The 56,663-nt window shown below is 71.0% G+C and carries 53 protein-coding genes (1 of these 53 running past the window's edge); 28 read left to right on the top strand and 25 right to left on the bottom strand.

All coding sequences use genetic code 11. The features are described from left to right. A protein-coding gene (locus M8I34_RS18650) for a PucR family transcriptional regulator ligand-binding domain-containing protein (RefSeq protein ID WP_244418036.1) crosses the window boundary here: on the bottom strand, nt 1-334 show its 5' end (the start). The gene continues 1,346 nt to the left of window position 1, outside the view; 334 of the gene's 1,680 nt are visible here — the first part of the coding sequence; its start codon is at nt 332-334; its stop codon lies beyond the left edge, outside the window. Between the two features lie 270 nt (nt 335-604). Here M8I34_RS18650 and M8I34_RS18645 point away from each other — a divergent pair, with 270 nt between their 5' ends. From M8I34_RS18645 to M8I34_RS18620, 6 genes are all read left to right on the top strand, one after another. After that, complete coding sequence (locus M8I34_RS18645; protein WP_250050551.1) at nt 605-1,504, top strand: xanthine dehydrogenase family protein subunit M; 900 nt, start codon at nt 605-607, stop codon at nt 1,502-1,504. After that, nucleotides 1,495-2,094, top strand: coding sequence for a (2Fe-2S)-binding protein (locus M8I34_RS18640; protein ID WP_030991385.1), 600 nt, complete (start codon nt 1,495-1,497; stop codon nt 2,092-2,094). Before M8I34_RS18645 ends, M8I34_RS18640 begins: the two co-directional genes overlap by 10 nt. A gap of 2 nt (nt 2,095-2,096) precedes the next feature. Continuing rightward, nucleotides 2,097-4,478 (top strand): xanthine dehydrogenase family protein molybdopterin-binding subunit, encoded by a 2,382-nt coding sequence (locus tag M8I34_RS18635; RefSeq protein WP_250050550.1) that lies wholly within the window; start codon nt 2,097-2,099, stop codon nt 4,476-4,478. A 249-nt stretch (nt 4,479-4,727) separates the two neighbouring features. Further along, nucleotides 4,728-6,185: an NCS2 family permease gene (locus tag M8I34_RS18630; protein WP_250050549.1), complete on the top strand. Its 1,458-nt coding sequence runs from the start codon at nt 4,728-4,730 to the stop codon at nt 6,183-6,185. A 36-nt stretch (nt 6,186-6,221) separates the two neighbouring features. Continuing rightward, nucleotides 6,222-7,463, top strand: coding sequence for an XdhC family protein (locus tag M8I34_RS18625; protein WP_250050548.1), 1,242 nt, complete (start codon nt 6,222-6,224; stop codon nt 7,461-7,463). A gap of 123 nt (nt 7,464-7,586) precedes the next feature. After that, a complete protein-coding gene (locus M8I34_RS18620; protein WP_250050547.1) occupies nt 7,587-8,882 on the top strand; it encodes a GNAT family N-acetyltransferase in 1,296 nt (431 codons plus the stop codon). A gap of 40 nt (nt 8,883-8,922) precedes the next feature. On the opposite strand, the gene M8I34_RS18615 is transcribed toward M8I34_RS18620, so the two are convergent. Beyond that, nucleotides 8,923-9,486, bottom strand: coding sequence for a GNAT family N-acetyltransferase (locus tag M8I34_RS18615; RefSeq protein ID WP_250050546.1), 564 nt, complete (start codon nt 9,484-9,486; stop codon nt 8,923-8,925). Nucleotides 9,487-9,590: 104 nt separating this feature from the next. Then, on the bottom strand, nt 9,591-10,436 hold the full coding sequence (locus M8I34_RS18610) for a LuxR C-terminal-related transcriptional regulator (RefSeq protein ID WP_250050545.1): 846 nt from the start codon (nt 10,434-10,436) through the stop codon (nt 9,591-9,593). Between the two features lie 93 nt (nt 10,437-10,529). On the opposite strand from M8I34_RS18610, the gene M8I34_RS18605 reads away from it, so the two are divergent. Both M8I34_RS18605 and M8I34_RS18600 read left to right on the top strand, forming a co-directional pair. After that, nucleotides 10,530-12,233 carry an AMP-binding protein gene (locus M8I34_RS18605; protein WP_250050544.1) on the top strand — a complete coding sequence of 568 codons (1,704 nt, stop codon included), beginning with the start codon at nt 10,530-10,532 and terminating at the stop codon, nt 12,231-12,233. After that, nucleotides 12,230-13,870: an AMP-binding protein gene (locus M8I34_RS18600; protein ID WP_250050543.1), complete on the top strand. Its 1,641-nt coding sequence runs from the start codon at nt 12,230-12,232 to the stop codon at nt 13,868-13,870. The genes M8I34_RS18605 and M8I34_RS18600 overlap by 4 nt, the downstream gene beginning before the upstream one ends. A gap of 15 nt (nt 13,871-13,885) precedes the next feature. On the opposite strand, the gene M8I34_RS18595 is transcribed toward M8I34_RS18600, so the two are convergent. From M8I34_RS18595 to M8I34_RS18580, 4 genes are read right to left on the bottom strand one after another with little or no spacing between them, the layout of a single operon-like run. Next, nucleotides 13,886-14,392, bottom strand: a complete 507-nt coding sequence (locus tag M8I34_RS18595; RefSeq protein WP_250050542.1) for an NUDIX hydrolase — start codon at nt 14,390-14,392, stop codon at nt 13,886-13,888. Between the two features lie 26 nt (nt 14,393-14,418). Further along, nucleotides 14,419-15,276: an MBL fold metallo-hydrolase gene (locus M8I34_RS18590; RefSeq protein ID WP_250050541.1), complete on the bottom strand. Its 858-nt coding sequence runs from the start codon at nt 15,274-15,276 to the stop codon at nt 14,419-14,421. Next, nucleotides 15,273-15,860: a TetR/AcrR family transcriptional regulator gene (locus M8I34_RS18585; RefSeq protein WP_250050540.1), complete on the bottom strand. Its 588-nt coding sequence runs from the start codon at nt 15,858-15,860 to the stop codon at nt 15,273-15,275. The genes M8I34_RS18590 and M8I34_RS18585 overlap by 4 nt, the downstream gene beginning before the upstream one ends. Before the next feature lie 58 nt (nt 15,861-15,918). Continuing rightward, complete coding sequence (locus tag M8I34_RS18580) at nt 15,919-16,299, bottom strand: MmcQ/YjbR family DNA-binding protein (RefSeq protein WP_030085530.1); 381 nt, start codon at nt 16,297-16,299, stop codon at nt 15,919-15,921. A gap of 208 nt (nt 16,300-16,507) precedes the next feature. Here M8I34_RS18580 and M8I34_RS18575 point away from each other — a divergent pair, with 208 nt between their 5' ends. Further along, a complete protein-coding gene (locus M8I34_RS18575; protein WP_250050539.1) occupies nt 16,508-17,545 on the top strand; it encodes a hypothetical protein in 1,038 nt (345 codons plus the stop codon). A 57-nt stretch (nt 17,546-17,602) separates the two neighbouring features. Here M8I34_RS18575 and M8I34_RS18570 read toward each other — a convergent pair whose 3' ends face one another. The 6 genes from M8I34_RS18570 to M8I34_RS18545 form a co-directional block, all read right to left on the bottom strand. Continuing rightward, nucleotides 17,603-18,139: a GNAT family N-acetyltransferase gene (locus M8I34_RS18570; RefSeq protein ID WP_250050538.1), complete on the bottom strand. Its 537-nt coding sequence runs from the start codon at nt 18,137-18,139 to the stop codon at nt 17,603-17,605. A 94-nt stretch (nt 18,140-18,233) separates the two neighbouring features. Beyond that, a complete protein-coding gene (locus M8I34_RS18565) occupies nt 18,234-18,989 on the bottom strand; it encodes a hypothetical protein (protein ID WP_250050537.1) in 756 nt (251 codons plus the stop codon). Between the two features lie 521 nt (nt 18,990-19,510). Continuing rightward, nucleotides 19,511-20,968 carry a catalase gene (locus M8I34_RS18560; RefSeq protein WP_250050606.1) on the bottom strand — a complete coding sequence of 486 codons (1,458 nt, stop codon included), beginning with the start codon at nt 20,966-20,968 and terminating at the stop codon, nt 19,511-19,513. Nucleotides 20,969-21,178: 210 nt separating this feature from the next. Then, nucleotides 21,179-22,594: a thiamine pyrophosphate-binding protein gene (locus M8I34_RS18555; RefSeq protein ID WP_250050536.1), complete on the bottom strand. Its 1,416-nt coding sequence runs from the start codon at nt 22,592-22,594 to the stop codon at nt 21,179-21,181. A gap of 4 nt (nt 22,595-22,598) precedes the next feature. Then, nucleotides 22,599-23,495, bottom strand: coding sequence for a 2-hydroxy-3-oxopropionate reductase (locus M8I34_RS18550; RefSeq protein WP_250050535.1), 897 nt, complete (start codon nt 23,493-23,495; stop codon nt 22,599-22,601). A gap of 31 nt (nt 23,496-23,526) precedes the next feature. Continuing rightward, a complete protein-coding gene (locus M8I34_RS18545; RefSeq protein ID WP_250050534.1) occupies nt 23,527-24,369 on the bottom strand; it encodes a TIM barrel protein in 843 nt (280 codons plus the stop codon). Between the two features lie 136 nt (nt 24,370-24,505). On the opposite strand from M8I34_RS18545, the gene M8I34_RS18540 reads away from it, so the two are divergent. From M8I34_RS18540 to M8I34_RS18505, 8 genes are all read left to right on the top strand, one after another. Further along, a complete protein-coding gene (locus tag M8I34_RS18540) occupies nt 24,506-24,775 on the top strand; it encodes a thiamine-binding protein (protein WP_250050533.1) in 270 nt (89 codons plus the stop codon). Beyond that, a complete protein-coding gene (locus M8I34_RS18535; RefSeq protein ID WP_244418015.1) occupies nt 24,772-25,152 on the top strand; it encodes a helix-turn-helix domain-containing protein in 381 nt (126 codons plus the stop codon). Before M8I34_RS18540 ends, M8I34_RS18535 begins: the two co-directional genes overlap by 4 nt. Before the next feature lie 172 nt (nt 25,153-25,324). Then, a complete protein-coding gene (uraD, locus tag M8I34_RS18530) occupies nt 25,325-25,873 on the top strand; it encodes a 2-oxo-4-hydroxy-4-carboxy-5-ureidoimidazoline decarboxylase (protein ID WP_250050532.1) in 549 nt (182 codons plus the stop codon). Beyond that, nucleotides 25,870-26,295 carry a hydroxyisourate hydrolase gene (gene uraH, locus M8I34_RS18525; RefSeq protein ID WP_250050531.1) on the top strand — a complete coding sequence of 142 codons (426 nt, stop codon included), beginning with the start codon at nt 25,870-25,872 and terminating at the stop codon, nt 26,293-26,295. Before uraD ends, uraH begins: the two co-directional genes overlap by 4 nt. A 7-nt stretch (nt 26,296-26,302) precedes the next feature. Further along, nucleotides 26,303-27,259, top strand: a complete 957-nt coding sequence (pucL, locus tag M8I34_RS18520) for a factor-independent urate hydroxylase (RefSeq protein ID WP_030984251.1) — start codon at nt 26,303-26,305, stop codon at nt 27,257-27,259. An 85-nt stretch (nt 27,260-27,344) separates the two neighbouring features. Next, nucleotides 27,345-28,784, top strand: a complete 1,440-nt coding sequence (locus M8I34_RS18515) for a nucleobase:cation symporter-2 family protein (RefSeq protein ID WP_250050530.1) — start codon at nt 27,345-27,347, stop codon at nt 28,782-28,784. 8 nt (nt 28,785-28,792) lie between these two features. Then, the gene (locus M8I34_RS18510; protein WP_250050529.1) at nt 28,793-30,196 is read left to right on the top strand and encodes an 8-oxoguanine deaminase; all 1,404 of its coding nucleotides are present in this window, start codon (nt 28,793-28,795) and stop codon (nt 30,194-30,196) included. Nucleotides 30,197-30,520: 324 nt separating this feature from the next. After that, on the top strand, nt 30,521-31,972 hold the full coding sequence (locus M8I34_RS18505) for a nucleobase:cation symporter-2 family protein (protein ID WP_250050605.1): 1,452 nt from the start codon (nt 30,521-30,523) through the stop codon (nt 31,970-31,972). Nucleotides 31,973-32,111: 139 nt separating this feature from the next. Here the strand turns inward: M8I34_RS18505 and M8I34_RS18500 are convergent, their stop codons facing one another. Continuing rightward, the gene (locus M8I34_RS18500; RefSeq protein ID WP_250050528.1) at nt 32,112-32,987 is read right to left on the bottom strand and encodes a chitosanase; all 876 of its coding nucleotides are present in this window, start codon (nt 32,985-32,987) and stop codon (nt 32,112-32,114) included. Between the two features lie 178 nt (nt 32,988-33,165). Further along, entirely contained in the window at nt 33,166-33,720 is a 555-nt protein-coding gene (locus M8I34_RS18495; RefSeq protein ID WP_250050527.1) for a TetR/AcrR family transcriptional regulator, read from the bottom strand. A 78-nt stretch (nt 33,721-33,798) separates the two neighbouring features. Between M8I34_RS18495 and M8I34_RS18490 the strand changes: the two genes are divergently transcribed. The 4 genes from M8I34_RS18490 (at nt 33,799) to M8I34_RS18475 (ending at nt 38,161) form a co-directional block, all read left to right on the top strand. Further along, nucleotides 33,799-34,875, top strand: a complete 1,077-nt coding sequence (locus tag M8I34_RS18490) for an FAD-dependent oxidoreductase (RefSeq protein WP_250050526.1) — start codon at nt 33,799-33,801, stop codon at nt 34,873-34,875. A 109-nt stretch (nt 34,876-34,984) separates the two neighbouring features. Then, a complete protein-coding gene (locus M8I34_RS18485; protein ID WP_308372410.1) occupies nt 34,985-36,388 on the top strand; it encodes a M20/M25/M40 family metallo-hydrolase in 1,404 nt (467 codons plus the stop codon). An 80-nt stretch (nt 36,389-36,468) separates the two neighbouring features. Further along, nucleotides 36,469-37,383, top strand: a complete 915-nt coding sequence (locus M8I34_RS18480) for an alpha/beta fold hydrolase (protein WP_250050525.1) — start codon at nt 36,469-36,471, stop codon at nt 37,381-37,383. 40 nt (nt 37,384-37,423) lie between these two features. Beyond that, on the top strand, nt 37,424-38,161 hold the full coding sequence (locus M8I34_RS18475; protein WP_250050524.1) for a MerR family transcriptional regulator: 738 nt from the start codon (nt 37,424-37,426) through the stop codon (nt 38,159-38,161). A 92-nt stretch (nt 38,162-38,253) separates the two neighbouring features. On the opposite strand, the gene aceB is transcribed toward M8I34_RS18475, so the two are convergent. The 3 genes from aceB to M8I34_RS18460 form a co-directional block, all read right to left on the bottom strand. Then, entirely contained in the window at nt 38,254-39,882 is a 1,629-nt protein-coding gene (gene aceB, locus M8I34_RS18470) for a malate synthase A (RefSeq protein WP_250050523.1), read from the bottom strand. Between the two features lie 309 nt (nt 39,883-40,191). Then, on the bottom strand, nt 40,192-40,770 hold the full coding sequence (locus M8I34_RS18465; RefSeq protein ID WP_250050603.1) for a nucleotidyltransferase family protein: 579 nt from the start codon (nt 40,768-40,770) through the stop codon (nt 40,192-40,194). 175 nt (nt 40,771-40,945) lie between these two features. Continuing rightward, nucleotides 40,946-41,170: a hypothetical protein gene (locus tag M8I34_RS18460; protein ID WP_250050522.1), complete on the bottom strand. Its 225-nt coding sequence runs from the start codon at nt 41,168-41,170 to the stop codon at nt 40,946-40,948. A gap of 346 nt (nt 41,171-41,516) precedes the next feature. Here M8I34_RS18460 and M8I34_RS18455 point away from each other — a divergent pair, with 346 nt between their 5' ends. After that, on the top strand, nt 41,517-43,400 hold the full coding sequence (locus M8I34_RS18455; RefSeq protein ID WP_250050521.1) for a serine/threonine-protein kinase: 1,884 nt from the start codon (nt 41,517-41,519) through the stop codon (nt 43,398-43,400). On the opposite strand, the gene M8I34_RS18450 is transcribed toward M8I34_RS18455, so the two are convergent. Then, entirely contained in the window at nt 43,340-43,609 is a 270-nt protein-coding gene (locus M8I34_RS18450) for a hypothetical protein (RefSeq protein WP_250050520.1), read from the bottom strand. The genes M8I34_RS18455 and M8I34_RS18450 overlap by 61 nt on opposite strands. 348 nt (nt 43,610-43,957) lie before the next feature. On the opposite strand from M8I34_RS18450, the gene M8I34_RS18445 reads away from it, so the two are divergent. Then, complete coding sequence (locus tag M8I34_RS18445; RefSeq protein ID WP_030087963.1) at nt 43,958-44,248, top strand: DUF5955 family protein; 291 nt, start codon at nt 43,958-43,960, stop codon at nt 44,246-44,248. A gap of 221 nt (nt 44,249-44,469) precedes the next feature. On the opposite strand, the gene M8I34_RS18440 is transcribed toward M8I34_RS18445, so the two are convergent. Next, entirely contained in the window at nt 44,470-45,273 is an 804-nt protein-coding gene (locus M8I34_RS18440; protein ID WP_250050519.1) for an IclR family transcriptional regulator, read from the bottom strand. 264 nt (nt 45,274-45,537) lie between these two features. On the opposite strand from M8I34_RS18440, the gene M8I34_RS18435 reads away from it, so the two are divergent. The 4 genes from M8I34_RS18435 (at nt 45,538) to alc (ending at nt 50,551) form a co-directional block, all read left to right on the top strand. Further along, on the top strand, nt 45,538-46,332 hold the full coding sequence (locus tag M8I34_RS18435) for an aspartate/glutamate racemase family protein (protein WP_250050518.1): 795 nt from the start codon (nt 45,538-45,540) through the stop codon (nt 46,330-46,332). A 42-nt stretch (nt 46,333-46,374) separates the two neighbouring features. After that, nucleotides 46,375-47,922, top strand: a complete 1,548-nt coding sequence (locus M8I34_RS18430; protein ID WP_250050517.1) for an NCS1 family nucleobase:cation symporter-1 — start codon at nt 46,375-46,377, stop codon at nt 47,920-47,922. 158 nt (nt 47,923-48,080) lie between these two features. Beyond that, entirely contained in the window at nt 48,081-49,424 is a 1,344-nt protein-coding gene (allB, locus tag M8I34_RS18425; RefSeq protein ID WP_250050516.1) for an allantoinase AllB, read from the top strand. Continuing rightward, nucleotides 49,421-50,551: an allantoicase gene (gene alc / locus M8I34_RS18420; RefSeq protein ID WP_250050515.1), complete on the top strand. Its 1,131-nt coding sequence runs from the start codon at nt 49,421-49,423 to the stop codon at nt 50,549-50,551. Before allB ends, alc begins: the two co-directional genes overlap by 4 nt. 86 nt (nt 50,552-50,637) lie before the next feature. On the opposite strand, the gene M8I34_RS18415 is transcribed toward alc, so the two are convergent. The 5 genes from M8I34_RS18415 to M8I34_RS18395 all read right to left on the bottom strand — a co-directional run bounded on the left by M8I34_RS18415 (nt 50,638) and on the right by M8I34_RS18395 (nt 55,929). Further along, nucleotides 50,638-51,318, bottom strand: coding sequence for a transcriptional regulator (locus M8I34_RS18415; protein ID WP_244417997.1), 681 nt, complete (start codon nt 51,316-51,318; stop codon nt 50,638-50,640). A 127-nt stretch (nt 51,319-51,445) separates the two neighbouring features. Next, complete coding sequence (locus tag M8I34_RS18410) at nt 51,446-54,133, bottom strand: beta-N-acetylglucosaminidase domain-containing protein (RefSeq protein ID WP_250050514.1); 2,688 nt, start codon at nt 54,131-54,133, stop codon at nt 51,446-51,448. 325 nt (nt 54,134-54,458) lie between these two features. Then, entirely contained in the window at nt 54,459-54,650 is a 192-nt protein-coding gene (locus M8I34_RS18405; RefSeq protein ID WP_250050513.1) for a DUF6126 family protein, read from the bottom strand. 37 nt (nt 54,651-54,687) lie between these two features. After that, nucleotides 54,688-55,314, bottom strand: coding sequence for a helix-turn-helix domain-containing protein (locus tag M8I34_RS18400; RefSeq protein WP_244417994.1), 627 nt, complete (start codon nt 55,312-55,314; stop codon nt 54,688-54,690). A 204-nt stretch (nt 55,315-55,518) separates the two neighbouring features. Beyond that, nucleotides 55,519-55,929 carry a RidA family protein gene (locus M8I34_RS18395; protein WP_250050512.1) on the bottom strand — a complete coding sequence of 137 codons (411 nt, stop codon included), beginning with the start codon at nt 55,927-55,929 and terminating at the stop codon, nt 55,519-55,521. A gap of 240 nt (nt 55,930-56,169) precedes the next feature. Here M8I34_RS18395 and M8I34_RS18390 point away from each other — a divergent pair, with 240 nt between their 5' ends. Beyond that, nucleotides 56,170-56,619, top strand: a complete 450-nt coding sequence (locus M8I34_RS18390; protein ID WP_250050511.1) for a ribonuclease domain-containing protein — start codon at nt 56,170-56,172, stop codon at nt 56,617-56,619. The last annotated feature ends 44 nt before the right edge of the window (nt 56,620-56,663 follow it).

Here is a 56,663-nt window from a genome sequence, read left to right as displayed (position 1 = left end):
AGGCGAACGAGACGTCCTCGACGACCGAGAACAGCGGCAGCCGGTGCCGCAGACAGGCCTGTACGAGGTCGTCGGGGACCGAGCCCAGCTCCGCCTCGCCGGCCGCGAGACCGGCGACCCCGGCGGTGGCCAGGATGCGCACGAACCGCTCGGAGTCGTCCGGCTCGCGGCGCCAGGCCAGACCCGTCAGCACCAGCTCGCCGCCGGAGAGATAGCGGCTGGGGTCGCGCAGGTCGGTGGTCATCACGCCGCGTACCGTGCGGTCCAGCTCGTCCTCGCCCCCGAGCAGCCGAAGGCCCAGGGTGGGGGTGTCCAGGAGTGCGCGGAGCCGCATGACCTCGCCCGCCGTTCTTTGCTGTCTGGTGTTGCCGGTGGAATACCGCGAGGTTTCGGAGCCTCGTCTTTCGTTCGAATCTACAAGACAGGTGGCTTGGCCAGCCAACCGCTTCATGGTTTCGGTGACTGCACCGGGTGGGCCCGGGGCGCGTTCACTGAACGCATTCGATGAACAAGACATGAACGGCTCCGTGGCGATGCCAGTGCAGCGTCCTCACCATGAGTAGCGAACGACCCGATCTCGTAGAATTCGTAGAAGAGGCCAACGATGGACTTCCTTCGCCCCGCCAGCTGGGAGGAGGCGCTCGCCGCCAAGGCCGAGCACCCTACCGCTGTGCCCATCGCGGGGGGCACGGACGTGATGGTCGAGATCAACTTCGACCACCGCCGCCCCGAGTACCTGCTCGACCTGAACCGCATCGGTGACCTGAGCGAGTGGGAGGTCGGAGAGAAGACCGTACGCCTGGGCGCCTCCGTCCCGTACAGCAAGATCATGGAGAATCTGCGGGCCGAACTCCCGGGCCTGGCCCTGGCCTCGCACACGGTGGCCTCCCCGCAGATCCGCAACCGCGGCGGCGTCGGCGGCAACCTCGGCACCGCCTCCCCGGCCGGTGACGCGCACCCCGCGCTGCTGGCCGCCGGCTGCGACGTCGAGGTGGAATCCGTACGCGGCCGCCGGATGATCCCGATCGACGACTTCTACACCGGCGTCAAGCGCAACGCGATGGAGCCCGACGAGCTGATCCGTTCGGTGCACCTGCCCAAGGCGGACGGCCCGCAGCAGTTCTCCAAGGTCGGCACCCGCAACGCCATGGTGATCGCGGTCTGCGCGTTCGGTATCGCGCTGCACCCCGACACCCGCACGGTGCGCACCGGCATCGGCTCCGCCGCACCCACCCCCGTACGGGCCCGCGAGGCCGAGGACTTCCTCGCCGCTGCGCTGGACGAGGGCGGCTTCTGGGAGTCGGCGGCGCCCATCCCGCCGTCCGTCGCCAAGCAGTTCGCGCAGCTCGCCTCCGGCGCCTGCAACCCGATCGACGATGTGCGCGGCAGCGCCAAGTACCGCCGGCACGCGGTCGGCATCATGGCGCGCCGCACCCTCGGCTGGACCTGGGAGTCCTACCGCGGCAACACCCACGGCACCAAGGGAGGCGCACAGTGCGCGTGACATTCACCGTCAACGGCCGTCAGCAGGAGGCCGACGACGTCTGGGAAGGCGAGAGCCTGCTGTACGTCCTCCGCGAGCGGATGGGCCTGCCGGGCTCCAAGAACGCCTGCGAGCAGGGCGAATGCGGCTCCTGCACGGTCCGCCTCGACGGTGTGCCGGTCTGTTCGTGTCTGGTCGCCGCCGGGCAGGTCGAGGGCCGCGAGGTCGTCACGGTCGAGGGCCTTGCCGACTACGCCAAGCACCGCGAGGACGTCCACCCCGGTGGCGGCTGTGCCTCCGGCGCCTGTGGCACCTCTCTCCAGGCCGCGCAGCAGTGGCAGGCCAAGGGCACCGACTCGCAGACCGGCGAGGGCGGTGAACTCTCCCCGATCCAGCAGGCGTTCATCGACGCGGGCGCCGTCCAGTGCGGCTTCTGCACGCCCGGCCTCCTGGTCGCCGCCGACGAGATGCTGGAGCACAACCCGCAGCCGACCGACGCGGACATCCGCGAGGCGCTGTCCGGCAACCTCTGCCGCTGCACCGGCTACGAGAAGATCCTGGACGCGGTACGGCTCGCGGCCGCCCGCCAGGGTCAGGAAGAGGTGGTCTGACCATGGGAACCACCGGAACCCCCACCAAGATCACCCAGGGGTCGCAGACCAAGGGCGGCATCGGCGAGTCCACCCTGCGCCCCGACGGCACGCTGAAGGTCACCGGCGAGTTCGCGTACTCCTCGGACATGTGGCACGAGGACATGCTGTGGGGCTTCACGCTCCGCTCCACCGTCGCGCACGCCGAGATCGTCTCCATCGACACCTCCGAGGCGCTCGCCCAGTCCGGCGTCTACGCCGTGCTGACCTACGACGACCTGCCCACCTCGATCAAGAACTACGGCCTGGAGATCCAGGACACCCCGGTTCTCGCGCACGGCAAGGTCCGCCACCACGGCGAGCCGGTGGCCCTGGTCGCCGCCGACCACCCGGAGACGGCGCGGCGCGCGGCGGCCAAGATCAAGATCGAGTACAAGGAGCTGCCCGTCGTCACCGACGAGGCCTCCGCGACCGCCGACGGCGCGCCGCTGCTCCACGAGGGCCGCGACGACCACCACGCCGGGCACGTCCCGCACCCCAACATCGTCCACCGTCAGCCGATCATCCGCGGCGATGCGGACGGGGCCGCCGAGCAGGCCGATGTCATCGTCTCCGGCGAGTACGTCTTCGGCATGCAGGACCAGGCCTTCCTCGGCCCGGAGTCCGGCCTCGCGGTGCCCGCAGAGGACGGCGGGGTGGACCTCTACATCGCCACCCAGTGGCTGCACTCCGACCTCCGCCAGATCGCCCCGGTCCTCGGCCTGCCCGAGGAGAAGGTCCGGATGACGCTCTCCGGCGTCGGCGGCGCCTTCGGCGGCCGCGAGGACCTGTCGATGCAGATCCACGCCTGCCTGCTGGCGCTGCGCACGAACAAGCCGGTCAAGATCGTCTACAACCGCTTCGAGTCCTTCTTCGGCCACGTCCACCGGCACCCGGCGAAGCTCTGGTACGAGCACGGCGCCACCAGGGACGGCAAGATCACGCACATGAAGTGCCGGATCGTGCTGGACGGCGGCGCCTATGCCTCCGCGTCCCCGGCCGTGGTCGGCAACGCCGCCTCGCTGGCGGTGGGTCCGTACGTGATCGACGACGTCGACATCGAGGCCGTCGCGCTCTACACGAACAACCCGCCCTGCGGCGCCATGCGCGGCTTCGGCGCGGTCCAGGCGTGCTTCGCGTACGAGGCACAGATGGACAAGCTGGCGGCCAAGCTGGACATGGACCCGGTCGAGCTGCGCCAGCTCAACGCCATGGAGCAGGGCACGCTCCTGCCGACCGGGCAGCCGGTCGACTCGCCGGCCCCGGTCGCCGAGATCCTGCGCCGCGTCAAGTCCCGCCCGCTGCCGCCGGAGCGCCAGTGGGAGTCCAGCGAGGGCGCCGACGTCCGTCAGCTGCCCGGCGGCCTGTCGAACACCACCCACGGCGAAGGCGTCGTCCGCGGTGTCGGCTACGCCGTCGGCATCAAGAACGTCGGCTTCTCCGAGGGCTTCGACGACTACTCCACCGCCAAGGTGCGCATGGAGGTCATCAACGCCGAGCCGGTCGCCACGGTGCACACGGCGATGGCGGAGGTCGGCCAGGGCGGTGTCACCGTCCACGCGCAGATCGCCCGCACCGAGCTCGGGGTCACCCAGGTGACGATCCACCCCGCCGACACCCAGGTGGGCAGCGCCGGTTCGACGTCGGCCTCCCGTCAGACCTACGTCACCGGCGGCGCCGTCAAGCACTCCTGCGAGCTCGTCCGCGAGAAGGTCCTGGAGATCGGCCGCCGCAAGATGGGCACGTACCACCCGGCGTGGGCCACCGCCGAACTCCTCCTGGAGGGCGGCAAGGTCGTCACTGACGGCGGCGAGGTCCTCGCCGACCTGGTGGACGTGCTGGAGGACGAGGCCGTCGAGATCGAGGCCGAGTGGCGGCACCGGCCGACCGAGGCCTTCGACCTGGTCACCGGCCAGGGCAACGGCCACGTCCAGTACTCCTTCGCGGCCCACCGCGCGGTCGTCGAGGTGGACACCGAACTCGGCCTGGTCAAGGTCATCGAGCTGGCCTGCGCCCAGGACGTCGGCAAGGCGCTCAACCCGCTGTCCGTCGTCGGCCAGATCCAGGGTGGTACCACCCAGGGCCTCGGCGTGGCGGTCATGGAGGAGATCATCGTCGACCCCAAGACCGCGAAGGTGCGCAACCCCTCCTTCACGGACTACCTCATCCCCACGATTCTCGACACCCCGACCATCCCGGTCGATGTGCTCGAACTCGCCGACGAGTACGCCCCGTACGGGCTGCGCGGCGTCGGCGAGGCCCCCACCCTGTCGTCCACCCCGGCCGTCCTCGCGGCGATCCGGAACGCGACCGGGCTGGAGCTCAACAAGACGCCGGTACGCCCCGAGCACCTCACCGGCACATAGAGAGCCGTCCGGGGGCGATCCCCCGGACACCGGCCTCCGGGCGGCGGGTGTCAGGGGTGTCCCTGTCCGTCCTCCTCCGCTCACCGCCCGGAGCCCTCCCCCCTCGCACCACGCAGTCGCTGCTCCGCCTCGTCGGAGTCAGTACCCCACCGTTCGTCTCGGGCCGTCCCCCGGGTCGTGCAGCCGAAGTTTCATCCCAAATCTCGCACTCGCTGCGAGTGCCCCTGTGAACCTTGGGAGTAAGGCACCATGACCCAGCAGTCCACAGAGCCGAGGACCACGGCGGACGACGCGGGCGCCGGCTCGCGCCAGCCCGCCGGCCGGTCCTGGCTCGACCGGTACTTCCACATATCCGACAGAGGATCGACGCTCGCGCGCGAGGTGCGCGGTGGCATCACCACCTTCATGGCGATGTGCTACATCCTCCTGCTCAACCCGTTGATCCTGTCGACTCCGGACGTCGAGAAGAACACCCTCGCGCATGCGGGTGTGGTCACCGCGACCGCGCTGGCCGCGGCGGTCTCCACGCTGCTGATGGGCTTCATCGGCAAGGTACCGCTGGCCCTGGCGGCCGGGCTCAACGTCTCCGCCGCCCTGACCGCCCAGGTCGTCCCGAACATGACCTGGCCGCAGGCCATGGGCATGTGTGTCATCTACGGCGTCGTCATCTGTCTGCTGGTGGTCACCGGCCTCCGCGAGATGATCATGAACGCCATCCCGCTGGCGCTCAAGCACGCGATCACCATGGGCATCGGCATGTTCGTCGCCCTGCTGGGGCTGGTGAAGGCGGGCTTCGTGGGCAAGGGCGAGGGCGGCCCCGTCACCCTCGGTCTCCACGGCCAGCTGTCCGGCTGGCCGGTCCTGTTCTTCTGCGTCACGCTGCTGCTGATCTTCATGCTCCAGGCCCGCAAGGTGCCCGGCGCCATCCTCATCGGCATCGTGGCCGGCAGCGTCCTGTCCATCGCCGTGACCAGGATCGGCGGGCTGACGGCCAAGGACTGGGGCGGTACGCCGCCGGAGCTGAGCGGCAGCGCTGTCGCGATGCCCGACTTCGGCCTCTTCGGCCATGTCGAGTTCGGCGGCTGGGGCTCCATCGGCGCGCTCAGCGTCGGCATGATCGTCTTCACCCTGGTGCTGGCGGGCTTCTTCGACGCCATGGCCACCATCATCGGCGTCGGCACGGAAGCCAAGCTGGCCGACGACAAGGGCCGGATGCCGGGCCTGTCCAAGGCGCTGTTCGTGGACGGCGCGGGCGGTGCGATCGGCGGCCTCACCGGTTCGTCCGGTCAGACCGTGTTCATCGAGTCGGCGAGCGGCGTCGGCGAGGGGGCGCGTACCGGCCTGTCGTCCGTCGTCACCGGTCTGTTCTTCGCGGCCTGCCTGTTCTTCACGCCGCTCACCCAGCTCGTGCCGGCCCAGGTGGCCTCGGCCGCTCTCGTCGTCATCGGCTCGATGATGATGAGCGCCGCAGGTCACGTGGACTGGAGCGACCGCTCGGTGTCCATCCCGGTCTTTCTGACCGTGGCCCTGATGCCGTTCACCTACAGCATCACTGCGGGTGTCGGCGCGGGCGTCATCGCCTACGTTGCCATTAAGACGGCACAGGGCAAATGGCGCGAGGTCGGCGGCTTCATGTGGGTACTGACCGCGATCTTCGTCATCTACTTCTCGCTCCATCCGATCGAGCAGTGGCTGGGCGTCAAGTAACCGCCCGCCCTCTCCCCCGTCCGTAAGGAGACCGACATGCTGGACATCGCCGAAGAGCTGCACCGGTGGGTCGGGCAGGGCCGCGAGTTCGCGGTGGCCACCGTGGTGGCCACCAACGGCAGCGCGCCCCGCCAGCCCGGAGCCGCCCTGGCCGTCGACAGCGACGGCACGGCGATCGGGTCGGTCTCCGGCGGATGCGTGGAGGGGGCGGTGTACGAACTGTGCCAGGAGGCGCTCCGGACCGGTCAGCCGGTCCTGGAGCGCTTCGGCTACAGCGACGAGGACGCCTTCGCCGTGGGCCTGACCTGCGGCGGCGTCATCGACATCCTCGTCCAGCCGGTACGTACGGGCGCCCCGCGTCCGGCAGGCGACGGCACGGCGGCGGGGGAGCCGGCGGACAGCACCGCCGGCACCCTCACCGCCGCGCTGGCCGCCGCGGCCACGGGGGAGGCGGCGGCGGTCGCCCGGATCATCGACGGCCCCGCCGAGCTCCTCGGCCGCGCCGTACTGGTCCGCCCCGACGGCAGCCACACCGGCACCCTGGGCGGCCACCCCGCCCTCGACCGCACCGCGATCGCCCAGACCCGCGCCCTGCTGGACGCCGGGCGCACCACGACGATCGGGATCGGTTCCGGCCCGGTGCCCGACGACGACGCCACGGGCGAGGGCGTGGGGCAGGCGATCGGATCGCAGTGCGGCCCCTCCGTCGCCCTCCTCGTCGAATCGTCCGTCCCCCCGCCCCGCATGATCGTCTTCGGCGCCATCGACTTCGCCGCCGCGCTGGTCAGGGTCGGCAAGTTCCTCAACTACCACGTCACGGTCTGTGACGCCCGCCCCGTCTTCGCCACCAGGACCCGCTTCCCGGACGCCGACGAGATCGTCGTCGACTGGCCGCACCGCTATCTGGACTCCCAGGACCTCGACCCCCGTACGGTGCTGTGCGTCCTGACCCACGACGCCAAGTTCGACGTACCGCTGCTGGAGCGGGCGCTCCGGCTCCCGGTCGCCTACGTCGGCGCGATGGGCTCGCGCCGCACCCACCTGGACCGCCAGCGGCGGCTGCGCGACACGGGTCTGACCGAGCTCGAACTGAACCGGCTGCGCTCGCCCATCGGCCTCGACCTCGGCGCGCGCACCCCGGAGGAGACCGCGCTGTCCATCGCCGCCGAGATCGTCGCCAACCGCCGCGGCGGCACCGGCGTACCGCTGACCGGCGCGCACACCCCCATCCACCACGAGACGGCCCGGCCGGTGGGGCGGATCGGATCGGTGGCCTGAGGGGGCGGGCCCGGCGGTGCGGGCCCGATGGCGCGGGCCCGGCGGCCGGATGACCTGAGGTCGGGCCGGCACCGCGCCCGAAAACCGGATGACGCCCCCGCGGCGCCGCGTTAGCGTCCCCCGGTGACCACTGACGACGCCGCCCACGCCACCACGGACATCCGGGAACTCGCCGAGGCCGATCTCGACCGGGCCCTGGATCTGAGCTACACGGTCTTCCACCTGAAGCCCGGTGACCGGACCCGGAGCTTCCACCGGGACCTGCTGCGGGACGGCCTCCGGATCGGTGCGTACGACGGCGGGCAACTGGCCGGACTGACCGGGGCGCACCGCCGCACCATGACCGTTCCGGGCAGTCAACTCCCATGCGCCGCAGTGGACTTCGTCTCCGTGCTGCCCACGCACCGGCGCCGCGGCATCCTCAACTCGATGATGGACGAGCTCTGGCGCCGCTGCGCCGCCGACGGGCGGCCGCTGGCCTGCCTGTGGCCGTCCGAGAGCGCCATCTACGGCCGCTACGGCTTCGGCGCCGCCACCGAGACGTACGGCATCGAGATCGACGCGTCCCGTCCGCTCGCCCTGCGGTCAGCACCCGACAGCCGGCCGCTGCGGCTGATCGACCCGGCCGAGGCGCCCGCGATGCTCGCACCGCGCTATGACGCGACGCTGCCGCAGCGCGCCGGACGCTTCACCCGCGACGAGAGCTGGTGGCGCGCCGGGGCGCTGGACCTCGACGGCGCCCGCATGAACGTCGGTCAGGAGGCATTCGGGCCGGTGCGTGTCGTGGTGCTCGGCGCCCCCGGTGAGCAGCCCGGCGGTTATGCGTTCTACCGCACCCGAGGGCCGGGCGAGGGCCCCGGCGTGGTCCGCGTCGACGAGCTGGAGGCGGAATCCGCACCGGCCGCGGCCGCCCTGTGGTCCTACCTCGCCTCCATCGACCTCACCTCGACCGTACGGGCCGGGTCCCGCCCCGCCGACGACCCGCTTCTGTACCTGGCCGCCGACCGTGACCAGGTACGCGTCACCGGCCAGGAACCCAATCTGTGGCTCCGGCTGGTGGACGTCCGCACCGCGCTGACCGCCCGCTCCTGGGCGGCGCCGGTCGACCTCGTCCTCGACCTGCGCGACACCGCCCTGCCGGCCAACGCGGGCCGCTTCCGGCTGACCACCACCGGCCCCACCGGTCCCACCGGCCCTGCCGACCCCACCGGCTCCTCCGGCACCACCTGGGAGCCCACCCACGACGCGCCCGACATCTCCCTGGACGTACGGGAGTTGGCCTCCTGCTACCTCGGCGGCACCCCCCTGCGGCACTTCGTCCACGCCGGGCTGGCCACCGAGCACACCCCGGGCGCGGTCCGCCGCCTGGACGCCGCCCTGGAGACCGCGTGGCTGCCCTTCACCGGGGAGAACCACTGAGCGACGGGCGCGGGCCGGCCGGGGTGTCCGCCCCGTTGCCTCAGCCCGCGCCCCCGGGCCGCCGCGACCGCAGCGCCGCCATCACGAACACGTCGTGCCACGCACCGTCCCAGAAGAGGGCCTCCCGCATCCGCCCCTCCACCTCGAAGCCGCACTTCTCGTACGCCCGCCGGGCGCGCGCGTTGAAGTCGAAGACCTCCAGCTGGACGCGGTGCAGCCGCACCCGGTCGAAGGCGTGGTCGAGAAGCAGCCGGGTCGCCTCGCTGCCGATACCGCGGCCGGTGGCGCCCGGGACGAGGGCGATCCGGAAGCTCCCGTTGGCGTTCGGCGGATCGATCTGGCTCAGGGCGAGTTCGCCCAGGAAGGCCCCGGTCTCCCGGTCCTCGACCGCGAGATCCAGCCGGTCCGCGCGGTCGGCGCTGCCGGCGCACCAGGCCTGTATCTCCTCCCGCGTGAAGTCGTGGTGGCTACCGGTCAGCCGACGGGTCTCCGGGTCCAGACAGGCGGCGTGAAAGGCGGCCGCATGCCGTACCGACAGCGGTACGAGGCGGACCCGGTCCCCGGTGAGCACCGGCTTCTCGGAGAGTGCGGTGGCATCGATCATGGGGGGATGATCTCCGGGCCCCGAGCGGGGCGGCAAGCGAATTGACGGGCGGGGGAGTGCCGGACGGAGGGGGCGGCCGGCTCGCGGGGAGCCGGCCCGCGCCCCTACGGCAACGCCCCCGCCCGGCGCGCCGCGCTCACCGCCTGCAAGCGGGTGTGCGCCCCCAACTTCCGCATGCAGGACCGCAGATAGCTTTTCACCGTCTCCGGGCCCAGACCCAGCCGTTCCGCCACCACCGCGTTCGTCGCGCCCGACGCGACGCAGGCCAGGACGTCCCTCTCGCGCGGTGACAGGGCAGGGACCGCCTCGCCGGCGCCGGGCCGCCGTGACGAGGCCGCCGCGAGCCGGCCGCACGCCGCCAGCATCTCCTGCCGCAGCAGCGGATCGGTGACCCGCTGCGCCAGCACGCGCAGCTCGCCGTGCGCCTCCCGTACCTCCTCCCACATCGCCGGATCGGCGGCGGTGGGCTGACGGGTCAGGGACAGCAGCCGGGCCGCCTCGTCCTGGAGCAGGAGCGCCTGTTCCAGCTCCCGGGCCGCCTCCACGGCCGCCGACAGCGGCCGGTCGCCGAGCCGCACCGGGCGGCGCAGCGCCCCGTACAGCACCCCGCGCACCCGGCGCCGGACGATCACCGGCACCGCGAGCACCGACCGCAGCCCCTCCGCCGCCACCGCCGTGTCGTATTCATGGCTGATCACCGGCGAGACGCTGTAGTCGGTCACCGCGAGTGGCCGCGACAGCGCCACGGCCTTCCCGCCCAGCCCGTTGCCCTGGAGGATGTCCAGGCCGCGCAGCACCGTGGTCTCCGTACCGGCCAGCTCATTGATGCGGTAGCGCCCCGTACCGGCCAGCAGACCGCCGAACGCCACCGGCAGACCGCTCGCCCGCCGCAGCCGCGACAGCGCCGCCCGTACGTCCACCGCATCGTTCGCTCCCGGCTCGAGCCGCACGCCGAATCCTCCGCTTCCCCCCGTTCGGGGGTGGTGAGACCTGCGCCACTGATTACACGATGGCAGGTAGCGGTGCGGCAATGAGGAGGACACATGACGGACAGGGAAAACGGTGCGACGGGCCGCGCGCCGGCCGCCACCGAGGCGTTCCGGGCGGCGCGGGATCTCCTGCTGCGGCACCGGGAGGACTACGACGCGGCCCGCGCGGCGTTCCGCTGGCCCCGCCCCGAGCACTTCAACTGGGCACTGGACTGGTTCGACGCCATCGCCCACGGCAACGACCGCATCGCGCTGCACCTCGTCGAGGAGGACGGCACCGAGACCCGGCTGAGCTTCGAGGAGCTGCGCCGCCGCTCCGACCAGGCCGCCAACTGGCTGTCCGCCAACGGGGTACGGGCCGGCGACCGGATCGTCATGATGCTCGGCAACCAGGTGGAGCTGTGGGAGTCCGCACTGGCCGCGATGAAGCTGCGCGCCGTCGTCATCCCGGCGACCCCGCTGCTCGGCGCCGCCGATCTCGCCGACCGGATCGACCGCGGCCGGGCCCGGCATGTCATCGTGCGCGCCGCGGACACCGACAAGTTCGCCGACGTACCGGGCGACTACACCCGGATCGCGGTCGGCGGCGCGGCGGTCGGCTGGCTGGCGTACGAGCAGGCCTACGAGAGCCCCGACAGCTATGAGCCGGGCGGGCCCACCCGGGCCGACGACCCCCTGATGCTCTACTTCACCTCCGGCACCACCGCCCGCCCCAAGCTCGTCGAGCACACCCATGCGTCCTACCCCATCGGCCACCTCGCGACGATGTACTGGATCGGTCTGCGGCCCGGCGATGTGCACCTCAACATCTCCTCGCCCGGATGGGCCAAGCACGCCTGGTCCAATCTCTTCGCGCCGTGGAACGCCGAGGCCACCGTCTTCATCCACAACTACACCCGCTTCGACGCGGCCCGGCTGATGGCCGAGATGGACCGGGCCCACGTCACCAGCTTCTGCGCCCCGCCCACCGTCTGGCGGATGCTCATCCAGGCCGACCTGACGGCGCTGCGCAACCCGCCGCGGGAGATCGTCGCCGCCGGGGAACCGCTCAACCCGGAGATCATCGAGCAGGTGCGGCAGTCCTGGGGCGTGACGATCCGGGACGGCTTCGGGCAGACCGAGACCGCCGTCCAGGTGGCGAACACCCCGGGGCAGACGGTCAAACCGGGCTCCATGGGACGGCCCACCCCCGGCTTCGACGTCGTCCTGCTCGACCCGGTCAGCGGCGCACCGGCCGACGAGGGAGAGATCGCCCTTGACCTGTCCACCCGGCCGGTCGGTCTGATGACCGGCTACCAGGGCGACCCGGTACGCACCGCGGAGGCGATGGCCGACGGCTACTACCGCACCGGCGACATCGGCTCCCGCGACAGCGAGGGCCGGATCACCTACATCGGGCGCGGCGACGATGTCTTCAAGGCGTCCGACTACAAGATCTCCCCGTTCGAGCTGGAGAGCGCCCTGCTGGAGCACGAGGCGGTGGCCGAGGCCGCCGTGGTGCCGTCCCCCGACCCCGTACGGCTGGCCGTGCCCAAGGCGTATGTCGTGCTGGCGGCCGGGTGGTCGCCCGGCCCGGAGACCGCGAAGCTGATCTTTGCGCACTCCCGCGAAGTCCTGGCCCCCTACAAGCGCATCCGGCGGCTGGAGTTCGCCGAACTGCCGAAGACCGTCTCCGGCAAGATCCGCCGTATCGAACTGCGTGAGCGCACCGCGCAGGGCGACGGCGGCGCCGAGTACCGCGAGGAGAACTACCGATGAGCCAGCCGCACCAGGAGCTGTCGTACGCCGGCGGCGTCGCCGAACGGCCGCTGCTCGGGCACACCATCGGCGCCGATCTGGCCCGCACCATCGCCCGGTTCGGTGACCGTGAGGCGCTGGTCGAGGTGGCGAGCGGCCGCCGCTGGACCTACACCGAACTGGGCCGTGCGGTCGACGAGGTGGCCCTCGGCCTGCTCGCCAAGGGCGTCGGCAAGGGAGACCGGGTCGGCATCTGGGCGCCCAACTGTGCCGAATGGGTGCTGGTCCAGTACGCCACCGCCAAGATCGGCGCCATCCTCGTCAACGTCAATCCGGCTTACGGCGTCCACGAGTTGGCGTATGTCCTGCAACAGGCCGGCATCACCCTCCTGGTCTCCGCGGTCCACCACAGGACCAGCGACTACCGCGGGATGATCGAGCAGGTGCGCGCCGAGAGCCCGGCGCTGCGCGAGGTGGTCTACCTCGGCGACCGCACCTGGGGCGGGCTGCTGGCCGCCGGCGCCACCGTCCCGCACACCCGGCTCGACGAGTGCGCCACGACGCTGACTGCCGACGACCCGGTCAACATCCAGTACACCTCGGGCACCACCGGCTTCCCCAAGGGCGCCACCCTCTCCCACCACAACATCCTCAACAACGGCTACTGGGTCGGCGAGACCGTCGCCTACACCGAGCAGGACCGGGTGTGTCTGCCGGTGCCCTTCTACCACTGCTTCGGCATGGTCATGGGCAACCTCGGCGCCACCTCGCACGGCGCCTGCATCGTCATCCCGGGCCCCGCCTTCGACGCCGTCACCACCCTCCGGGCCGTCCAGGACGAGCGCTGCACCTCCCTCTACGGCGTGCCCACCATGTTCATCGCCGAGCTCAACCACCCCGACTTCGCCTCCTACGACCTCTCCTCCCTCCGCACCGGCATCATGGCGGGCTCGCCGTGCCCCGAGGAGGTGATGAAGCGGGTGGTCGCCGAGATGAACATGGCCGAGGTCTCCATCTGCTACGGCATGACCGAGACCTCCCCCGTCTCCACCCAGACCCGCCGGGACGACGACCTCGCACACCGCACCGCGACCGTCGGCCGGGTGCTGCCGCACATCGAGGTGAAGGTCGTCGACCCGTCGAGCGGGGTGACGGTGCCGCGCGGCGAGCCGGGCGAGCTGTGCACCCGCGGCTACAGCGTGATGCTCGGCTACTGGGAGGACCCCGTACGCACCGCCGAGGTCATCGACGCCGCCCGGTGGATGCACACCGGCGATCTCGCGGTGATGAACGACGACGGCTATGTCCGGATCGTCGGCCGCATCAAGGACATGATCATCAGGGGCGGCGAGAACGTCTACCCGCGCGAGATCGAGGAGTTCCTCTACTCCCACCCCAAGATCGCGGACGTCCAGGTCGTCGGCGTCCCCGACGAGAAGTACGGCGAGGAGGTCGCCGCCTGCGTCATCCTCCGAGACCCCCAAGACCCCCTCACCCAAGACGAGTTGGCCGACTACTGCCGCTCCCGCCTCGCCCACTACAAGGTGCCGCGCCACCTCCACCTCCTCGACGCCTTCCCGATGACCGTCAGCGGCAAGGTCCGCAAGATCGAGCTCCGGGAGCGGCTGGCGGAGGAGCTGGGGCGCGTAGCGCAGTGATTCCGGGGCCGGCGGTCAACGGGGCGGCGACGCCCCGTTGGGGACGTACCCCAGGTCGACCGGGTCCGGCACGGTGGCGTCGCCTGCCGTACCGCGCCACGGTGCGAGCAGGTCCGGCAGCCGGGGCGGCCAGAGCGGGTCGGCGCAGCCGGCCAGCTCGGCCGGACTCCACCAGCACCAGTCCAGGATCTTGTCGTCCGCGTGCGCGGCCGCCACACCCTCGGCCGGTTCCCTGCGCGGCCCATGGGCGAGATAGAGGTGCTCATGCTGCCGTACGGGGATGCCCGCCCGGGTGAAGTCGTGCTCCCAGGTGCCCAGCAGCGGGCCCGGCTCCAGATCGGTCCAGCCGGTCTCCTCCCGCAGCTCGCGCCGCGCCCCCGCCCGCGGAGTCTCCCCGGGATCCAGCCCGCCACCGGGCATCGCCCAGTGGACCCCCACCTCTTCGTTGTCGTAGCGGAGGAGGAAGAGCGCGCCGTCGGCGTCGAGCACGGCAACACGGGCTGCCCGGCGGTGAATTCGCATCGTCGGAGCGTACGCCGCGGCCCCGGTCAGGCGCCGCCGAGGCTGCGGAAGTCCCACGGGTCATGGGCGTTGATGACCCTGATCCGCTCCTCGCCGGCGCCGCCTGCCGCGGCTTCCCGCAGCCGCCCCTGATTGGCGATCCGCAGCTCTTCGTCCACCTGGGCGTTCAGTTGGATCAGGTCCATCAGAGGATGCGAGTGCGGGTCGTCCGCGGCGATCTCCCGGTGGTAGAAGTAGGCGTCTCCCGCGTGCAGCAGCCAGCCCTCGCCGTCACGGACCGCGAAGCCGGCATGCCCCGCGCTGTGCCCGCCGAGCGGCATCATGAGCACCTCGCTCGCCACCCCCGTCAGCGGACGGACCCCGGCGAAGCCCGCCCACTCCTCGCCCCCGGCGCTGTCCGGCTCGTAGGTCACCCAGCGCGGGCCGTGCGCCCAGTGCGCCGGGCGGTAGCGGAAGCTGGGCGCCTCGGCCATGGCGGCCCGCAGTTCGGAGGCCATGAGATGCACCTGTGCCTCGGGGAAGTCCGGCAGCCCGCCGCAATGGTCCACGTCCAGGTGGGTCAGCGCGATGTGCCGGACGTCCGAGACCGCGTACCCCAGTCGCTCGATCTGCTGCCGGGCCGTCTCAGCAGGTCGCAGCTCCGGCTGGGCCAGCTCCCTCCACTCCGGGTCGAGCGAGTCCTGCGGCCGGCGCACATCGTCCAGTCCGAGACCGGTCTCGATCAGCACCAGACCGTCCCGGTCCGTCTCCACCAGCAGACAGTGGCAGACGGCATGCAGCGGCGGCGGCCCCTCATACGTGGCCTCGATGCTCATCATGGAACCGCAGTTGAGGTGGTGCACTCGGGTGGGGCGTTCCTTGCCGCCCGGGTTCATGGTGTTCATCGGTCACTCGCTCCCTGCGCGGCGATCGCTCCGACTTGGCGGGCGACCGTATGGATGACGGCGCTGTCGCGGCGCACCCGCGCCAGCAGCAGTGCACCTTGCAGTGCGGACATCGCCAGGTCGGCCAGCTCCTGCGCCTCCTGCTCGGCCAGGCCCCAGCCCCGGAACCGTTCGCCGATCCCCAACAGCCAGAGCTCATATGTCCGTTGGCAGGCGTCGTGGATCGGACCGGTGTCTCCGGCCTCCTCCAGGGCGACGGTCGCGACCGGACAGCCGTCGCGGTAGTCGGAGTCCTCGAGCGCCTGCGCCAGCAGCGCACCGAGAGCGGCGATCGCCTCGGCCGGTCCGGTAGCGGCGGCTGCGGCCTCGGCCATCCGCTCCGCCATCTCGGCCCCGGCCAGGGCCATCGCCTCCGCGGCCAACTGCTCCTTGCCGTCGGGGAAATGGAAATACAGCGAGCCCTTGGGGGCTCCGCTGGCCGTCAGTACTTGATTGAGGCCCGTCGCGCCATAGCCCTGCCGCTGGAAGAGCTCGGCGGCGGTGTGCAGGATCCGGGCGCGGGTGTCCCCGCGTGAGTGCGCCATACGGGAACCCTAGACCGACCGGTCTATAGATAACAAGGAGCGGTGTCCGGAAGGCAGTTCAGGGGCGTCGCTCTCCCGGCCAGTCGAGCAACAGGCGCTGGGCCTTCGGCAGCGAGGCGACCACGAGGTCGTACGAGTCCTCGATCATGTCGAGGACGAGCCGGTCGGACAGGTCGCCCTCCAGTGAAACGGTGTTCCAGTGCCGCTTGTTGAGGTGATAGCCCGGCACCACCTCGGGGTGGGCCGCACGCAACCGTTCCGCCAGCTCGGGATCACATTTGAGGCTCACGGTGAGCGGCGCATCCGTCAGCGTCGTCAGCGCGAAGATCTTGCCGCCGACCTTGAAGGTCGAGACATCCGGGTGCCGCGGAAAGGGGAATTCCTCGACCGCTCCATTGAAGTCCAGGCAGACGGCCCGCAGGGCCTTCGCGTCGATCATTCCGTCATTATGTCCGGCACACGCCGGCATCTGACTACTCGTTGCGGAACCTGGCTCCTGCGTGCCCTCCGCGGTGGCCGGGCATGCCATGTTCTCCGAGGACAAAATTGTAGAGACCCGTTCGCACCCTGGCCGTCCCGTCCCGCTTCCGCCATGGTTACGTCATTGCATCCGAGCCTGGGGGGGGCGAATGGAAGCAGCAGGGAGCTTGGCATCAGCGGCTGTTCAGATTTTGACCGGCATGGCAACGGGCGCGGCTACCTCCGCGGGGACGGGTTTGGGGCAGGCAGTCGGTGAGCTCGTGCGTTCGCGACTCGGCGGCTCCGAGCGGGGCCGCGTTGCCCTGGCCGGCGTAGACGCGGACCCGGCGGACCCAGGCGCGGCCCAGAGGCTGGAGGCCGCGCTGCGGGACGTGCTTCTGGCTGACCCGGAGTTCACCACGAATCTGAAAGCTGCGCTCGCCGACGGGCACCCGCCCGCTCCGCCGGCGAACACCACCGAAAGCATCGTCATCCAAAGCAGCAGGATTCGTAGCAGTCAGATCTCGCTGGGGCCGTTGACGATTTCCCACACCCACACCACTCGAAGCTCGTTGGTCGTGATGGTCGTCGCGCTGGTGGCCGTCTTGGCGCTCGCCTTATACGGCGGTGTCCGTCTGATCACCGGCGATCCTCCCGATCGCGCTGAGCGCGCGCAGAAGGGGCACCCGACGTCTGTGCCCACATCTCTCCGCGCTGAGAGTCTTGTTGCGAAGATCCTTCCGGATCGAGGAAGCCTGCCCCCTGGCTGGGCGGTCGCGAGCGGCCCTTCGTTCGTGGAGAGAATGGTATGCACTTTCTGCAAGTCCGACGGTGAAGTGCATAGCTATGGCGTCGTGGCTTGGGAACTGCCCGGCTCCCGCGAGGCGAGGTTCTACGTGGACGCCTATTCCAACCCCGCTGCGGCAGCAGCCGATTACGCATCCCACCCCAACGACTTCGATGTTGTTGCGGTCGGGAAAAGCAGTTATTTCTCCCGCCCATACGTCGCCAACGAAGACCAGAAGGTGCTCTCGCTGGATGAAGGCGGCTCTCCGGCCGTCCAAGCGGTCATTCGGATGGACAGGATCGTGATCAGAATCCGGATGAGTTCAGACTGGGCGCGCCAGCAAGGTCATCTTTCAGCTTTCGCCTACATGATGAGCAGCCGGGCCGAACAGGCACTGGACGGGAATGCCGTGCGGTCGAAGGTACCTTCGATTGTCTGACAACCTCGTGCCTGGTGGGGGTGCGGCTGCGGTTCGGCGGTCCGGTGACCGGCAGGTTCACGACCTGGAGCCCGACCAGCCGGAATCCCGCCGCATCCCGGCCCGCGGCCAGTGGTCGAGCCCCAGCGCCGCCTCATGGGCACGGATCGCCCGTAGTCCCGGTGTGAGTTCGGCCTCGGGGAGTACCCGGAACCCGATCCGGGCGTAATACGGCGCGTTCCACGGCACCTCGGTGAAGGTGGTCAGGGTCAGCGCGCCCCGGCCACCGTCCCGCTCCGCCCGGTCGATGAGCGCCCGGCCGATGCCGCGGCGAGCCTGGTCCGGGTGGACCGACACCTGCTCGATATGGGTACATCCGTCGACCGGCTCCCAGAGCAGAAAACCGACCAGGCCGTGGCCCTCGTCCGCCCATGCCGGTTCTTCGTATGCGGCCAGTGCCCGCCCCGCTCGCTGGAACTCCGCCAACTGCTCCAACGACGGCGGCTCGTCGTCAGCGACCGACGCCATGCCGAGTCCGCGGAATGGCTCCCCGGCGGCTCGCTCGATGGCGCGCAGGGCGGGCAGCTCGGTGAGGGAGGGGGTACGGATGATCACCGGGTCAGTGTCTCGGGTCCGGACGGGCGCGGCGAGTGGTTTTTGTAGGCGGCGTCCGGAGGTCACGTGGTGCGTGCGTGCTCACGCCGCACGGTCACCGCCCCGTCGCCCCGTACTTGATCAGTTCGTCGGCCGGGTCGTTGACCGGTTGTGGGGTGCCCGTGAGGTCCATGACGAAGAGCGGGATGTGCAGTTCGTCGGCGCGGGAGCGGGCGTCTCGGGCGTAGCCGGCGAGTGAGAAGAAGACCGCTATGGCGGAGTCGTTGAGGCCGTTGAGCCAGACGCATTCGATCTCGCGCAGCTGGGTGGCGCGGGTGGTCGGGTCGACCTGGGCGACCACGCCCGTACCGCGCAGGTCGACGCCGGAGGCGGTGCGCTCCTGGGTCCGTGCGGCATCGGCGTAGCCCAGCCACTTCAGATACTGCTCGGCGGCGGTGACGCAGTCGCGGGCCGTACGGATCGTGACCGGGCGGAACGCGGGCCGCAGGACGGCGCGCGGGGCCTCGGGGGCGGGCGCCGGGGCGGGTGCCGGTGCGGGCTTCGGGGTGGGAGGGCCGAACGAGGGGAAGTTCGGTGGCGGTTGGGCGGGCGCGGGGGCGACGGGGACGCGGACGACCGTCCCGCAGACACAGCCGGACTCCGGCGCCGGCCACTCGTCCTGCCGCCCGCAGACCTCGCACCGCACCTCCACCCAGGAGGCCTGCCAGGTGCGGTGCTGTATCTCGACGGGCACCCCGCCGCGCAGCACGGGCATGGTCAGCGGGGCACCGCACGCGCACGGGAAGGTGGGCGGGGTGAAGGCGTTCTCGCGGCGGCACGTGGGGCACCGCACCGGCACGCTGTCGGCCATGGTCGGCTCCTGGCAGGTCGGGCGGCAGACAGGTCGGATCTGCTGCTGCCCCCATGGTCTCTCCAAAAGCGGGCGGAGGGGGGCGATTTGCGAGGAGAGCCGCAGGTGGGGAAGAGACCGCAGGGGGGTCACGGCGCACGGGGGGAGCGCACCGCGGCGCACGAGGGCCGTCATGGCTGGTGCGGCGCGGGCAGGGCCCGGCCTGTGGCGCAGGCAGGGCCCGGAATCCGTGACCGTACGGATTCCGGGCCCGCTGTGGTGCCCGTCCGGCAGCGCGAGAATCGGGCGCGACAGGACATCGCGCCGCCGGACGGAGTCTGTGGTGGAGAGAGACAGATCGAGGGGGAGGTGGGGCAGGCGGGCTCCGCGGTGGGGGAGAGGCTCGCCCTTCCTGTCGGGCGGGCACTGCCACCGCACTGGATTCTCCCCGTGTACCGCGGAGCTCGCGCTACCTCTCCGTACCGGCCGGCCACCCCTCAACGGGCCGGCCGGTACGGATGCGCGAGGATGCTGACCCCCCGTCAGTCCTCGCGCAGCTCACGGACCTTTGCCTCCACGCGCGCGCCGTAGTCCCGGTCGGCGGCGTGGAAGTGGGCCAGGTTCTTCTCGATCACATCGTCGCGGCCGACCTGGGAGAGCCCGCCGGCGATGTTGTTCACCAGACGGTTCTTCTCGTCCTGCGACATCAGCCGGTAGAGCTCACCGGCCTGGAAGAAGTCGTCGTCCTTGGTGTGCGCCGGGGCCTCGTGGGTGCCGGTGTGGCCGGAGACGGCGAGCGGGGCGGAGAGCGCCTGGTCCGTCTGCGCCGGGCCGCCGTAGGAGTTCGGCTCGTAGTTCTTGGCGTGCCGGTCGTAGCGGTGGGTGGCCATCAGGCCGTCCCGGCCGTAGTTGTGGGCCTCGGTCGCCTTGGGGGCGTTCACCGGCAGCTGGGTGTGGTTGACGCCCAGGCGGTAGCGGTGCGCGTCGGCGTAGGCGAACAGCCGGCCCTGGAGCATCTTGTCCGGGGACGGGCCGATGCCGGGCACGAAGTTGTTCGGGGAGAAGGCCGACTGCTCGACCTCGGCGAAGACGTTGTCGGGGTTGCGGTCCAGGACCAGGCGGCCGACGCGCTGGAGCGGGTAGTCCGCGTGCGGCCACACCTTCGTCAGGTCGAACGGGTTGAAGCGGTAGTCCGCCGCCTCGGCCGCCGGCATGATCTGCACGTACAGCGTCCAGGAGGGGTACACGCCCCGCTCGATGGACTGGAGCAGATCGGTCTGGTGGCTGTTGGGGTCCTTGCCGGACAGCTCGGCGCCCTGCTCGGCGTCCAGGCAGCGGATGCCCTGGTTCGTCTTGAAGTGGTACTTGACGAAGAAGGCCTCGCCCTCGGCGTTCGTCCACTGGTAGGTGTGCGAGCCGTAGCCGTTCATGTGGCGGTAGGAGGCCGGGATACCTCGGTCGCCCATGAGCCAGGTGATCTGGTGGGTCGCCTCGGGGGCGTGCGCCCAGAAGTCCCAGACGTTGTCCGGCTCCTGCTTGCCCGTGAACGGGTCGCGCTTCTGCGAGTGGATGAAGTCGGGGAACTTGATCGGGTCCTTGATGAAGAACACCGGGGTGTTGTTGCCGACGAGGTCGTAGTTGCCCTCTTCGGTGTAGAACTTCAGCGCGAAGCCACGCGGGTCACGGGCCGCGTCCGGGCCGCCGAGGTTGTCGGCGACGGTCGAGAAGCGGATGAAGGTCTCGGTCCGCTTGCCGACGGTGTCGAGGAAGTCGGCACGGGTGAAGCCGGTGACGTCATCGGTCACCTCGAAGTAGCCGTACGCGCCGGAGCCGCGGGCGTGCACCACACGCTCCGGGATGCGCTCGCGGTTGAAGCGGGCGAGCTTCTCCAGCAGGTGCTGGTCCTGGAGGATGATCGGGCCGCCGACGCCGGCGGTGGCGGAGTTCTGGTTGTCGGCGACGGGGGCGCCAGCCTCCGTAGTGAGAAAGCGCGCCGTCAGCGTGGGCTTCGACATGGTGACCTTCCGTACGAGAGCGCGGAAGTTGGCTTCCGCATGTCGGAGCGTAAGAAGGGCTCCGACCAAACGTCAACAGTTTGTTGAAACAAAGCTGAGGGGTATTCCGGGCGGCGGCCGCGCCTGGGCGCGACAGGACAGGTGTCGGCGCAGCCACCGCCCGGAAGCTGAGGGGGACCGGTTCCGGGGCGTGTCTCACGTCCCGTGGGCGAACGTCCCGTGGGCGAACTCGTGTACGGGGCCTGCGGGCGGGCCGCCGGCAGCGCGTTCCGCGCACGCGGTCCGGATCTCCACGAGGACCGGCCGCCGCGTGGAGACGGCTTCCTTGCGCGCCCACTCGACCGCCGAGCGGAGTTCCGCCGGATCGAGGACGTCCCGGCCCGCGCAGCCGTACGCCTCCACGAGCTTCACGTGGTCCGTACGGCCCTGGTCGTAGCGGGCGAGGTGCTCGTACGGGCCGTGCTGCCCGCACCGGCTGTGGTCCTCGTGGCCGGGGTTGAACAGGATCAGTACGAAGGGCACCTCGTGGCGGACCGCGGATGCCAACTCCTCGGCCGGGAACGGGAAGCCGTGGCCGTCGACGACCACGACGACCTCCGCGTCCCGCTCGCCCCGGGAGTCCAGTGCCTTGCGGACGCCGATCGCGGCCGGCACCTCCCAGCCGGGCGGCCCGCTCCGGCGGTGGAGCCGGTGCCGCTGCCCGTACGGGGTGTCCGCAAAGGCGGCGTCACCGTCGCCGGCCGAGCTGCTGACGAGATAGCTGCCCGGCCCGGTGCCCGGCCCGATGCCCGGCGCGGCGTCCGGCTCGGCCTCCGGATGGTCCTGCGCACCGAAGAGCGCGGCGACCTCCGCCAGGACCCAGGAGACCGGGCTCCGGGAGCCGTCGGGGTCCGCGTGACCGGCCGGGCCCGAGGCGGCGCCCAGCGGCCGTACGTGCTCGGCGCGTACGGACCCGGCCTGCGCCGTTCCGGTCTGCGCCGTCCCGCCCTGCACCGCCCCCGTCTGCACCGTCCCGCCCTGCACCACTCCGGCCCGCGGAGGCCGGCCCCCGCACCCGGGACGGCGCCCGGTGTCATGGACGATCTCCGCCGCGGCCAGATCGGCCGGAAGATCGATCAGGACCGGGCCGGGGCGGCCCTCCCGCGCGATCCGGAACGCCTCGCGAAAGGCCCCCGGAATGCGCGCCGGATCCTCGATCCGCTCGGCGCGCTTGGTGACCGGACCGGCCAGCCGGACGAGATCCGGCGGCCGGCCGGTCGCGTGCCGCGGCGGGCCGGCCCGTCGGCGCGGTCCGGCGGTCTCCCGGCCCGTGACGCACACCAGCGGGACCGCATCCTGCTGTGCCGCGTACAGCCCGGTGATCAGACGTGCCGACCCCGGACCCGCGGTGACCGCGACGACACCGGTCCTCCCCGTCGTACGGGCCCAGCCGTCAGCCATGAACGCGGCGCCTTCCTCATGGCGTCCCGACAACCGCTCGATGCCGGCCTCCTCCATCGCCGCGTACAGCGGGAGAAGGGCGGCACCGGGGCAGCCGAAGACGATGTCGACGCCCTCGTTCTTCATGATCTGAACGGCCGCCAGTACGGCGGGAATCCGCTGCGCCGCCATGGCCTCAGCTTTCGGTGGTGTGTCCGGAGAGTCGTTCGACGCCGCGGAGGAGGGCGGAGTGGTCGAGGCCGCCGTCGCCTTGTGCGCGCAGGGAGGCGACGAGGCCGGCGACGAGGGTGCCGACGGGGAGGGCGGCGCCGACGGTGCGGGCGGCGTCGGTGACGATGCCCATGTCCTTGTGGTGGAGGTCGATGCGGAAGCCGGGCTGGAAGTCGCGGTTTGTGAAGTTGTCCTTTTTGCGGGTGAGGACGGTGGAGCCGGCGAGGCCGCCGTTGAGGACGTCGAGGGCGGCGGTGAGGTCGACGCCGGACTTTTCGAGGAAGACGACGGCTTCGGCGCAGGCTTGGATGTTGACGGCGACGATGAGCTGGTTGGCGGCCTTGACGGTCTGGCCGGCGCCGTGGGGTCCGCACAGGACGATGGTTTTGCCGAGGGCTTCGAGGAGGGGGCGGGCGGCGTCGAAGTCGGCTTGTTCGCCGCCGGCCATGATGGACAGGACGGCTTCGACGGCGCCGGCTTCGCCGCCGGAGACGGGGGCGTCCAGGACGCGGATGCCCTTGTCGGCGGCGGCCTTGGCCAGGTCGATGGAGGTCTGGGGGGTGATGGAGGACATGTCGATCAGCAGGGCGCCGCGCCGGGCGTGGGCCAGGATGCCGTCGGGGCCGTAGGCGAGGGCTTCGACGTGGGGGGAGGCGGGGACCATGGTGATGATGACGTCGGCGTCGGTGACGGCTTCGGCGGCCGAGGTGGCGGCGGTGCCGCCGGCGGCGGCCAGGCGCTCGAGTTTGTCGGCTTCGAGGGTGTAGCCGGTGACCGTGTAGCCGGCCTTGATCAGGTTCTCGGCCATGGGGGAGCCCATGATGCCGAGACCGATCCACGCGATCTTGGGCAGATTGCTCATGAGAGTGCCTCTTTCGGAAAGCTGTGGGACGTCAGGAGCGGGCGGCGCGCAGCGGGGCCGGGAGCCACTCGAAGGCGCTCGCGCTCGGCCCGTCGCCGGGCTTGTACTCCAGGCCGGTCCAGCCGTCGTATCCGGCCTTCTTCAGCCGCCCCAGCAACGCCGTGAAGTCCAGGTCACCGGTGCCGGGGGCGCCGCGGCCGGGGTTGTCGGCGATCTGTACGTGGGCGGTCTTGGCGGTGTAGCGGTCGATGACCTCGTCCAGGTCCTCGCCGTTCATCGACAGGTGGTACAGATCCATCAGGAACCGGGCGTTGTCCAGCCCCGTCGCCGCGTTCACCGCGTCCACGACCTCGATGGCCTTCGGCGCGCTCACGATCGGGCAGTGGGGCGACTCCGGCGCGTTGAGCGCCTCGATCAGCAGCGTCCCGCCGACCTCGGCGACCGCACGGGCGGCGAAGGCCAGGTTCTCCAGCGCGAGCTTGTCCTGCTCCGCCACCGGAACGCCCTCGACGCGGTTGCCGTAGAGGGCGTTGAAGGCCGTGCAGCCCAGCGAGCGGGCGAACTCGACCGCCACCGGCACGTTCGCCCGGAACTTCTCCGACTCCTCGCCCGGCACCGACAGGGCGCCGCGGTCGGGGCCGGGCAGCTGCCCGGCGTAGAAGTTCAGGCCCACCAGCCGCGTCCCGGCATCGTTCAGCGCGGCCCGCAGCGCCTCCAGCTCCGCCTGCTCCGGCACCGGGGAATCCACCCACGGCCACCACAGCTCCACCGCCGTGAAGCCCGCCGCCCGTGCGGCCGCCGGCCGCTCCAGCAACGGAAGCTCGGTGAACAGGATCGACAGATTGACGTTGAAGCGCGTGTCCGTGAAACCCATCGGGGCGGGCGCTCCTTCCGGATAGTGGAACTGTTTTTCTGCTTACTGGAACACTGCCTGGCGGCCTCAAAGGCTGTCAAGAGGGCTCCGGGGCAATTTCTGGTGGCCGGGCCGAACCGCGCGTAGGTTGAGCGGCGTGCGATTGAGAGTGGAGTTCACGACGGAGCCGTTCGACCTGGACGAGGCGCCGGCGCATGCGGTGGTGGCGCGGGACGTCGTCACGGGCGCCCGGCTGGACGCCGTCGACGTCGGTCCGTTCGGCAATACGGCCGAGGGCGACGCCGACCAGGTGCTCGGCGCGGTGGCCACCCTGCTGCGCGAGTCCCTCCAGGCGGGTGCCACCCGGGTCTCCCTCCAGGTGAACGTGATCCGGGATGCCGGGCAGGGCGAGGGGGATGCGACGTGACGGAGCCCGCCGACCACCCGTTCGTCCAGGCGGTCAAGCCGCTGATCGACGCGATGGGCGGACAGATGGTCACGCCGGACCAGGCTCAGGGCGACGATGTCGTGCTGACCTGGGAGGGGCAGGACCGGGTGGCCGTACGGCTCCCGCATCTGTCGGACTCGCTCGACCACATCCTGGCCGAGCTCCAGCGCCGGCACGGCATGCCGCTGGCGGAGCTGGACCGCAAGACCAAGCAATCGGTGGTGCGGATCCTGGAGTCCCGTGGCGCCTTCTCGGTACGGCACGGCGTGGAGACGGTCGCGAGTGCCCTCGGCGTCAGCCGCTTCACCGTCTACAACTACCTGAACAGGGAAAACGCCGCGAAGGACGCCGACTGAGGCGGACTCCCGCCGGGACGGCGGCCCACATCCCCGGGCCGCCGTCCCGTAGCACCGGACGGCGGCTTTTGTGTCGCCGAGTTTTCAACAAAGTGTTGACGTGTTGTTGCCGGGGGTCTTAGCTGTTTCCAGCCAAGCAGAGCTGTCCAGCACCAGGCCACGGAGGCTTCCCGTGTCTTCGAGTTCACCACGCTCGACGGGGGACACCCCCGAGCCCACGCCGGGGCTCACCCGGTTCAACACCGCCGACGACACCACCGCGCGGGCCGCGCTGCACGAGGTGTGTGCCAGCCGGGCCTGGGGGAGCAAGGTTCTCGCGCAGCGCCCCTACGCCACCACCGACGCCCTGTTCGCCGCGAGCGACGCCGCCATGGCGGAGCTGACCGCGGAGGACCTGGCCGAGGCGATGGCCGGGCACCCGCCGATCGGCCGGCCGAAGCCGGGCGATCCCACCTCGCACCGCGAGCAGAGCGGTATGTCCGGCGCCTCCGAAGCGCTCAAGTCGGAGATGCTCGAACTCAACCTGGCCTACCAGGAGAAGTTCGGGCACGTCTTCCTGATCTGCGCCTCCGGCCGTACCGGGGAGCAGATGCGGGACGCGGTCCGTAACCGGATCGACAATACGCCGGAACAGGAACGAGAGATCGTTCGTGGGGAACTGGGCAAGATCAACCGCATCCGCCTGACCCGTATCGCGCACGCAGAAGGAGACGCACCATGAGCAGCGAGACGGCTGCACGGACGTCGGTGTCCACGCACATCCTGGACACCAGCGTGGGCCGCCCCGCGGAGGGCGTCGCCCTCACGCTCTCGGTGCGCTCCGGCAGCGACGGCGCCTGGGCCGCCCACGGCGCCTCCACGACCGACGCGGACGGACGCTGCAAGGACCTTCCGGCCCTGCCCGAAGGCACCACCCATGTGCGCCTCGACTTCGCCGTCGAGGAGTACTTCGTATCGCACCAGCACCGCGTAGACCACAAGGCAACTCAGCAAGCCGAGGAACAGCAGGACGCCCCCCGCGTAAGGGACAGCGGAGTCTTCTTCCCGGAGGTGGCAATCACCTTTGCCGTCATGCCGGGCGAGCACTATCACGTACCGCTGCTGCTCAACCCGTTCGGCTACTCCGTATACCGAGGGAGCTAGCACCGACATGACTGCCCATTCCCGCCCGGCCCGCCCGGTGATTCTCGGCCAGAACCAGTACGGCAAAGCGGAGAACCGCGTCGTCAAGATCACCCGCGACGGCGACACGCACCACATCAAGGACCTGAACGTCTCGGTCGCGCTCTCCGGCGACCTGGAAGAGGTCCATCTCTCCGGCTCCAACGCCCACTGCCTGCCGACGGACACCACGAAGAACACCGTGTACGCCTTCGCCAAGGAGCACGGGATCGAGTCGGCCGAGCAGTTCGGCATCCATCTGGCCCGGCACTTCGTCACCAGCCAGGAGCCGATCCACCGCGCCCGTATCCGGATCGAGGAGTACTCCTGGGAGCGGATCGCCACCTCCGACGCCAGCTCCCGCTTCATCGGCGCCGACGAGGTCCAGCACTCCTTCGTCCGCAAGGGCCAGGAGACCCGGCTGACCGAGATCACCTACGACGGTGAGCAGTGGCAGGTCATCTCCGGTCTGAAGGACCTCGTGGTGATGAACTCCACCAACTCGGAGTTCTGGGGCTACATCAAGGACAAGTACACGACCTTGAAGGAGGCCTACGACCGCATCCTGGCCACCGAGGTGTCCAGCCGCTGGCGGTTCAACTGGACCGACGACGAGCAGCGGATGCCGAACTGGGAGCGTTCGTACGAGCAGGTCAAGAAGCACATGCTCCAGGCGTTCGCGGAGACCTACAGCCTCTCGCTCCAGCAGACCCTGTACCAAATGGGGTCGCGCGTGATCAACAACCGCTCCGAGATCGACGAGATCCGCTTCTCCCTCCCGAACAAGCACCACTTCCTGGTTGATCTGGAGCCGTTCGGGCTCAAGAACGATACCGCCGATGGAGCTGTCTACTACGCGGCCGACCGCCCGTACGGCCTGATCGAAGCCACTGTTCTGCGCGACGGTGTCGAGCCCAGGATCCCGGTGGATCTGACGAACCTCTGAGTGGCTCCGACGTCACGCCGTGCCTCGCGTTCCCCTTCCCGCCCCGCGGCGGGGAGGGGAACGCGAAACCCGAGGGGAACGACCCATGGCACAGCAATCGCACACCCCGCACCACCCCGCGCCACCGGTCCATCCGGTGGACGAGAAGCCGGCTGCCAAGCGGCTCGTACCGGCCGCGCTCCAGCACATCGCCGCCATGTACGCCGGTGTCGTCACCCCTCCGCTCATCATCGGCCAGGCGGTCGGCCTGGACCCCGCGGGCCGGACCCGGCTGATCGCCGCCGGTCTGCTCATCGCCGGACTCGCCACACTCCTCCAGACGCTCGGCATCCGTGAACTTGCCGGCAACCGCCTGCCGTTCGTCAACGCGGCCAGCTCCGCCGGCATCACCCCCCTGCTCGCCATCGCCGAGACCACGGCCAAAGGGCATCAACTCCCCGCGATCTACGGGGCGGTGATGGTCGCCGGGGTCTTCTGCCTCGCGGTCGGCCCGTTCTTCGGCAGACTGCTCCGCTTCTTCCCGCCGCTGGTCACCGGTGTCGTCATCACCCTCATCGGGGTCACCCTGATGCCCGTCCCGGTCGGCTGGGCGCAGGGCGGCGACGAACACGCCGCCGACTTCGGCGCCATGAAATACCTGGCGCTGGCCGCCTTCACCCTCGTGGTGATCCTGCTCGTCCAGCGCTTCACTCGGGGCTTCCTCAAGCAGATCGCGCTGCTGATCGGCCTGGTCGTCGGCACCCTCGCCGCGATCCCCTTCGGGATGGCGAGCTTCGACGGGCTGCGCACGGCCCCGGTCGCCGCACTGCCCACCCCGTTCGCCTTCGGCGCCCCCGAGTTCCAGCCCGCCGCGATCCTCTCGCTGTGCCTCGTGATGCTGGTGCTGATGACGGAGTCGTCGGCCGGGATGCTGGCGCTCGGCGAGATCTGCGACCGCCCGACCACCGGCGCCACCCTCACCCGGGGACTGCGCACCGACGGCCTCGCCACCCTGCTCGGCCCCGTCTTCGGCGGCTTCCCGACCAGCGCCTTCGCGCAGAACGTCGGGGTGGTCTCGCTGACCCGGGTCCGCAGCCGGTACGTCGTGGCGCTGGCCGGCGGCACGCTCCTCGTCCTGGGCGCGTTCCCCGTCCTGGGTGCGGTCGTCTCGCTGGTGCCGATGCCGGTCCTCGGCGGCGCCGGGATCGTGTTGTTCGGGTCGATCGCGGTCAGCGGTATCCGTACGCTCTCCGAGGCCGGTCTCGACGACAGCTCCAACATCATCCTGGTGGCCGTGTCGCTGGGCGCCGGCATCATCCCGCTGGCCGCGCCGACCTTCTACGCCGACTTCCCCGCCTGGGCACGGACCGTGCTCGGCTCGGGGATCAGTGCGGGCGCGCTGGTCGCGGTTCTGCTCAACCTGTTCTTCCACCATCTCGGCACCCGGAGCACCCCACGGGCAGCGGTACTGTCAGCCGCCTCGCCCGGCTCCGGCACTCAAATCCCCCAGGGCCATGCCGTGCCCAAAGCCCCGTACCGAAAGTAGGAAGCCTCATGGCTGCATCGGCATCCCCTGACAGCGCGGTGAAGCAGCGCATCGTCATCGAGAACTGTGCCATCGCGACGGTCGACGCCCACGACACCGAGTACGCCACCGGTCATGTGGTGGTCGCCGGCAACATCATCGAGTCGGTGGGCGCCGGCCGGGCCCCCGAGGGCCTGGAGAACGTCGTCCGCCGGGTGGACGGCACCGGACACCTCGTCACCCCCGGACTGGTCAACACCCACCACCACTTCTACCAGTGGATCACCCGCGGGCTGGCCACCGACCACAACCTGTTCAACTGGCTGGTCGCGCTCTACCCGACCTGGGCCCGTATCGACGCCCCGATGCTCGCCGCAGCCACCCAGGGCTCGCTCGGCATGATGGTCAAGGGCGGCGTCACCACCGCTTCCGACCACCACTACGTCTTCCCCCGGGGCTCCGGCGACCTCGTCGGCGCGGAGCTCGCGGCCGCCGCCGAGATCGGGGCCCGGATCACCCTGGCCCGCGGTTCCATGGACCGCAGCGAGAAGGACGGCGGGCTGCCCCCGGACTTCGCCGTCGAGACCACCGAGGGCGCCCTGCTGGCGACCGAGGAGGCCATCGACGCCCACCACGACGCCTCCTTCGGCTCGATGGTGCACATCGCCGCCGCGCCCTGCTCGCCGTTCTCCGTCTCGACCGAACTCATGCGGCAGGGAGCCGAGTTGGCCCGCCGTAAGGGCGTACGGATGCACACCCACGGCTCGGAGACCGTGGAGGAGGAGAAGTTCTGCCACGAGCTGTTCGGCATGGGCCCGACCGACTACTTCGAGTCGACCGGCTGGCTCGGTGACGATGTGTGGATGGCGCACTGCGTCCACATGAACGACTCCGACATCGCCGCCTTCGCCCGCACCGGCACCGGCGTCGCGCACTGCCCGTCCTCCAACGCCCGCCTCGCGGCCGGTATCGCCCGGGTCCCCGACATGCTCGCGGCCGGCGTCCCGGTCGGCCTCGGCGTCGACGGCACCGCCTCCAACGAGTCCGGCGAACTCCACACCGAACTGCGCAACGCGCTGCTGATCAACCGCCTCGGCGCCCACCGGGAGGCCGCGCTCAACGCCCGTAAGGCGCTGCGGCTGGGCACCTACGGTGGCGCGCAGGTCCTCGGCCGGACGTCCGAGATCGGCTCGCTGGAGGCCGGCAAGCTCGCCGACCTGGTGCTGTGGAAGCTGGACGGCCTCGGCCACTCCTCCATCGCCGACCCGGTCACCGCCCTCGTCTTCGGCGCGGCGGCGCCGGTCACCCTCTCCCTCGTCGGCGGCAGGCCGGTCGTCGAGGACAACCACCTCACCCACGTCGACGAGGACGCCATCGCCCGCACCGCGCGGGCCGAGGCACAGCGTCTGGCCCGTATCGCCGCCGAGGGCTGACCCCACGGCGCGGTCACACGGCCGACGCACACCCCTGAACTCGGCCGGGAGGGACGGCTCCCGGCCGGGCTTGTGGATCCGAGCGGGATCCACAAGCGCCGGACCCGGGGGTGCGGGATCTTCTCGCACCCCCGGGCCGGTCGGCTCCCACCCCTGGGCCGGCCGGCCCGCCGCCGTCCGTGCGCGCCACGAGCGCGGACCGTCGCAGCACCGCTCACCAGGCGACTTCTTGCACCAACGCACCACATGGCAAGCCCTCCGTGACAGCCTCGCCTCGCCGGGCCCCGGCGACGCAGAAAACGAAGGAGGCCCGCAGTGGCCGCAATGACCGGGCAGAAGTCTGAGGGGGACCGGAAGCATCCGGTCGACCAGACCCTCCCGCCCTTCAAAATGTTCACCAGCGGCCTCCAGCATGTGGCCGCGATGTACGCGGGCGTGGTGGCCCCTCCGATGATCGTGGGGCCGGCCTGCGGGCTGAGCGCCACCGAGACCGCGTTCCTGATGGGCGCCAGCCTCTTCACGGCGGGCATCGCCACGCTCCTCCAGACGCTCGGGTTCTGGAAGGTCGGCGCGAAGCTGCCGTTCGTCAACGGCGTCTCGTTCGCCGGTGTCACCCCGATGGTCGCCATCGGCAAGGCGCAGAGCCCCGACAACGCGCTGCCGATCATCTTCGGTGCGGTGATCGTCGCCGGTGTGCTGGGGTTCCTGCTCGCCCCCTACTTCTCCAAGCTCGTACGGTTCTTCCCGCCGGTGGTCACCGGCACCGTCATCACCCTGATCGGCGTCTCGCTGCTGCCGGTGGCCTTCAACTGGTCCCAGGGCGGCAACGACCGGGCCCCGGACTACGGTTCGCTGACGAACATCGGGATGGCGGCGCTGACCTTCGTGATCGTGCTGGTGCTGCGCCGGGTGCTGCGCGGCTTCCTCCAGCAGATCGCGATCCTGCTCGGTCTGATCGCCGGCACCCTGATCGCGATACCCGTCGGCATCACCCACTTCTCCGCGATCACCGAGGCCTCCCTGGTGGGCTTCCCGACGCCCTTCCACTTCGGCGCCCCGCAGTTCGACGTCGCCGCGATCGTCTCCATGTGCATCGTGATGCTGGTCTGTATGACCGAGTCGACGGCCGACATGCTCGCCCTGGGCCGGATCGTCGGCCGCCCGGCGGACGAGCGCACCATCGAGGGCGGACTGCGCGCCGACACCCTCGGCACGGCCCTCAGCCCGCTGTTCAACGGCTTCGCCAACAGCGCCTTCGCGCAGAACATCGGCCTGGTCGCGATGACCAAGGTGCGCAGCCGCTACGTCGTGGCGACCAGCGGTCTGATCCTCATCGTGCTGGGTCTGTGTCCGGTGGCCGCCTCGGTCATCTCGCTGGTCCCGCTGCCGGTCCTCGGCGGCGCCGGCATCGTGCTCTTCGGCTCGGTGGCCGCCAGCGGCATCCAGACGCTGGCCTCCGCCGCGATGGAGAAGGGCGACAACGCCCTGATCGTCGCGGCCGCCGTCGGCATCGGGCTGATCCCGATCGCCGCACCGGACTTCTACCACCACCTCCCCAAGGACCTGCTGGTCGTCCTGGACTCCGGTATCAGCACCGGCTGTCTGGTCGCCATCGTCCTCAACCTCGCCTTCAACCACTTCGGCCGGAAGACGGCGGACGGGGACGCGGCGGGGGACACGGTCGCCGCGGGCCCTGTCGATCCGGGGATACCGCCACAGCCCGCCCCCGGCAGCGCGGACGACGCCGGCGAGCCCGCGGTGGCGCCCGCCCACTGACTCGGGGCAGGGCAACGGCCCGTGGAGAGCGGCAACTGCGGCTCTTCTACGGGCCGTTGGGCTGTGCGCGGGCGGCCGCGGGCGGCTGCGGACCCGTACTGCGGCCGGCTGCGGACCTGTGCGGCGGGGCGGGGCGGAGTCAGCCGATGTGGTAGCTGTCCCCGTACACCTTCCAGTCCAGCGGAGTGTGCAGATCGAAGTTGCCGTTCTTCAGGAACACCCGCTGCGCGGTGTCGACCCGGCTGGTGTCGCTGTGCGCCTCCTCCTGCTTCATCGCCCAGACCCGGGCGTCGAGGAAGGCGTTCAGATAGGTCTTCTCGTCGCCACCCCGGGCCGGTGGCTCGGCCTTGGCCAGGGCGCGCTTGCGGATGCCGGAGAAGCTGGTGCTGTCGTCGCCGTCCCCGTGCATCACGATCGCGTCGTAGTAGGCGAACTGGCCGAGCACCCCGATCCCGTCGGCCTTGCCCCGCTCGACCGCGGGGCCGAAGTAGACCCGGTCCCGCTCGTCGTTCTGGGCCTGCTGGAACTCGGGGTCCTGGGCGGCCTTCTTCCAGTCCTCGGTGTAGTCCGGGTCCAGGCCGTCGTGCGAGTCGCTGCCGTCCACCTCGCGCAGCGCGGGGAGGTACGTGGCCAGGACGTTGCCGGGCTTGCGATGGGTGTACAGCTCGACGAGTTCGAGCATGTCGTGCGTGCCGGAGCAGAAGCCGATGATGCCGCCGGTGTAGCCGCGGCCGTCACCGATGTCCTCGATGTACTTGTACTGGGCCTTCCAGTCCAGCGAGGAGTTCTCCGCGCTGGAGACCAGCTGCATGGCGATCTCCTTCTTCGCCGGGTCGTCGAGACCGGTCGCGGCGCGTGCCGGGTGCGGAGCGTGCTGAGCCGTGGCCGGACGGGACGGGGCGGCCGGGCCCGCGGTGGTGGCGACGGCGGTGGCCGGCACGGCGAGCAGGGCGAGGCCCAGGGCGACGCGGGCGGTGGTCCGGGGCAGGGATGTGCCTATCGATCGGGTGCGCATGGAGTCCTCCAGTCGGAGAGGGCCGTGGGGGGGTCCCCAATCGTTAGGAAGCTTTCCTACCAGACTGGCGAGAGGCCGTATACCCGTCAGGCCGCCCCGGTCGGGGCCTTCCTGGCGGGTCGTCGGAGGGGTGCGGGTGCCGGGGCGGGGCCCCTGCGCCCCCGCCGACCTGCAAGGCTCAGCCCAGCAACCCGCCCAGCAGCTCGTGGATGCCCGGACCCGGGTCGAAGTCCTCCACGGGGAAAGCGAGTTGGTGGAAGGCGACGCCGTCCATGTAGTCGAAGAGGATCTCGCAGTGCCGCCGCGGCGTCGGTGAGCCGAAGCGCTGAAGCCACTCCGCGCCCCAGCCGACGACGGTCTCCCGGCCGCGGGTGAGCGCCGGGCGCAGCTCGGGCCGGGCCGAGGACTCCAGGTAGAGCGCGAAGCGGGCGGCGGTCCTGGCCCGCTCGGGGCCGGTCGCGTACCGGAGGAACTGGGTCACGGCATCGGCGAGTTCACCGGCGTCGGCCGGGGCGGCCGCCGCGGCGAAGGCCTCCCAGTCGCGGCGCTCCAGGGTCTGGAGGTGGTCGACGATGCCGTCGATCAGGGCCGCCCGGTTGCGGAAGTAGTTGGAGGTGGTGCCCGACGGCACTCCTGCCGCGGCGTCCACGGCCTGGTAGGTCAGCCGCCGCGCTCCCTCGCCGCCCAGCACCTGGATCCCTGCGTCCAGCACCTGCTCCCGCCGTCGTGTCACCCTGTGCGCCCTTCGTGCCGACCCGGTTCTTACTATGTTTGTAGTGCCGATCCACTATAAACATAGTAGCGTGCGGCCATGACCCGGAAACCACGTACGGCGGCCGTCGTGGGCGGCGGCATCGGCGGGCTCGCCACCGCCCTCTCCCTGCGCAAAAGCGGCTGGTCGGTCGATGTCTTCGAACGCGCCCGCCGGCTCCCCACGTCCGGTACCGCACTCGGTCTGTGGCCGGCCGCACTGGGTGCCCTGGATGCCCTCGGCGTCGGCGCACAGGCGCGCTCCCTGAGCCGCCCGCAGACCTCGGGCGCCTTCCTGCGGCCCGACGGCAGCCGGATCGCCACCCTCGACGTCGCGGGGCTGGAGCGGCGTACGGGCGAGGTGCCCCGGCTCATCTCCCGTCCCGACCTGCTCGCCCTCCTGTACGGCGCGGCAGGGGAGGGGGCGGTCACCTTCGACGCGCGCATCGCGGACCTCCGCACGCTGGACGGCTCGTACGACGTGGTGGTCGCGGCCGACGGGCTCAACAGCGCGTCCCGTACGGCGCTGTTCGGCCCGCGCCACCGGGCCCGGTACGTCGGCGCGTCCTCCTGGCGCGGCACCGTCGACGGGGAGACCGGAAGCATCACCGAGACCTGGGGCGAGGGCCTCCGCTTCGGCATCACGCCCCTCCCGGACGGCCGCACCAACTGGTTCGCCTGTGCCGTCACCCCCGAGGGGCGGCGCAATCCGGGCCGGGAGGCCGCCACGCTGCGCGGGTGGTTCGGCCACTGGCACGCCGGAGTGCGCGAGATCCTCGACCGGCTGACGGAGTCCGAGGTGCTGCGCCTGGACCTCTACTACCTCGATCCGCCCCTGCCCGCCTATGCCAAGGGCCGTACGGTCCTGATCGGCGACGCGGCCCACGCCATGACCCCCGATCTCGGCCGCGGAGCCTGCGAAGCGCTCATCGACGCAGTGGAGTTGACGCGGGCGCTGACGGCCGCGCCGGATGTGCCGACCGCGCTGCGTGCGTACGACCGGGTGCGGCGTCCGGCGACCCAGCGGCTGGTGCGTGCCGCGCGGCTGATGAACCGTATGGCGCACGCCCGGCGGTTGACCGGGCTGCGGAACGCCGCGACGCGGACCGCGCTGGCGCTGGGCGGCCCGCCGGCCTGAGCGCCGTAGCGCATACCGCCTTCAGGCCCATAACGCCCGATATGCTGCATCGGCCCTGAAAGTGAGTCAATGTGTGCGCACCGACGGCGCCACGGAGAGGGGTTTCGCGGTGAACCAGGAAGCCGACAACCCGCACGCCCACCGCGCCCGGAAGGCCGCCGCCGCTCTGGAGACCACCGTCGACGCGCTGATGGACGGGGTGTGCGCCGACCTCAAGCGGCTCGCCGCCGTCCCCTCCATCGCCTTCCCCGGCTTCTCGCCCGAGCCGGTCCTCCAGGCCCGCGATCTGCTCGTCGCCCTGCTCAGGGACGCCGGCGTGGCCGACATCGGGGAGCTCAACCTCCCCGAGACCGCCCCCGTCATCACCGGCAGCCTCCCGCCGCCCACCCCCGACGCACCCACCGTCCTCCTCTACGGCCACTACGACGTCCAGCCGCCCGGCGACGAGCGGCTCTGGGACTCCCCGCCCTTCGAACCCGCCGACATCGAGGGCGGCATCCGTGCCCGCGGTATCGCCGACGACAAGGCCAACCTCATGGTCCACATCGGTGCCCTGCGGGCCTACGGAGGCCGCCCGCCGGTCGGCATCAAAATCGTCTTCGAAGGCCAGGAGGAGTACGGCAGCTCCTTCGACGACTACCCGCCCACCGACCCCGACCTGTTCGCCTGCGACGCGATGATCATCGCCGACACCGGCAACATCCGCCCCGGCACCCCCACCCTCACCACCGCCCTGCGCGGCGCCGCCGAGGTCTTCGTCGAGGTGCGCACCCTCGACGCCGCCGTACACAGCGGGGAGTACGGCGGCGCCGCCCCCGACGCCCTGCTCGTCCTCCTCAAGGCCCTGTCGACCCTGCACGACCTGCACGGCGATGTCGCCGTCGAGGGACTCCGCCGCGAACCGTGGCGCGGCACCGCCCTCACCGACGACGAGTTCCGCGAGCTGGCCGGCATCCCGCACGGCACCCCGCTGCTCGGCACCGGCGGCCTCGGCGAACGGCTGTGGAGCGGCCCCGCCCTCACCGTCATCGGCCTGGACGCCCCGCCCGTCGACCGCGCCGCCTCCGCCGTCGTCCCCTTCGCCCGCGCCAAGCTCAACCTCCGCGTCCACCCTCGGCAGGACCCCCGGGAGGCGCAGGCCGCCCTCGTCCGCCATCTGCAACGGCTGCGGCCCTTCGGCATCCCGCTCACCGTCACCCCCGGCGACGCGGGCCCCGGCTACGAAGCCGCCACCGACGGGCCCGCCTACCGCGCCGCCCGCACCGCACTGCGCCGCGCCTGGGGCACCGACCCCGTCCACTGCGCGACCGGCGGCTCCATCCCCCTGGTCAACGGCCTGGCGAAGGCCGTACCGGACGCGGAGATCCTGCTCTTCGGCGCCGAGGACAACCTCTGCGGTCTGCACGGCCCCAACGAACGGGTGCTGCTGTCCGAACTCCGCGGCGCCCTGCTCGCCGAAACAGCCTTCCTCGCCGAGTACGCCGCCACCTACCGCCCCGACGGCACCCCGTAACGACTCCACCGCCCGCCGGCCCGGCTTCCGCGGCGGCAGGGCTTGACCCTGACCCTGCGTCAAGGTTGGAGCCTTGGCGCATGACGACCAACAGCACTTCCCCGTCCCGGCTCGCGCCGCCGGTCGGAGGGTTCCAGGAGATCGACGGCCGCCGCATATTCGTGCACCGGTCGGGCAGCGGCGGACCGGCCGTGGTGTTCCTGCCGGGCGCAAGCGCGGTGGGCCTGGACTATTTCGGTGTCCAGCAGGAGGTTTCCCCGTTCACCACCGCCGTCGTGTACGACCGCGGCGGCACGGGCTACAGCGATCCCCTCCCGCTGCCGCGCACCGCCGCCGCGGTCGCCACGGAACTGCGCGAGCTGCTGCGCGCCCGGAACATCGCCGCCCCCTACGTTCTGGTGCCGCACTCCCTCGGCGGCTTCTACGCGCACCGGTTCGCGCAGCTCTACCCGCAGGACGTGGCCGGGCTGGTCTGGCTGGACGCCTTCCACCGCGACTGGGACGACTTCATGCCGCCCGCGGCCGCTCTGGCCGCGGTCGAGCAGATGGCACCTGACCGGGCGCAGCTGGAAAAGATGCGCCCGGCCCTGCGCGAGATGAGCGCCGAGTTGCTCGCGGGCTACCCCGAGCACGTGCGGCAGGCGCTGATCGAGGCCAAGGCGAGTGACGAATGGACCGACGTCGGTATCGCCGAGCGCAGCAAGCTGGCCGAACTGGCCACCGAACTGCGGGCCGGGCCCGGCATTCCCGATGTCCCGGTGGTCGCTCTCTCCGTGGTGGGCACCGACCCCGGCCAGCGGGCGCTGACGTCGGAGCGGACCTTGCAAGAGATGCACGACGGCAGGACCCGACTGGACGCGGCCCTGGTGAGCGGGGTCTCGCACGGGGAGCAACGCATCCTCTCCGACACCGTCCACCACCGGCTCTGCTTCGACCGCCCCGACGCCGTGGTCCGCGCGATCCGCGACGTCATCGACCGGGCGGCTCGCGCCTAGACTCGGCACGACCACGTTGGACGTAGACCTGAGGGGGACGGTGCTCACGATCGGGCAGCTCGCGGCAACCGCCGGCGTGACCGTGCGCACCGTCCGCCACTACCACCACGTCGGCCTGTTGCCCGAGCCCGAGCGCGACGCCTCCGGCTACCGCCGCTACCGCGCGCAAGCGGCGGTGGACCTCATCCGGATCAGGACCCTCGCCGATGCCGGAGTGCCACTGGCCCGTATCGACGCGCTGCTGCATGCACAGCCGGCCGAATTCGCCGAGGCCGTCAGCGGCATCGACGCCGCATTGCAGCGCAAGATCGACCAGCTCAACGAAAACCGCCGCAGGATCGCCGAACTGGCCGGCGGCGAACGGCTTGTCCTGCCCCCCGAGGTGGTCGCCATCCTGGACCGGATGCGCCATCTCGGCGTCAGCGAACGCAGGGTACGACTCGAGCGCGACGCGTGGATCCTGATGCAGGCACTGGATCCGCACGTCATGCCGCAGCGGATACGGGAGAAGAACGCCGGCCTCGACGACCCCGAGACGACGCGTCTGTACCTCGCCTGTGATCAGTCGGTCGACTGGGATCCGCACGACCCACGCCTGGACCGGCTCATCGACGACCTGGACGCATGGGAGATCCGACACGAACGGGACAACGACCGCGCCGGGTACCTGAAGCTGGTCTCTTCCCGGATCTCCGAGGCCTCACCGGCATGGCAGCGCATCATCGAGGCGCTCGCCCACCGCGCCGAGCAGCGCCGGCCCGCCGGGCACGACAACTGACAGACGCACGGAACGGAATGGCGAAGGGCCGGTACGTACCGCAGTGCGGCGGTACGTACCGGCCCTTCGGGCTCACGGGGCTGGAGCAGGCGTCAGCGCAGCAGCTCGTACGCGGGCAGGGTCAGGAACTCCGCGTAGTTCTCGTCCAGCGCGACCCGGAGCAGCAGATCGTGGGCCTGCTGCCACTTGCCGGAGGTGAAGGCGTCCTCGCCGACCTCGGCGCGGATGGCGGCCAGTTGCTCCGCGGCGACCGTGCGCACCAGCTCCGCGGTGGCCTTCTCACCATTTTCGAAGACGACCCCGGCGTCGACCCACTGCCAGATCTGGGAGCGGGAGATCTCGGCGGTGGCGGCGTCCTCCATGAGGCCGAAGATGGCGACGGCGCCCAGGCCGCGTAGCCAGGCCTCGATGTAGCGGGTGCCGACCTGGACCGCGTCGATCAGGCCCTGGTAGGTGGGCTTGGCGTCGAGGGTGTCGATGGCGATGAGGTCGGCGGCCGACACCGAGACGTCCTCGCGGAGGCGGTCCTTCTGGTGCGGCTTGTCGCCGAGGACCGCGTCGAAGGAGGCGCGGGCGACCGGGACCAGGTCGGGGTGCGCGACCCAGGAGCCGTCGAAGCCGTCGCCGGCCTCGCGGTCCTTGTCGTTCTTGACCTTGGCCAGGGCCTTCTCGTTGGCCTCGGGGTCGCGGCGGTTGGGGATGAAGGCCGCCATACCGCCGATCGCGTGCGCACCGCGCTGGTGGCAGGTGCGGACCAGGAGTTCGGTGTAGGCGCGCATGAACGGGGCCGTCATCGTCACCGCGTTACGGTCCGGGAGGACGAACTTGGCGCCGCCGTCACGGAAGTTCTTGACGATGGAGAACAGGTAGTCCCAGCGGCCGGCGTTCAGGCCCGAGGCGTGGTCGCGCAGCTCGTAGAGGATCTCCTCCATCTCGTACGCGGCCGTGATCGTCTCGATGAGGACGGTGGCGCGCACGGTGCCCTGGGGGATGCCGACGTAGTCCTGGGCGAAGACGAAGATCTCGTTCCAGAGGCGGGCCTCCAGGTGCGACTCGGTCTTCGGCAGGTAGAAGTACGGGCCCTTGCCGAGGTCCAGCAGGCGCTGGGCGTTGTGGAAGAAGTAGAGCCCGAAGTCGACCAGCGCACCGGGGACCGGCCGGCCCTCGAACTGGAGGTGGCGCTCGTCCAAGTGCCAGCCGCGCGGGCGCATCACGACGGTGGCGAGCTCCTCGGCGTCCTTGAGGGCGTACGACTTGCCGGACGCGGCGTCCGTGAAGTCGATGCGGCGCTCATAGGCGTCGATCAGGTTGAGCTGACCGGAGACGACGTTCTCCCAGGTCGGGGCGGAGGCGTCCTCGAAGTCGGCGAGCCAGACCTTGGCGCCGGAGTTGAGCGCGTTGATGGTCATCTTGCGGTCGGTGGGACCGGTGATCTCCACCCGGCGGTCGTTGAGCGCGGCGGGCGCCTCGGCCACCTTCCAGCTGTCGTCGGCACGGATCTGCGCGGTCTGGGGGAGGAAGTCCAGCGTGCTGGTCCGGGCGATCTCGGCGCGGCGCTCGACGCGGCGGGCCAGCAGCTCGTCACGGCGCGGGGTGAACCGGCGGTGGAGCTCGGCGACGAAGGCGAGGGCGGCGTCGGTGAGGACCTCGTCCTGCCGTTCGGGGGTGTGAGCGGGGTCGACTTCGGCGATGGCCAGCGGGGACGGCGCTGGTGCGGACATGAGTGTCACTCCATTCAGCGGCGGTGCCTGGCGGCCTCCGGGACACCGGGCGGCACGGGGTGCCGCGGGCTCCGGGATACGGTCGCGGGCGCCGTCTGGGTTCAGGGCGCTTCTGACCAGTGGAGACTAGTTTCCTTATCGCGGAACTTCAATGGTTTGTTGATGTCGAGATTCTCAGGGTCGACAGAAGCCGTGATCGAATGGCTCTCGGTGCCATGCCGGTCACTCTCCATTACTCCCCGCCGCGTACGTACTGCCGTACCGGGCCCGGCAGTTGTGAGGGGCGCGCACGTCGCTCCCGGTCCGGGGTCACTCCAGACGGCGGAGGTCTTCCGGCGTGTCGATGTCGTACGGCTCGGCGATGTCGGAGCACTCGACAAGGGTGAGGTCGTCCGCATGCCGGCGGAGATAGGCGCGCGCACCACGGTCGCCCTCCGCGGTGGCGGCGATGTCCGCCCATCGGCCGGCGCCGAAGAGGACCGGGTGGCCGCGGCGGCCGTCGTACGCCGCGGAGGCGAGCGAGGCGCCGCCCTCGTACGCCGCCACCACCCGCGCCACCGCCGCTGCGCCGATGCCCGGCTGGTCCACCAGGGACACCACGACCGCATCCGCCCCCGAATCCGCCAGCGCGGCGAGGCCCACCCGGAGCGAGGAGCCCATACCCTGGGCCCAGTCCGGGTTTTCCGAGATTTCGTACGCCGAGAGGTCGGCCCGCTCCCGTACGGAATCGGCGGCCGCCCCCAGCACGATGTGCACGGGGTGGCAGCCGCCGTCCCGCAGTGCCCGTGCGGCGTGCTCGACCAGTGGCCGTCCCCGGTGGTCGAGCAGTGCCTTGGGCCGTCCCCCCAGACGCCGTCCGCCGCCCGCGGCGAGCAGCAGACCGGCCACCCTCCCCTCGGGCCGCCCGGTGTTCCGCGCCCCTCGGGGGGTGTCGGAGCGGATGCCTGGTGGCTGTTCTTCCGGTTCTTCCGCTGCTCCCGGCTGTCGGGGTGTCGTCGGTGCCATGGGGACTGCTTACCTCATGACGCCTCGCCCCGCGGCCGGTTGGGGCGCGGCCCGCCGGTCAGGCGGCGTCCCCCGAGGCGCGCGGACGGGGAATGCCCGGACGGAACCGGTCACGCAGATGAGGCATGCGTTCCTCCGCGCGCCGGCGCTCGGCGACATAGCGGTCTATGTGCTCCATCGTGATCTCCGACGCATCGGAAAGGCCGTACGCGCGGCAGATGAGTTGCACGACGCTGACGCGACGGTGGTTCGAGCCGGTCTCGGGGCCGGAGTTGGACTCCATGGCGTTCTCCGATCCAGTGATATGCCGGATATTTCCTTGAAAGGGAGAATGCTCCATCGTGCCGCGCCATACGCTTCGGATCGTGTGCGCCCACACCAACGGGTGGCCTGACGAACGGATGTGCTGACGCACCTTCAGGCCGAATTCGGGTACCGCGCAGCAGGGTCATTTCCGGCGTGCCGCGGTGGCCAAAACCCGTCGCGAAACCGGCTCTTCGGACATGCGTGACGTTCGCCCACCTGCGATGTCACGGTGCGGCGCATGGCCGGATATGGTTCTTCCCCGTTGCGGGCCATGCGCCTGCCGTGCGGAAACAGCGGGCTTCTTTTCTGAGTCGGGGGACGTAGTGGTGAACAGTGTGGACGGGTCCGGGATCTTCCGGCCGTTGGAAGGTGACGATCCGCGGGTGATCGCGGGCTACCGCCTCACGGCGAAGCTCGGCTCCGGCGGCATGGGAAAGGTCTACCTCTCCTACACACCCGGTGGGCGCCCCGTCGCCATCAAGGTGATCCGCCCCGAGTTCAGCGAGGACGCGGAGTTCCGCCGCCGCTTCAAGCAGGAGGTGCAGTCCGCGCAGCGCGTCCAGGGCCTGTACACCGCGCCGGTCATCGACAGTGACGCCGAAGGCGCCAGCCCCTGGCTCGCCACCGCGTATGTGCCCGGCCCCTCGCTCGCCGCGGCGGTCGCCGAGCACGGGCGGCTCCCGGTCTCCACCGTGCTGCTGCTGGTGGCCGGGATCGCCGAGGCGCTCCAGGTCATCCATGGCGCGGGCATCGTGCACCGGGACCTGAAGCCGTCCAATGTGCTGCTGGCCGCCGACGGCCCGCGCGTCATCGATTTCGGTATCGCACGCGCCGCCGACGCCACCTCGCTGACCAGCAGCGGCGTCACCGTGGGCACCCCCACCTTCATGGCGCCCGAGCAGGCCGCGGGCAGCACCATCAGTTCCGCCACCGATGTCTTCGCGCTCGGCCAGGTCGCGGCGTACGCGGCCATCGGCACCCCGGCGTTCGGCGAGGGCACCTCGCACGGGGTGCTCTACCGCATCGTCCACGAGGAGCCGGAGCTGAGCGGGCTCCCCGAGGAGCTGCGGGAGTTGGTGACCCGGTGTCTGGCGAAGGACGCGGGGGAGCGGCCGTCCGTCGCCGAAGTGATCGAGCTGTGCGGCGCGGCCTCCGGCCAGACGCAGCTGCGCCGCCCGGAGGAATGGCTGCCCACCGCCGTCGCGGCCGACATCACCACGCGGGCGGCCGCGCCCGCGCCCGCACAGACTCCGCCGCCCCCGCTGGAGGCGCCCACCGCGGGTGCCCCGGCGCAGCCGCCGACCCGGCCCGCCCAGCCGCCGGTTCAGCCGGCCCAGCCGCCCACCAGGCCCGCGGCACCGGCCGCGCCGGTGCCGACCACGCTGGACCACCCGCAGACCCCGCCGCCGGGGTTCGGCCCGGCGGCACATGCGCCGACCGTTGCCGGTCCGGCCGCCGCGCCGTCCGCGCCTATGGGCGTCGTTGCGGGCGCCACCGGGCCTACGGCCACGGGGCCGACGGCCATCGGGCCGACCGCCATGGGTACGGTCCCGCAGCCGCCGAGGAAGAAGCGCAAGGGGCTGATCGCGGCCCTCGTGCTGGTCGGTCTGCTGGCCTTCGCGGGTGCCGGCGGCGGCCTCGTCTATGCCGTCATGAAGGACGACGGCCGGACGAAGCAGGACCAGGCCACCGACGACAACAAGGCGAAGAACAACGGCGCTTCGCCGGCCCCCGCGGGGGACCCGACGGCGACCCCCGGCGGCGACGGTACGAAGTCCCCCGCCGCCCCGGTGCAGGACCCGACCCCGGTCGACTACAAGGGCATCAACCTGCCCGACGAGTACCACCTGTCGCTGTCCGACGAGCCGGTCAACCCGACCAACTCCGACAACGACACGGACATCGACTTCTCGTACCAGGACAGCACCTACTCGGACGACGAGGTCGAGACCGAGACCGGCAAGCTGGTGCTGCTCAACCCCGGTCAGGACGGCTCGCTCGCGACCTGCCGCAGCGAGACCCGGTTCACCGACTCCATCATGACCAAGCGGCTCACCAAGGGCGCCCAGATGTGCCTGACCACCGACTACGGCCATGTCGCCCTGATCACCTTCAAGGGCTACGCACCGAAGTCGGACCCCAGCAGCTACATGACCGTCGACGTGCGGGTGTGGCGCAACGCGGTGGAGCCGAAGCAGGATTCCTGATCCGCGTCAGCGGCCGCCTCACCGGTCGCCGCAATGATGGCGTCCTCGGTGGCCTCCACGGTGACGGCGTCCTCACCGGTCTCCATGGTGACGGCCGCCTCACTGGCCTCCGCAACGACGTTGTCCTCGCTGGCCTCCACGATGACGGCCTCCACACCGGCCTCCACGGCGACTGCGTCCCCACCGGGCTCTACAACGACGGCCTCCACACCGGCCTCCTCCCATCCACCTCCCCACCGCCTCCCCCGCCCCGTCAGGGGTGGGCACCCGCGTCACTACACCCGCCCACCCCCCGAAGGGGGGTGGGCGGCGGGGAAAAAACCAAAGGGGAGAGCGGGGAGAAAGGGGGAGAAGTGTCAGAAGGCAGCCGGCACCAGGCAAAACCCATGAGCCGTCAAGCTTTGGCCACGGCAACCGGATCCACTCGATGATCCGGTTTTTTCGCTCTCCGTGTGGCGCGATCAGCGCAGAGTGGCGTTAACTGTCCCGCATTGCGGAAACGGGCAACGGCCTTGGAGGACGCCGTCGTTGTGGAGCAGCTACAGAGAGACAGACGAGTGACCGGGGTCGAGGGTGACCCACGTGTCCAGGACCTGCGCGGGGCAGTGGCCCGTTTGCGCCGTCAGCTGGCCGTACTTCCAGGGGAATTACCGGACCGGGCGGCCGCCGATGACGAGCTGGCCGCACTGGACGCGATGGTGAGCCATGGGCTGCCGGAAGTGCCCCGGCTGCGCCGTTCGCTCCTGCTGATCGCCGGGGCGGTCGGATCGGTGAGTGCGCTGTCCCCTGCGCTGGCGGAGGTCCGCGCGGGCATCGACCGCTTCGGTGAGCTCCCGCGCGCACGGTGACCACGCACACGGTGACCGCGAGCGCGGAGCCGGGAGAGATTCCCGGTACGCCGGTGCCGGAAGCGGACCGCGTGCGCCGGTGAAGGGATCAGGCCCCGCTGTGCCGAGGCGCTGAATCCGCCCCCGGATCAACGGCAAGCCCGCTGCGGGGCCCGGGCGGGGAAGCCGCGCCTTGTGCCGCCTCCCGGCCCGCGAGAGGCCCGTTGAGGGCCCGTCGCGCCTTACGCCGGCGTCTGATTCGCCAGCGCTACCGACAGCTGCGCCGCGACGTCCTGGAGCACCGGCACGATCTTGTCCGTCGAGGCCTCGGTCACCCGGCCGGTCGGGCCGGAGATGGAGATCGCCGCCGAGGTGGGGGAGTTGGGCACCGGCACCGCGAGGCAGCGGACGCCGATCTCCTGCTCGTTGTCGTCGACCGCATAGCCCAGGCGGCGGACGTCGGCGAGCGCGTCGAGGAAGCGGTCCGGATCGGTGATCGTCTTCTCGGTCGCGGCGGGCATGCCCGTACGGCCGAGCAGCGCGCGGACCTCCTCCGGGGCGTGATGGGCGAGCAGGGCCTTGCCCACGCCGGTGGAGTGCGGCAGCACCCGGCGGCCGACCTCGGTGAACATCCGTACCGCGTGCCGCGACGGCACCTGGGCGACATAGACGATCTCGTCGCCGTCGAGCAGCGCCATGTTGGCGGTCTCGCCGGTCTCCTCGACCAGGCGGGCCAGGAACGGCCGCGCCCACGTGCCGAGCAGCCGCGAGGAGCTCTCGCCGAGCCGGATCAGGCGGGGGCCGAGTGCGTAGCGGCGGTTGGGCTGCTGCCGGACGTAGCCGCAGGCGACGAGCGTGCGCATCAGGCGGTGGATGGTGGGCAGCGGCAGTCCGCTGCTGCCGGAGAGCTCGCTCAGGCCGACCTCGCCACCGGCGTCGGCCATCCGCTCCAGCAGGTCGAAGGCGCGCTCGAGGGACTGGACGCCGCCGCTGGCGCCTGCGGGCTTGGCTTCGGCGGCGGAGGTGCTGGCGCTGGACGGCGGCACGTCGCGTTCCTTTCGGGGCGGGGATCGGTCTCGGCTGGGCTAGCGGGCGCCGGGCCCGACCGGAGAAGCCTACCGGTCCCCTTACGTTGACACACGGTCTCTCGCACACTCGTTCCCGCCGGTCAGGCCCTCTTTGTCCCACGGTATGAGCCGTCCGGCAAGCTCCTAGCCGCGAACCCTTGACGGTGCCAGTGGCCGTAGCTACGTTCTGCTGCGCGAAACCTACTGTCCATTCTGTGGAATCCTCCAAATCGCTGGAGAGTCATGCGCATTCTCGTCATGAACCCGAACACCACGGCTTCCATGACCGCCGCGATCCGCGCCACCGCCACTGCGGCCGCCGCCCCGGGCACCGAGATCATCGCCACCGAACCCCTGTGGGGACCGGAGTCGATCGAGGGCCACTTCGAGGGTTATCTCAGCGCCGCGGCCGTGCTGGACCGGCTCGCCACCCTTGAGATGAGCTTCGATGCGCTGGTCATGGCCGGCTTCGGTGAGCCGGGCAGGGAGGGCGCCCAGGAGCTGCTGGACGTACCCGTTCTGGACATCACCGAGAGCGCCGCCCAGATGGCGATGATGCTCGGCCACGCCTACGGCATCGTCACCACCCTCGACCGGGCCGTCCCGCAGATCCAGGACCGCCTGCTGACCGCCGGGCTGCTCCAGCGCTGTGCCGCGGTCCGCGGCACCGGGCTCGGCGTGCTGGAGCTGGAGCGGGACGTGGAGCGGACCGTCGAGGTGATCACCGAGACCGCCCGCGAGGCCGTCCGGGCCGGTGCCGAGGTGATCTGCCTGGGCTGCGGCGGGATGGCCGGGCTCCAGGAGAAGGTCGCCGCGGCGCTCGGGGTGCCCGTCGTGGACGGCGTCGCCGCGGCGGTGAAGTTCGCCGAGGCGGTCGTCGGTCTCGGGCTGACCACCAGTACGGGACGCAGCTTCGCGCCGCCCCGCCCGAAGGTCATCGGCTCCTGGCCGCTGAGCACGCATCTGCGCCCGTCCGCGGAGCGCGCTCGGAGCTCCCCACGTAACACCGAATTTTCCGCACAGACATCAGGCATCTGACAACTGGTCCCTAAACTCCACCCAACCTGCCTGGGAGGACACGTGACAACACCCCCGAAGCCCCCGCAGCCGGACCCGCGCCTCTTCAACGAGGACCTCGCGCCGGCCCCAGAGCGCAAATGGGGCACGTACAGCATCTTCGCGCTGTGGATGTCCGACACCCACGCCATCAGCAACTACGCCTTCGCGGCCAGCCTGTTCGTGCTGGGCCTGCCCGCATGGGAGGTGTTCGTGGCGCTGCTGGCCGGAATCTCGATCGTCTACTGGCTGATGAACCGCATGGGGCACGCGGGGCACCGGACCGGCGTTCCCTACCCGGTGCTCGCCCGCGCCAGCTGGGGCGTCTACGGCGCCAACATCCCCGCCCTGCTGCGCGCGATCATGGCCGTGGCCTGGTACGGCATCCAGACCTGGCTGGCCTCGACCGCCGTGGTCCTGCTGACGCTCCAGCTCGCGCCCGGCCTGGAGGTCTATCACCACAACTCGGTGCTGGGCCTGTCCACCCTGGGATGGACCGCGTTCCTGGTGATGTGGGGGCTTCAGGCCGTGCTGCTGACCCGCGGGATGGAGTTCATCCGCAAGGTCCAGGACTTCGCGACCGGCCCGGTGGTCTGGCTCGTCGTCCTCGCGCTCGCGGTCTATCTCGTCGTCAAGGCCGGCGGTGACATCTCGCTGACCCGCAGCCTCACCGGTCTCAGCGGCTCCGCGCAGGTCGAGCAGAGCCTGATCGCGGTCAGCCTGACCGTCGCCACGTTCCTGACACTGGTCCTCAACTACGCCGACTTCGCCCGCTTCACGCCCGACCACCGCTCCTACCGGCGCGGCAATCTGATCGGGCTGCCGGTGAACTTCACCGCCTTCGCGGTCGTCGCCGTCCTCGTCACCGCGGGCACGATCTCGGTCTTCGGCGAGGCGATCTACGACCCGGTGAAGGTGATCCAGAAGATCGACAACCCGGTGGTCACCGTCATCGGCGCGCTGGCCTTCATCGTCGCCACCATCGGCATCAATGTCGTCGCCAACTTCGTCTCGCCCGCCTACGACTTCGCCAACCTCGCGCCGAAGTATCTGGACTTCAAGCGCGGCGGCATGATCACCGCGGTGCTGGCCATCGTCGTCATGCCCTGGAAGCTGTACTCCTCGGCGCTGGTGATCCAGTACTTCCTGGGGGCGCTGGGAGCCTTCCTCGGCCCTCTGGTGGCGATTCTGCTCGTCGACTACTACCTGGTGCGCCGCGGCCGGATCGATGTCGATGCGCTGTTCTCGGCCGATGCCCGCGGTGCGTACTTCTACCGCAGGGGCTTCAATCCGAAGGCCGTCATCGCCTTCCTGCCGGCCGCCGCGGTCTCCGCCGCGCTCGCCCTGGTCCCGGCCTTCGACGCGGTGGCGCCGTTCTCCTGGATCTTCGGGATGGGGCTTTCCGGCGGGCTCTACGTCCTGGTCTCCGGCCGCGACCGGTCCGCGACGGGCACCGCCCCGGTCCCGGACGAGATCATCCCGTCGCAGGTCAGGGCGGCTATGGGGGAGGGGTCGGTGGTGTCAGGGGGAGCCGGTCCGGTCGGTGCGCCGGTGCCTGCGAAGGGGTCTTGACGGGCCGCGGTCCGGAGTGAAGACTCATTCAACAGACTGTTGAATTTCGCAGTCGTTCCTGCGCGCCTTCCGTGCCCCGGGCACCACGGCCTCCTCGGCGGCCGTGCAGCGCGCACGCCATCACGCCACGATGAAGACAGATACGAGGAGGGGACCGGGTGTCCGAAACAGAGCTGGTGCTGCGCTCCACACGCGTCGTCACCCCGCAGGGGACGCGCGCGGCGTCCGTCGTCGTCAAGAACGGCAGGATCGCCGCGGTGCTGCCGCACGACGCCGAGGCTCCGGCCGGGGCGCGGACCCGGGACTTCGGTGACGACGTCCTGCTGCCCGGCCTCGTCGACACCCACGTCCACGTCAACGACCCCGGCCGCACCGAGTGGGAGGGCTTCTGGACGGCCACCCGCGCGGCCGCGGCCGGCGGTATCACCACCCTCGTGGACATGCCGCTCAACAGCCTCCCGCCCACCACCACCACTGCCCACCTCGACACCAAGCGCGAGGTCGCCCGCAGCAAGGCCCATATCGACGTCGGCTTCTGGGGCGGCGCCATTCCCGGCAACGTCAAGGATCTGCGTCCGCTGCACGACGCCGGCGTCTTCGGCTTCAAGTGCTTCCTGTCGCCCTCCGGCGTGGACGAGTTCCCCGAGGTCGACCAGGAGCAACTGGCCGCCGCCCTCGGTGAGATCGCCGGGTTTGACGGCCTGCTGATCGTGCACGCCGAGGACCCCGGACATCTGGACGCGGCCCCCGAGCCGCACGGCGCCAAGTACGCCGACTTCCTCGCCTCCCGCCCCCGCGCCAGCGAGAACGACGCCATCGCCGGGCTGATCGCGCTCGCCAAGCGGCTCGACGCACGGGTGCATGTCCTGCATCTGTCCTCCAGCGACGCGCTGCCGCTGATCGCCGCCGCCAAGCGCGAGGGCGTCAAGATCACCGTCGAGTCCTGCCCGCACTTCCTGACCCTGACCGCCGAGGAGATCCCGGACGGCGCAACGGAGTTCAAGTGCTGCCCGCCGATCCGCGAGGCCGCCAACCAGGACGCGCTGTGGGAGGGACTGGCCGACGGCACCATCGACTGCATCGTCTCCGACCACTCGCCCTCCACCGCCGACCTCAAGACCGCCGACTTCGGCGCGGCATGGGGCGGCATCTCCTCCCTCCAGCTCGGCCTGCCCGCCATCTGGACCGAGGCCCGCAAGCGCGGCCACACCCTCGACGACGTCGCGCACTGGATGGCCACCGCACCCGCGGCACTGGTCGGACTCGGCCGGAAGGGCGCCATCGAGCCCGGCCGGGACGCGGACTTCGCGGTCCTCGCGCCCGAGGAGACCTTCACCGTCGACCCGCAGGCCCTCCAGCACCGCAACAAGATCACCGCGTACGCCGGCAAGACCCTGCACGGCGTCGTACGGTCCACCTGGCTGCGCGGGCGGCAGATCACCGACGGCGCCACCCTCACCGAACCCACCGGCGAACTGCTCGAACGGCCGCACCGAGGATGACCACCGCCGGCCTCCCCCACTACACCGGCGACGCCGGCCCGTACGCAGGCGGCGACCCCTACGCGGACTACCGCACCCCCGGCCCCGACGGCTTCCCCTTCACCCACCTCCCCGACCTCGCCGACCGGCGGCTGGGCGCGGGTGTGCTCGCCGCCCATGACGAGTTCTTCGCCGAGCGGGAGAACCTCCTGCGGCCCGAGCCCGCCCACTTCGACCCCGAGGCCTTCGGTCACAAGGGCAAGATCATGGACGGCTGGGAGACCCGCAGACGCCGCGGCACCGACGGTGCGCACCCGTTCCCGGCGGACGAGGACCACGACTGGGCGCTGATCCGGCTCGGCGCGCCCGGAGTGATCCACGGCATCGTCGTCGACACCGCCCACTTCCGCGGCAATTACCCCCAGTCCGTGAGCGTCGAAGGCACCTGCCGCGAGGGCTCCCCGTCGCCGGCCGAACTCCTCGCCGACGACGTGCCCTGGACGACCCTCGTCCCGCGCACCGCCGTCGGCGGACACGCCGCCAACGGCTTCGCCGTCGACACCGCCCGCAGCTTCACCCATCTGCGCCTCAACCAGCATCCCGACGGCGGCATCGCCCGCCTCCGGGTCCACGGCGAGGTCGTCCCCGCGCCCGGCTGGCTGGCCGCCCTGGGCACGTTCGACGTCGTCGCGCTGGAGAACGGCGGGCAGGTCGAGGACGCCTCGGACCGCTTCTACTCCTCGCCCACGCACACCATCCAGCCGGGCCGCTCCCGCACGATGGACGACGGCTGGGAGACCCGGCGCCGCCGCGGCACCGGCAACGACTGGGTCCGCTACCGCCTCACCGAACAGTCCGTGATCCGCGCGGTGGAGATCGACACCGGCTGCCTCAAGGGCAATGCGGCAGGCTGGGCAGCACTGTCCGGACGCGACGGCGAGCACGGCGAATGGACCGAACTGCTGCCCCGCACCCGCCTTCAGCCCGACACCGTCCACCGCTTCCTGCTCGCCGGCGCACCGCCCGCCACCCACGTCCGGATCGACATCTTCCCGGACGGCGGCATAGCCCGGCTGCGTCTGCACGGCTCACTCACCGAGGAGGGCGCCCGCCGGCTCGGCGCCCGCCACGACGAGCTGACCGGCTGACCGCGGCGCGGCGGCTCCTGCCGGCAAGGCCGGAGCCACCGGCCCGTTGAAGCCGCCGGCCGGCAGGAGCCGCCGGCCGGACCGGATCAGTCGGCGACCGAGTTCCAGAACATGAGTTCATACGCCTGGAGAAGGCGGCCGTAGCGGTGCGCCGTGGCCGGCTCCGCCTGGCGGGTGTCGAGTCCGTGCTGCACCGCCTCGCGCGCCTTCTCCGCGACGGCCGGTGACGGCTCGGCGAAGAGGCCGAAGAACCCACGGGCCTCCTCGGGGAAGGCGTAGTGCCCTCGCATCGCCGTCTCGACGACGGCGCAATAGCCGCCCCAGGCCGCGAAGTTGGCGGTCAGGGCGATCGCCACATCGGCCGGCTCGCCGCCCAGGGCGAGCCGCGCCGCATAGGAGGGGTACGCCTGGCAGCCGGGGCGCGGCTGATACTCCGCGATGTCCCGTTCGGTCAGCCCACAGGCATCCGCCAGCCCGGCCAGCCGCTTCATGGCCACCGTCTCGCCCTGGGCGAGCAGATCGAAGAAGTCGGCCACGGCCGGGTCGCCGTCCGCCCGCCGCGCCAGGTGCTGGAAGCTGAGCCGGTCGGCGGCGATCACCTGGTGCTGTTCGAGGGCGAAGGTGGCGAACACGGAACGCGGCGCCTCACCGGCCTCGATCCGCGCGACCAGCCGGTTGGCGCCGGGGTCCGGGACGAGTGCACGGACCGCGTCGTCCAGCACGGCGGCCGCGGTCGGACGAGGGGCATCGGGCGCAGATCGGGCCATGGGTCGGTCTCCTCCGGGGCGAGGGGCGGCGGCCAGGGCCTCAGAGTAGGGCGCACGGCGGAGACCGGGGGCGCGATGACGCGGCCGCCGGGAGAAAAGGCATCTCCCTTCAGCCCCTCGGTTCCCCTCAGTGCAGAATCACCTCATTGACCTCGGGGGACGCCGTTCCGTCCCGCCAGAGCAGGCGTACGGCCTCGATCGCCCCGTCGCCCGCCGCGAGCCGTGTATAGGCCCCGGACAGCGTGCCGAGCGTGCGCCAGGCTCCGCCCGTACGGACCTCGACCTCCGCCGCCCCGGCCGGTGCGCCCTGCGGCCGCAGGACGACCACGGACCGTGCCGCGCGGGGCGCGTCGGGCGTGCACTCCAGCGCCTCACCGGACTGCGCCGCCCGTGCCGCGCGATAGACGGTCGCCGGGTCACCGTCCGCCGCCGACCGCAGCGCGCTGCCGGCCTTCGCGGGCGGGCCGCCGGCCACCGTCACCGCATCGGCCCCGGCCACCGCGAACTCCCGCACCACCAGCCAGTTGTCCTGCGCCTGCGTGGCCCGTGCGCGGACGTACCGGGCCTTGGCACCGGCCGGCGGCTCGACACCGACCTCGGCCTTCCCGTCGAACGCGGCCAGCTGCTGCCAGTTCTTGTTGTCCGAGGAGTACTCCAGGACGCCGTGCCGCAGATAGTCGTCCGGGCTGCCGCTCCTGCCCATCGCCAGCCGGACGGTGCCCAGCGGACGCTCGGCATGCAGATCCAGCCCGACGAAGGAACCGGCCTTGGGCCCCGCGCCGCTCCAGAAGTACGTGGCGTCATCACCGTCGGTCATCCGGGAGACCGCGTTGTCCTGGTAGACCGACAGATCCGTCGCCCCCTTCGGCCGGCCCACGACGCCCAGCGCCCCTTCGTGCGCGGCCACCGCATCCTCGACGAAGGTGTCCAGCACCCCGTCCGCCACCAGCACCGGGACCTTCTTCCCCGACATGTCGACATACACGAAGGACTTGGCGTGCTTCACCAACTCCGGGATCCGCTGCCGCAGTTGCCAGGCCTTCGCGCCGTCACCCGCCCTGGTCGCCTCGATCAGCCGCAGAGCGGTACGCGCCGCGACGCCCCAGGCATGGGTCGCATCCAGCCACGGCTCGCTGTCCTCGACGAACCCCCGGTCGGCGAGCCGGTCCCGCAGCACCCCCGGCGCGTCCTGAAGGGTCCGCAGCACCCCGTCCAGCCGCCGCGCGTCCCCGTCCTTGCCGAACTCCGCGATGGCGGCGGCCAGTTCGGGTGCCTGCTTCGGGTTGAGTGACGAGGCGTAATGGGCGTCGGCGAAGGCCCGCAGCGCCCGTGCCGTACGGGCGTCGCCACCGGCCGATTCCTCGATCGCCGCACCCCAGGAGGCACGGGCGTCGTACGCCGCGTCGTTCCACGCGTAGTCGGCCACCGTGAACAGCGCGAGCTTGGACGCCGCGGGCTGGATCATCGGATTCGCGGTGATCCCCGCCAGCTGCTCCGGCAGCCCCTTCTCCCGGCCGTTGAACGGCCCGAGCAACAGCCGGTTGGTCACATAGTCATTGACCGGATAGTTGTCCCACGTCAGGATCCGGTGCCCGAACACCTCCCGGGCCTGCCGCGCCTGGGCGACGGTCATCGTCGGCGCGATCACCCCCACGCCCGTCCACTCGACCAGCACGTTCCCGTCCAGCTTGGTGGCCAGCGCCTTCTTGTACGGCGACGGCTTCACGTCGTAGTACTCGGTCGGCACCATCTGGAGCGGCTCGGCGCCCGGATGCGTGGCGATGAACTCCTGGTTGACGCGGTTGAGCAGATGCGCCTGTGCCGCCCCTGCCGCCCCGCCGCCGGTCCCGAAGGCGTCCTTGTCCGCCGCGCAGTTCCAGTCCGTGTAACTGATGTCGTCCAACGGCACCGCGAAGGTCCGCACACCGATGTCCCACAGTGTCTGGAACTTGGCGGTCAGCGCCTTGAGATCCGCGTCGGAGCTGTAGCAGACGGACAGCCCCGGGGAGAGCGCATAGGTGAACTCCACATGCCGCTCGTGCGCCCGGTCCACCAGCTCCTTGATCTGTGCCAGCTGCTCCGCGGGATACGGGTCACGCCACTTCTCCCGCAAATAGGCATCGTCCTTCGGCGAGTACACATAGATGTTCATCTTGTGCTCGCCGTAGAAGTCGAGTTGGTCGAGCCGGGCGTCATGCGACCAAGGAGTTCCGTAGAAGCCCTCGATGACACCGCGCAGCGGCGTGGCCGGCCAGTCCCGTACGGCGGTGCCCCGCACCTGGGCACCCGGCCGCTCCCGGTGGGGCAGCAACTGCCGCAGCGACTGCGCGGCGTAGTACGTACCGGTGGCGTCCTTGCCGGACAAGGCGATCCGCCCCTCGCCGACGGCCAGCGCATAGCCCTCGGCGGGCAGCCCCTCGCTGCCCCGCGCCCCCAGCCCCTTCAGCGCCCGCGCCGCGCCCGCACCGTCCACATACACCGTCAACTGCCCCTGCGCCGGGGCCCGCTGGGCCCGTACGACCCGGTCGGCACCCGCATCCTTGAGCGACTTCTCGACGACGGCCAGGGCCGGAGCATCGGCGTCCGGCCCGGCGATGACGGTCACGGACGGGGTGATGGTGACCAGGTCGGACCGGCTCTGAACGGAGCGGGGCGTGGGGGAGATGGAACGGGAAGCAGCCCTTCCGGGACTGTCCCCGGGGCCGTCATGCCCCGCATTCCCCCCGGCGCCCGGCGGCCCCGCCATACCCATCAGGGGGATCACAGCCAAAGCCATGGCCAACGCGGTGGCCGCCGCGGTGCGCGTACGGTGCATCCTTCGGTCCTCCTCGGTACGGCGAGGTGCAGGGACGAGACTCGTGCGAACCTTCGCGCCAGCACCCTTCACCTGCCCACCGCACCCGGGCAATGGACTTTCGAACCGAAGAGATGGACGTTGCCGAAGCCGAACGACCACCCACCCCACACCGAGCCGTTACGCCCGCCTTCACGAAGCCTTCCCCTACCCACTCACGGGAGGGGACGGGCCGGAGGCCCGTCACCGCACCCGACACCCACCCGCCCGCCGCAGGCGCAACAGCGAGAAACCCCCACGGCGGGAAAGCCGAAAACGTGGGCCGCAAGCAAAGCGCAGCGGAACGTCACCGCGTCTTGGCGACGATCACCAGAAAGCTCAGGAACGCCAACAGCACATGCGTCGCCACGACATAGATGAACACGCGCACATACAGCCCGCGCGGTGGCGTGTCCTCCTTGTAGCTCGATGCGGCGGGCGACGCCTCGGGGAGTGGCTCCGCTGACGGGGGAGCGGCAGGAGTGGTCTGATCGGGCACGACGTAGGGTCCTTCCTTCAAGAACGGCGCCGAGGGCTCACAGCCCGCGGCGCCTCGCGTCGTCGCCGAAGCACAGCTCGGCGGTCCCGCTTTGCAGCAACGTATGGACGAACAGCAGCTCGACCCCACCGTGTGAGGCGGCGGCGATACGGTGCGGGGTGAGCGAGTCGAAGTGCGCGGCGTCGCCCGGGTCCAGCAGATGCACCGCCGCGCCGAGCGTCAGCCGCAGCCGTCCGTCGAGGACGTACAGCCACTCCTCGCCCGGGTGCACCCGCACCAGATCGCCCTGGGCCCGCTGGGGCACATGGACCCGCAGCGCCTGCATGGCCCGCCCGGCGCCGCCCACCGGCCAGTACGTCCAGCCACCGGCCTCCGACGGCTCCGTACGGCCCGCTCGGACGATCGGGTCCCGCTCCGGCACGGTCTCGCCGAGCAGGTCGGATACCGTGGTGCCATAGGTACGGGCCAGCGCCAGCAGCATGGGCAGTGAGGGCTGCCGCTGATTGGTCTCCAGCCGCGACAGATGCGCGGGCGAGAGTCCCACCAGCCGGGCCGCGGTCTCCAGCGTGAGACCACTGCGCTTGCGCAGGTCACGAAGGCGCGGCGCGACGGTGGACAGATCCTCCGGCGGAGTGCCGGAGGGCTCGTCGGGGAGCTCGGTCATATCCCCGGTATAACGACACTTCGCCTCTCAGGCAAAAGATTTGCCTGAGAGGCAAACGCATGCGGTGCGGGGCGGCCGCACCTCCCGGCGCTCCGCCCTGAGCCCTCAGTGGCTGCTCCCCTTGACGCGCAGGGGGCATCCCTCCAGCGATGCCATCGGGCCGGTTCATCGGGCCGTTTCGCTGGGCCGTTTCGCTGGGCCGGTTCAGTCGGGCAGTGCCACGGTGAGGTCCACCTCGACGAGCTGTCCGGGGAAGGCCAGCTGTGAGATGCCGAGGAGGGTGCTGGCAGCGCTGAGGGCCGGAGCGAGGGGGGAGTCGGTGAGCCGTCGCCAGGCCGTCCACAGGACCTCGGTCTCCTCGCTGCACACATAGATCACCGTGCGCAGCACGTCCTCCGGCTTGGCTCCCACGACCGCCAGGGCGGTCAGTGCGTTCGCCGCGACCTGGTCGATCTGCCGGCCGAGGTCTCCGTCGCCCACGAGGTCTCCGTCGCTGTCCAGCGGGCACTGGCCCGCCAAGTAGGCCGTCCGGCCGGCCTCGACGACGGTGATGTGGTGGTAGCCGGGCGTGGCGTGCAGTTGCTCGGGATTCATGCGGGTGATCTTCGCGTTCATGCCCCGGAGTCTCATGGGCCTGCGACGGCCATGCAAGCCGAATTCTCACGGGTCGAGACGATCAATCCTGTTTTGGTGCCCTCCGGGGGGTGGGTCGGGGCGCCGGCGCCATGCCGGTGGGACGCAGGTGCAGTATGGGGACGATTGGGGCGGTTGGTGGGTGTGATGTGGTGAACTCCCTGCAAACTTCGGCCCGTTGGGATTGACAGGATCATGTCTACGCGCGTCATTCTGGTGGGCATGAGAATCCCCCCACGGATCACCAGGATCGGCGCCGCCGGCGCCCTCGCTTCGGCCCTTCTCATCGGCGGGACCGCGGTCGCCGCCACGCCTGCCGTCGCCACGACCCACACGGCCACCTCGTACGCCGCGGCGGCGCACGTCACGTCCGTGCACGTCCAGGACGTCGGCAACGTCTGCTACTCCAAGTTGCCTTCGCAGGCCCACGACACCCTCGACCTGATCGCGAAGGGCGGGCCCTACCCGTACCCGAAGGACGGGACGGTCTTTGACAACCGGGAGGGCATCCTCCCGTCCCAGAGCTCCGACTACTACCACGAGTTCACCGTCATCACGCCGGGCTCTCCCGACCGCGGTGCGCGACGCATCGTGGCCGGCGAGAAGAAGGACGAGGACTACTACACCGCCGACCACTACAAGACGTTCGATCTCGTCGACCGCAGCTGCTGAGACCGACGGCCGAGCGGCCGAAGAGCAGCACCACAACCGAACAA

It is taken from the genome of Streptomyces sp. MCA2 (genome assembly GCF_023544705.1).
Taxonomy (GTDB): domain Bacteria; phylum Actinomycetota; class Actinomycetes; order Streptomycetales; family Streptomycetaceae; genus Streptomyces; species Streptomyces decoyicus.
Note: the sequence above shows the minus strand (reverse complement) of the source record. Positions and strands in the feature narration are given on the sequence as shown.

Excerpts from the sequence above, each read along its gene's own strand:
- M8I34_RS18565 (WP_250050537.1), bottom strand. The coding sequence starts at position 18,989 with ATGGCCGACAGCGTGCCGGTGCGGTGCCCCACGTGCCGCCGCGAGAAC.
- M8I34_RS18500 (WP_250050528.1), bottom strand. The coding sequence starts at position 32,987 with ATGCGCACCCGATCGATAGGCACATCCCTGCCCCGGACCACCGCCCGC.
- M8I34_RS18490 (WP_250050526.1), top strand. The coding sequence starts at position 33,799 with ATGACCCGGAAACCACGTACGGCGGCCGTCGTGGGCGGCGGCATCGGC.
- M8I34_RS18460 (WP_250050522.1), bottom strand. The coding sequence starts at position 41,170 with ATGGAGTCCAACTCCGGCCCCGAGACCGGCTCGAACCACCGTCGCGTC.
- M8I34_RS18510 (WP_250050529.1), top strand. The coding sequence starts at position 28,793 with ATGGCTGCATCGGCATCCCCTGACAGCGCGGTGAAGCAGCGCATCGTC.
- M8I34_RS18435 (WP_250050518.1), top strand. The coding sequence starts at position 45,538 with ATGCGCATTCTCGTCATGAACCCGAACACCACGGCTTCCATGACCGCC.
- M8I34_RS18585 (WP_250050540.1), bottom strand. The coding sequence starts at position 15,860 with ATGGCGCACTCACGCGGGGACACCCGCGCCCGGATCCTGCACACCGCC.
- M8I34_RS18505 (WP_250050605.1), top strand. The coding sequence starts at position 30,521 with ATGACCGGGCAGAAGTCTGAGGGGGACCGGAAGCATCCGGTCGACCAG.
- uraH (WP_250050531.1), top strand. The coding sequence starts at position 25,870 with ATGAGCAGCGAGACGGCTGCACGGACGTCGGTGTCCACGCACATCCTG.
- M8I34_RS18625 (WP_250050548.1), top strand. The coding sequence starts at position 6,222 with ATGCTGGACATCGCCGAAGAGCTGCACCGGTGGGTCGGGCAGGGCCGC.
- M8I34_RS18410 (WP_250050514.1), bottom strand. The coding sequence starts at position 54,133 with ATGCACCGTACGCGCACCGCGGCGGCCACCGCGTTGGCCATGGCTTTG.
- pucL (WP_030984251.1), top strand. The coding sequence starts at position 26,303 with ATGACTGCCCATTCCCGCCCGGCCCGCCCGGTGATTCTCGGCCAGAAC.
- aceB (WP_250050523.1), bottom strand. The coding sequence starts at position 39,882 with ATGTCCGCACCAGCGCCGTCCCCGCTGGCCATCGCCGAAGTCGACCCC.
- M8I34_RS18555 (WP_250050536.1), bottom strand. The coding sequence starts at position 22,594 with ATGGCGGCGCAGCGGATTCCCGCCGTACTGGCGGCCGTTCAGATCATG.
- M8I34_RS18550 (WP_250050535.1), bottom strand. The coding sequence starts at position 23,495 with ATGAGCAATCTGCCCAAGATCGCGTGGATCGGTCTCGGCATCATGGGC.
- M8I34_RS18630 (WP_250050549.1), top strand. The coding sequence starts at position 4,728 with ATGACCCAGCAGTCCACAGAGCCGAGGACCACGGCGGACGACGCGGGC.
- M8I34_RS18595 (WP_250050542.1), bottom strand. The coding sequence starts at position 14,392 with ATGCGAATTCACCGCCGGGCAGCCCGTGTTGCCGTGCTCGACGCCGAC.
- M8I34_RS18480 (WP_250050525.1), top strand. The coding sequence starts at position 36,469 with ATGACGACCAACAGCACTTCCCCGTCCCGGCTCGCGCCGCCGGTCGGA.
- M8I34_RS18635 (WP_250050550.1), top strand. The coding sequence starts at position 2,097 with ATGGGAACCACCGGAACCCCCACCAAGATCACCCAGGGGTCGCAGACC.
- M8I34_RS18415 (WP_244417997.1), bottom strand. The coding sequence starts at position 51,318 with ATGGCCCGATCTGCGCCCGATGCCCCTCGTCCGACCGCGGCCGCCGTG.
- M8I34_RS18395 (WP_250050512.1), bottom strand. The coding sequence starts at position 55,929 with ATGAACGCGAAGATCACCCGCATGAATCCCGAGCAACTGCACGCCACG.
- M8I34_RS18580 (WP_030085530.1), bottom strand. The coding sequence starts at position 16,299 with ATGATCGACGCGAAGGCCCTGCGGGCCGTCTGCCTGGACTTCAATGGA.
- M8I34_RS18615 (WP_250050546.1), bottom strand. The coding sequence starts at position 9,486 with ATGATCGATGCCACCGCACTCTCCGAGAAGCCGGTGCTCACCGGGGAC.
- M8I34_RS18545 (WP_250050534.1), bottom strand. The coding sequence starts at position 24,369 with ATGGGTTTCACGGACACGCGCTTCAACGTCAATCTGTCGATCCTGTTC.
- M8I34_RS18600 (WP_250050543.1), top strand. The coding sequence starts at position 12,230 with ATGAGCCAGCCGCACCAGGAGCTGTCGTACGCCGGCGGCGTCGCCGAA.
- M8I34_RS18605 (WP_250050544.1), top strand. The coding sequence starts at position 10,530 with ATGACGGACAGGGAAAACGGTGCGACGGGCCGCGCGCCGGCCGCCACC.
- M8I34_RS18515 (WP_250050530.1), top strand. The coding sequence starts at position 27,345 with ATGGCACAGCAATCGCACACCCCGCACCACCCCGCGCCACCGGTCCAT.
- M8I34_RS18390 (WP_250050511.1), top strand. The coding sequence starts at position 56,170 with ATGAGAATCCCCCCACGGATCACCAGGATCGGCGCCGCCGGCGCCCTC.
- M8I34_RS18590 (WP_250050541.1), bottom strand. The coding sequence starts at position 15,276 with ATGAACACCATGAACCCGGGCGGCAAGGAACGCCCCACCCGAGTGCAC.
- M8I34_RS18400 (WP_244417994.1), bottom strand. The coding sequence starts at position 55,314 with ATGACCGAGCTCCCCGACGAGCCCTCCGGCACTCCGCCGGAGGATCTG.
- alc (WP_250050515.1), top strand. The coding sequence starts at position 49,421 with ATGACCACCGCCGGCCTCCCCCACTACACCGGCGACGCCGGCCCGTAC.
- M8I34_RS18645 (WP_250050551.1), top strand. The coding sequence starts at position 605 with ATGGACTTCCTTCGCCCCGCCAGCTGGGAGGAGGCGCTCGCCGCCAAG.